This is a genomic window from Bradyrhizobium sp., from assembly GCF_049798375.1.
Taxonomy (GTDB): Bacteria; Pseudomonadota; Alphaproteobacteria; order Rhizobiales; family Xanthobacteraceae; genus Bradyrhizobium.
The window spans coordinates 1-46,066 of record NZ_JBARGP010000012.1 but is presented as its reverse complement, the minus strand read 5'-3'; the positions used below and the strand labels follow the sequence as shown (position 1 = coordinate 46,066).

Genomic DNA, 46,066 nt, shown 5'->3' with positions numbered 1-46,066 from the left:
TTCGGTGGCGCGACGGAGGCCATCGCGGCGGATTGCACCAGCCTGGTCGGATGCGGGCACGATCCAGGAATTCGGATCGCCTGCAGTCCGTATTGTTCATAAAGCGCATCGGTCAGTCTGGCGCCATCCGGCGGCGACCATTCGACCGTCTCGTAGATCAGCTCGCTACCCTCTGGCGCCGTGCCTCCCAAAGTCGGCGATGGGCGCGGTGCAGAGGCTCGGATCGATGGCGAAATCGCACGGCGCTTGACGACGTCCGTTACGACCGGCGTGGCGGCTGCCAGCCTTGGAGGCACCTGCCGGGTCACCCACTCGAGCAAGGTGGCGACATCGTGCGCCATGCCCTGCGAATTCGGAAGAACCCTCGGATCCTCGGCGGGCAGCTTATCGATCACAAGTAGCCTGGTGTCCGTGTTAGTTCCATGCCTGGCGTAAACGGCGCCGTCGATAGCGGCGGAAAACACCACCTGTCCCCGCTCCTGGAGGCGAACGAAGGCATCTCGCCATGTCGCGCTATCCGGCCTGCAGCCCGCGCCAATTATGGCGACCAGACGCCCACCATCACAAAGGCGCACCAGGGCCGAGGCGATGTGTCGGAGGGCAGCGTCGGCCATCGGTCGATCGACATTGGCGATCGCCGAGAATGGCGGGTTCACCAGGACGACGCTTGGTACGACGCGCGCGTCGAGGTGATCGTCGATCTGGGCTGCGTCAAACCGGGTGACCTCAACGCCGGTGAACAGATGGTCGAGTAGCGCCGCGCGCCCCTGGGCGAACTCGTTCAGAACGAGAGCGCCGCCGGCGAGCTCGGCAAAAACGGCGAGCAGGCCGGTCCCCGCCGAGGGCTCGAGAACCCGATCGGCCGGCGTAATACCGGCTGCGGTGCAGGCGACCAGCGCAAGCGGGATCGGCGTCGAGAATTGCTGCAGCGCCTGGCTATCCTCGGAACGCCGCGTATGGGTCGGCAGACAGCTCGCGATCCTCACAAGCATCGGCAGCATGGCCGTCGTCGAGCCGGCCCTGGCCCGGATAGCCGGGCCGAACTTGCGTAGAAACAGAACGGTTGCCGCCTCGCAGACGTCGTAGGCGGTTTTCCAGGTCCAGGCACCGGTTGCGTCCGATGCGCCGAACGCAGCCTCCATGACGCTGCGCAGGACAGCCGCATCGATACGCTGCCCCCGCTCCAGGTCGATCGAGAGTTGTCGGGCGGCTTTGACCGCAGCGGAGGTGAGAGTCGCGGCGGCATGCATCGAGAGCGGCGCGGCGGCAGCGCCGCCGGCGAGAGATTCAGTCATGACAAGGATCTTTCAGAGAGCAGGAACAGGCCGAACCGCGCGGCGCTCTCCTCAAGACCACTGCGATTCAAACCCTCCCGGCCCGCCTCTTCCTCTCAGTCGCTCTCAGTAAAACGGGGATCGGTGCCGTCGACCGATCCCACACAATCGCGGGGCGGCCGCAGCCGCCCCGATCACAATGCTACTCAGCCGCATCGCGCTGTTGCGGATCGTCGTCGTTGCTGCTCTCTGCATCATCCTCCTCGGCAGTGAGGAATTCTGGCAGCGTGCTCGCCTCCTCCGCTTGGAGCGATGACGCCACGGCGAGGTCGACGAGACGCAACGGCTCCGGCAGCCACCCGGAACCATCGAGGAGACGCTCGGCTTCTCTGGCCATATCGCCCTTCTTCAGGTGGTCGATCAGTTGCGCGCAGGATTCACCTTTGGCGTCCCGCACCGCCTCCAGAATGCGAGGCTTGGTGACCCGGCCGAGATAATTGTCGACCGTCGGTTTCCACCCAACCTTGGCCATGTCGAGACCGACAGCGCGCGCCACCACATCGGCTTGATCGAGCCGTGTGCGGACGGCGTGAGCTGAAACACGGCCCTGATTGAAACGGCTCGTGGGCTCATAGACCGCGTTGACCGCAAATGACGCACAATGCGCGAACAGTGACGTCTGCGATTCCCCGTCAAGTCTCGTGAGTGCATCCCACAGATCGTTCTCGCTGTTCGGCAACCTTGCCTTCCAGGATTCATGCCGGGCCTCGACGACCTTCGCAGATACGCTCTCCCTCAGGCCTGCAGCTTGAACGGGAAAGGTCGGCGTCCGAAGGCCGATCTCGAGGCAGCTCCCAGACGACGCGAAGCGGTAAAAGGCCGTCAGCGCGAAGTTGTGCAGCACCGCCAGGAAAGCAACCGAGGGATTTTCCGCCAGCGCATCCCGCAGCGCCAGCGTGCGGTGCGCTGTTAGCTCAATGAGAAGCCGATCGGGCAACGGCCTGGCCGGGTCGTCCTCCTCCTCCGGCTCGTTCAAAGCGCCGACAACCGAGATTGCCGTGCGCCGGACGGACGCGCCAGCCTCCTGCCCTTCCGTCGACGGCGCATCGGTGCGCTGGTCGGCAGCGAGATCGCTAGCTGCCGCTTCATCCTCCGGCCGGACATAGCCACGATCGACCGAAAGCCGTCCTTCGCAATCGATGCTGACGAAGACGCCGGCTCGGGCAATCGCGGTCGGATCATAGATCAAAGACCGGTCTTCGAACGCCGCGAGCGCCGCCTCGATCTCGCCAAGACGCTGGTCGACTGCTTCGGGCATCTCATCCGCATCCCGATATTTGGCTTCGAGCTTGGCTTGCTCGCTGGTCAGCGCCACGATCGTGGCCTGCTCGTCGGCCGTGAGGTGAGCCGGCCTGCCGTCGAGCTCGCGCAAGCCGTCGGTGTGGCCATAAGGAAACTCAACCGCCACTGAGATCCACCTCCATCCTTCGGTGGCGATCGTCTCGGCATCGGCCTTGAGCTTCTCGGTGACAAGACGATCGAGCAAGGCGACATCCTGGAGCCAGCCGCCATCATCAGGTTCGAACAGGTCGCGCGATATATGGCCACCAGCCTGCTCATAGGCGTCGAGCCCAATGAACTGAGCCCTGCGATCGGATGCACGGACGGTGTTTTCAGTCAGCATGCGCCGAATCTGATAGGGCTGATCGTGGCCCGAGCGGCTGATCGTCTCCCACACCTGCTCCTGCCGCGTATGATCCGCCATCACCGAGAAGGCCATGAGCTGCTCGAGCGTCATGCCGTCTTCGCCAAAGACGTCGTGCAGCCTGGGCGACACGGACGCCAGGCGTAGTCGCTGCTTCACGACGGCCGGGGTCACGAAGTGCCGGGCCGCGATGTCTTCCTCGGACAAGCCGGCTCCGCTCAAGACCTGGAACGCTCTGAACTGATCGAGCGGATGAAGTCCGATCCGCTCGTCGTTCTCTGCAAGCGAGTCGTCTTCAGCGATGCCGCCCTCGCGCACGACACAAGGAACGGCTTGGGTCTTCGACATGCGCTTCTGCTTCACCAGAAGTTCAAGCGCGCGATAACGCCGGCCGCCGGCCGGCACCTCGAACATGCCGGTCTCGTTGCCTTCTGCATCCACAATCGCCCGCACATTGAGACTTTGCAGAAGCGTACGCTGCGAAATGCTCTCTGCGAGTTGCTCGATCGAGAGCCCGGCCTTGATGCTCCGGACGTTCGACTGGCTCAGCACCAGCTTGTTGAACGGAATATCACGCGAGCGCGACAGAATGATCTTTTGGACAGCCTTCGTCATATCGATTCTCCGCGACGGGCGGCCGGGAGCCCTCTCTCGGCCTTCAACCCGTCGCGAGAGCCACGCCTTTCTCTCACTCTCCTGCTCGAGCCCCGGCAAGTCATGCAGCGTCCTGCTCCGCTCCCTCCATGATCGTCTCGGCAGCACGGTCCGGCACGAAGCCGAGGAGATAATCGGCGACCTTGCTGGCCTGCGACGCAGCGCGAACGATCGCGCGATTGTCCTCTCGCAGCACATCAAGCCAGGAGCCGATATAGTCGGCGTGCCGCACGGTCGGGACGATCCCGAGCGAAGCGCAACTGAACGCGGACGCAATCTCGGCGATGAGTTCTTCGAAGGCGTACTTCCTGGTGCCGAAGCCGCCCGACAAGTCACGATTGAGACGTGAGGGATGGCCGCTCGCATGTGCCAGCTCATGGAGCACCGTGCGATGCCAGTTGATCGGCTCGAAATAGGCTTGTGGCGGGGGCACCTGCACATAGTCCGCCGCCGGTGCGTAGAATGCGCGGTCGCCTCCAATGCGGAAATCGATCCCGCTCGCCCTGATCAGGGTTTCGACCTGCGGCGCGATCAGGCCTGGCGCAGGCGGCGCGGCCGCTTCGATTGCCGAAGGCAGATCGTCGCACTGATCCATATTGAACAGCGTGAAGCGCTTGAGGAAGGGAATCGCCTGCGCCTCGTCGCCCGTCTCGCTCGCACGCCGCTTTTCGTCGGCCGGTACGAAGCGGTCAGCATAGACGACAGTGGCGCCACGCTCGCCCTTGCGGACATGACCGCCGAGCGATAAGGCCTGGCGGAAAGTCAGCCAACTCTGACTTCGAAAACCGTGCTCGACCGCGGCGCCCCAGAGGATCAAAATGTTGATGCCGCGATATGGGCGGCCGGTCGCGACGCTTTTCGGCATGGCCAAAGATGCCTTCGCCGCTGCGGCGCCCCAAGGCTCTATCCAAGGCTCTATCCAAGGCTCTATCCAAGGCTGTACCCAAGGTACTCGGCCGGCCTCGAGCTCACTGATGATCTTGACGGTAATCTCGTCATAAAGGCTCCCCCGGTCCTGACCGGTAGCCGTCCGAGGATGATGTCTGGACATCGCGGGTCTCCGCGACGGGCGGAGCGAGCCTCTCTCGCAACCTGTGACCCGTCACGGCAAATCCGGCCGATGCTCTGACTCTCAGCCTGCTTCGCGAGGCACCGAGGCCGCCGACCGAATGCCCGCCTGCTGCGGCGGGGGAGCAATCGCGTTCGGCCTTGCCGGACACGACACCCGAGACAATGCGAATTCTGCGACGTCACCGCCGCGTTCATGATCCCGCTCGAAGTACCCAGGGCCGCGGCTCTGACCCGGCGTGCGCCAACGGCGCATCGCCCGCAACAAAAATGGCACCCGCAGGAGCGTGAGCATAGCGACGCCGTAAGGCGGCACGCGGGACCGAGTGCTGCGACGAGACCGGTTAACAGGGCACCCGGGAACGGGGCAGCGATGGCGACGCCGGAATGGCCCAACGGCGCGCCCCTTTCCCGAGTGCCCCGGCGAGACGCTCCGCAGTCCTTGCGCAAGCGATCGAAGCCGGATGGCCGAGACGCAACGCGGCTCGGTTCACGAGAGCCCGGGGGCGGTGCAAGGCCGCACGAGCCAGCGCAGAAAATTGTCAGCCGGAGATTTGGATGTCCTCGCGCGCATTGGTCTGCGCGTCATAGATCCTGATCTGAAGCATTGGAAAACGTCTCTTCAGCTCCACACCACCTGCCCTGGCGCCGTCGCGCGTTGCGAATTCGGCTTTCAGTCGCCCGTCAACTTCGAGCGCGTAGCCGGAGATCGGCGATTCACGGGTCGCTGCAGCCATTTCATCCCCATCCGTCAGCGAGGTGCTGAAGGCTCATGGGTAGCGTGAGTCGCTCGAACCACGCCAGATCCTCGGCGAACGCGGTGTTCGGACCCAGGGCGTAGATCCGGCAGGACCTCAAGCCCGCACGCGGGATGGCAGCGCGGCCGGCCTTAAAGGACGATCAGAGGCATGCCGCTTCCATCCGGCTAGAAAAAGACGCGGTAAGCCGGTGAAACAGACCGCCGCTCGAAGGACGGTGAGTCGATCGAACCGGCAGTCCGCCATCAGGTCCAGAGGTACCGGCCCCTGCAGCACAGCGGCCTGGTCGAACACATGCGTCAAATTTGAGAGCGCCTGCGCCCGGAGGATATATCGCCAGATAATGTGCTGCCCAGCAGGTAGCCGAGCGCGACGATCAGCATGCCACCGCAGCCATAGAACAAATAGGCTGGATGCTGACAGAAGGCCTTTGACTTCGAACAGGTCAAGACAGCCCAGTTGACACCCTTCGATGCGGCGTCGTGCGCGTCGTAGAAGACCGCCCCTGCGCAGCCCAGGATAATTGCGAGCAGAACGATGAGCTTTCCCATGGTTCCCTCAGCCGCAAACGGGGCGAGCTGGGGATGAAAAGATTCGGCGGCGGGAGAGATCATCAAGATAGTGGACATGCGGTCGGCTCAAGGCGGTTCTCCGAGCGGCCAATCTGGTGCATGACCGTTGCATCTTGTTCTCGGGCATCGTGTCGCGAACGCCGCTGAGCATCATATCATATGAGACGATTATCGCCATTTTATCCGACACGTTGCCCGCCAGCCTGCTTGGCATTTCCTGAACAAACCCGGAGCTGAGTTCGAGAAGCGCCGGCCGCCGACGCGAGCGATCTCAGCCAATAGGACCGAAGACATGAAGCACCTCATCCTTGCGCTGTTGGCGGCCTCGGTACTTTGGCCTGCCCGGGCGGCCGACATCAGCGGCCGCGCAAGCGTGATTGACGGCGACACCATCGAAATCCATGGCCAGCGTATCCGCCTTTGGGGTATCGACGCGCCAGAAAGCGCACAGCTTTGCCGCGGCGCCGACAGCGATCTCTACCGATGCGGAGCGCAATCGGCGAACGACGTTGCTGCATTTCTTGAGGGACGTGCGGTGAGCTGCGAGCCGCTCGATGCCGATCGGTACGGCCGGACTGTTGCCAGATGCTTCGCAGGCGGCATCGATCTCGCCGGCTGGCTGGTCGGTCGAGGGCTCGCGCTCGACTGGCCGAGATATTCGCACCGCCAGTATGCCACCCAGCAGGACGAAGCCCACCGCGCGGAGCGCGGCGTCTGGTCCGGCAGCTTCGTCGAGCCCTGGCGCTACCGCGCCTGTGTGCGTGCCGGCGGCCGACCGGCTAAGTGTTCCGATGAACCCTAATGGCAGTTCGTGAAACGTCTGTTTGGCATCGTCACACACTGCGCCGGGGCGGTATCTGCGCCGTCCGGAAGCAACGAGAGCTCGAGCGAGGCGGTGCCGCAGCAGCACGGCCGTGGCGCCTGCAACCTCGTGCGCAGCAGCGCGCGTGGCCCTACGGTGAACGTAAAGCTGGTGATCCAGGCAGTGCGCCTCACTCTGGCAGTCTGTGTCACCTCGACAGCTATCGGAGCATGCCGCTCGGCCGCGGACATGCAACAACCAGCAAATGGCAATGTAAGCGGTGAATTCAAAATGCATCATCAACTTTAGCGGCCCCAGCTTTCCGGCTAACAACCGCGGAGCGAGCTTTGATGGGAAGCTTGTAGGTTCTGTTGGTTCCGGTCGCTAGTTGTAGCGGCTTCCCTTCCCGTCCGGCTTCAGGAATCAATGGAGCATGGGCACGAAATCGCGCGAACGCATCTATGGAGCGTCAATCCGCCACGCCGCGGAGCGGGCGGCGCACGCGCGCAAGGAAGCTGACGCGCTCGCCTGCGATGCCTGGAACAAGCGTATGCTCGGTTACAAGGGACCGGCGCAGCCATCACCAACCTTGGGCGACGCGCTCAACGCTGGCTACGTGTATCTCGAGGTCCATTGCCACGGCTGCGACACCAACCAGACCGTGGCGCTCGCCGTTATCCGCCGCCCCAAGACGACACCGATCCACGAGCTTGAGCGCCGCATGTGCTGCAAGCAGTGCTCAAAATTGCGCGGCTATCGTTACAAGCGCTCGGCCCTGGTGGCGTTGCGGCAGACGAAGATATCGATGAGCACTCCAGCCTCTGTCTGGTGGCCGGGCGAGCGCTGATCGATGTGTAATTTGTATTCGATGACCAAGAATGTGGACGCGATTCGGCGCCTGTTCGGCGTCGAAGCTGGACGCGACCACACCGGCAACTTGCCGTCCATGCCAGGCATCTTCCCGGATTACCCGGCACCAATCGTGCGCAATGGCAGCGGCGGCCGCGAGCTGGTGCTGGCTCGCTGGGGCATGCCGTCATCGCAAAAGGCACTGATGGATGCGACGAAGCGGCGTGCCGAGAAGCTCCAGGCCAAGGGCAAGACGGTCGACTTCAAAGAGCTGATGCGGCTCGAGCCCGACAGCGGCACCACCAACATTCGCAACGTCAGCAGCGGACACTGGAAGCGCTGGCTCGGCCCTGCCAATCGCTGCCTGGTGCCGCTCACCTCGTTCAGCGAATACGACACCATCGAGGGCAAGAAAGTGCCGGTGTGGTTCGCGGCCGGCGACGATCGGCCCCTGCTGGCGTTCGCAGGCCTGTGGACCAACTGGACGTCGGTGCGGAAGGTCAAGGAAGGCGAGACGACCAATGACCTCTACGGCTTCCTGACTACCGATGCCAACGCGATCGTCAAGCCGATCCACCTCAAGGCCATGCCGGTGATCCTGACCAAGCCGGAGGAGTTCGATGTGTGGATGAATGCGCCCTGGGACGAAGCGAAAGCGCTGCAGCGTCCGTTGCCCGATGACGTGCTGAAGATCGTGGCGCGCGGTACCAAGGAAGATCCTGCCTCATAAATAAGTTCGTTGCGGCCAGGCGGTACGCCGATCCAGAGATCGCCGCCCGAAAGCCCATGGAAATCGCCAACGGCCTCGGTGAGGTCTGGGACGGCAGGCTGTTCATCGAATGGTCCCTGGTTCGAATCCAGGCCGGGGAGCCAACAAAATCAATAAGTTGGCCCCTTCCCTCCTCAAACCTAGACACCTATTTTTTGTTGGGGCCACACGCATTCTGGCGTGCGTTGTCCACTGCAATGTCGCAATGAACCGGCCGCGCATCTCGTCCCCTCGACAATTGCGATAGATTTGCTGGTTTGGACCCGACGACAAAAAACCCGCCGGGGGATCGCCGGCGGGCTTCTGACAGTTTCGCGGAACGCAGTACAAAGCCGGCGACAAGTTCTTGGTTACAGCGAAATGATTGCTGCCGTGTTACCGCGCCGTCTCGCGCCAGCGCATCAAACTGCGCGCAAGTTCTGAGCGTTCATCTTGCCGCTCCGGCGATCAGCCACGGCTTCAAAAGACACTTTCTGACCTTCGCGGAGACCATCAAGCCCGGACCGCTCGACCTCGCTGACGTGTACAAAGAGGTCGTTGCCGCCGTCATCCGGGGCGATGAAGCCGTAACCCTTGGTCGCGTTGAACCACTTCACAGTACCTATAGCCAATTCCCTTTTCCTTCTTCTGAAAGCTGATGATTTAAGCCACCAGATTTCGATTTCTTTCAAGTACCCGGCGGCGCGACCGTGCGCCGCCGTTGCGGCAACGAAGACACAGGCGGCCGTGAAGATAGCCACCGGGTGAACCAAATCACATGCAAACGCGACATCAGTCGTATGCATTGCTCGGAGGGGATTTGCCATGAACGCCGCAATTGCTCGAGTTTTTGCCAGCGTATCGTCTTCAGACGATTCCGAGACCTTGAAGCTTCTAGCGATATTCAGCCTATCGGGCCTACTTCTGAGCGTGATCTCAGCCTATTTCGGTCTAGCTACGAGCTGGGCTTTGTTCTGACGGATAGTACCGGCGGCGCGCACCTGTGCCGCCGGCAGGCCCGAAGTTACAGAGCTTCCGTCCCTCCCAGCTCGAAGAGCCGATCACTGACCCGGCCATAGAATCTAAGGGCTCGTTTCCCCGACCACTCGGCGCAGCCTCCGCAACCGAACGGCGAGCCGCTTGTTTTCGGAGCGTGAAAACAGTCATACTTCAGAATGAAAAGCGCAATACGTTCGCGCCGCGGCCCTCGACCTGGATCCGGCAGAAAACCAACGGGCAACGATCCCGCGCGAACAATCGGGCTTTCGAATGAATTCGTCGACAAGGTCGATCACTGGGCAAGCCAGCAGGAGGACCAGCCAAGCCGCTCCGAAGCTATCCGCCGGCTGGTCGAGATCGGGCTGAAGGCGAAGAAATGACGGGCAAGATCCGGATTAACAAAGCCTGGACCCCGGAAGAAGAAGAGCGCCTTGCGACGATGGTCAAGAACGGTCGCTCAAAATTCGGCATCGCAGCTAACTTGGGCCGAAGCATGCAAGCCGTGGCAGCCCGAGCTACGCGCCTGGGCCTCTCGCTGGCGCGTCGGAGACCGGGCGAAGCGACGACGCGACCGACTGCGGCAACTTCGGACTAATAAGCAGCGCCGCTCGGGTCGGGTTCGATTTAGCGATTTGTTAACGATCAAAGATCAACTTGTAGCTTCCGGACGATCGACATTCCGTATGGGAGTCGCCGTGGGCAGCCAACTTCAGAACGGGCCCTTTTTGCGCATCGAGCCCGCCTTGGTCCGGGCGTGCAGCCATTGCGGCCAGCAGCCTGCCCTTATCCGATCCATGCTGGATCCCAGACAGGGTCGCACTGTTCGCATGTTCAAGTGCCAGTGCGGCGAGCAGACTTGGCGGGAAGACAAGGCGTAGTCCGGCGGGTGCAGGGGGCTGTTGCCGGAAGATCAACACCCGACTGCCGCACTGGCATCTGGTCAGCCAACCCACTTGCCAGTAGTCGGGTCGAGACTGTGACCCAGTTTGCGGTGCTCGATGATTTTGCCGAGGTCACGCTTACGATGTCGCCTGACGATCCATTCCCCGACGTCTTCCACGATTAGAAAGGCCAAGGCGAGACCTATGAGAAATAACCACATAACCTCGATCTCCGGCTTCGATTAGCGAGGCTCGGTACGCCCGGTCTATTTCAACCGTGTTTCGTCGGACTTGAACTTGGTTTCGCCGAGCTAAATTATGCGAAGCTCACGGTGTACTGTGGCGACCCAGTCGAGAAGTCCTCCCGATCAGCGGTGAAGGCCTCGGCAACCTCATCGATTGCAAGCTGCAGGTGGTAGAGCGCCACCGCGCGCGGCGTGTTTCCCAAGTAAGCACTATGGGTGTACGGCCGGATTTTACCGAGCAGCTCGAGCAAGGGCGCGTCTTTGCTCTCACGAATGGCTGCGTGCAGCTCCTCCATTTTTTGCCGGCGATACTCTCGTGCGTCGTTCGTGCTCATAAGAGCACCAGAACAAAACAAGAACAAAAAGTCGAGTCCGAAGATTGCGGTTCGGCTTAGGAACTATCCCCTTCGGAGAGAGTCGCCCGTGCGTCCCGGCCGTCCGGGGCATCGTACGTGGCCTCGCGCATGTCCCCCCGCTGCGCGGGGTCACTTCGTTTCGGAACGAATCCGCTACGACGGATTCAAATCAGAATGAGCGCGTGTCGGCGTTGTGATGATGCCAGATGGATTTGCGAGGCCCACCCGATGCGGCCTTGGGGTGATGGTCCGCGAGCATGCCCTTGCGGCGCGGCCGCCGATCCCTGCCCCATCTGCAACAAGGTGCAAGAGGACGATATCCCGGAGCTACCGGCGGGATTTGTGTCTGACGTGAAACGATCCTGGCCTTGGTGGTGGGGGTGACAGGCGCCGCGTCCCGTCAGACCTTAGTGAGCCATCCAGAAGAGGACGTGCACGCCTGCAGCCACGATGCCCATCACGCCAAATACCGCGAGCGATAAAAACGCGATCTCCGGCAACGTGAGATATTGACGTCTAACCATTGCGCAGCCCCCCGACCCCGCGAATCAACTAGAGTGAGTGTCTGCCAGCTCGCGCGCGGCGCAATTGCAAAATTGCTGGATTCGCGATTCAAAAAACCTGCACATAGATCGCGTGCATGCCCGCACCTTACCTGCCATGCCTGCCCAGTCCCTCCAAAACCGTGCCTGATCGAGACCTTTGGTTGCATGAGATCAAATATGATGGCTACAGATTGATAGTACTGCGTGACGGCAAGCGCGTTCGGCTGCTCACGCGTAACGGCAATGATTGGACGCATCGCTTTCCATGGATCGTCGAGGACGCGCTAAAGAACCGCCGCACTCAGTTCGTGATCGATGGGGAGGCTGTGATCCTCGGAGTCAATGGCACGTCAGATTTCAACGCCCTGCATTCCCGCCGGCACGACGCGGAAGTGCAGCTTTATGCATTCGACTGCTTGGCACTCGACGGAGAGGATTTGCGCGAGCTACCACTATCAGTCCGCAAGACCAACCTCGCACGACTATTGGCGCGCCGACCCGACGGAATTTTTGTCGCGGATTATGAGCACGGCGAAATTGGCCCGGACCTGTTCCGAAAGGCATGCGAATTCAGGCTCGAAGGAATCGTCTCCAAACGCTCTGATCGGCCGTACCGCGCCGGTCGATCGAAGGACTGGATCAAAGTGAAGAACAGAACGCATCCCGCTATGGAACGCGAGTTATTTTAGCTGTTGTCTTTCATGTGAAAGACCTCTTGCCCTGCTATCTCGCGTGTCTGCCAACTTCGCCCAATCCGCGGCAAGTTCTAGCCATGCCGTCTTGTCAGAAAGGCTCCTTGCCTTCTCAGCGTTGCGAGCGCACTCCTCCGCTTTGAGCCGGAATGTACCGGCATGAGGTTCCATAATGACCTCCATAAAGGAGGTGCAACGGCAGGCCGGAGCATACGTGCCTGCGCAAAGATATAGGCTCGGCGCGCCTTATCGCATGGAACAATCCAGCAGGAAGCGGCGCGCTTCCCCTGGAATTAAGTATCGCTCAGCATCAAGTCCGATTCCGCGTCGAGCGTGGCCCGCGCTTCACCGGCTTCGGCGGGTCCGTTGGTCCCAGCAGCTTCTCCAACTCGAAGCACAATAGGGCAGCGACGGCCTGCCTCGCGGTCGCGACCTTTGCGCTCTTCGCAATCGATGAGCCGAGATCGAAATCCTGCTCCAACAACCAGGGCGGCGCGACTCCACCGGCAGACAACAAAGGCGAATTCAAACCCCAATCACGAGACGGACTGGATGAACCGACTCGCCGATGCCAAACGTGAGATCGCGATCGACCTTCTCTGGGTCAAAGTAGGTGCCAAAGAAGTGGTCCCAAATTGGAAAAAGCACCGCAAATTACGGTTGTAGTGTGCGGGATTCTCACTGTGGTGAATGTGATGAAAGCGAGGGGTAACGATTATCCACTCCAGCCATCGATTTCCCCACCAGACATTCAGATGCATGAAATCATTTGGGATGGTATTCTTTAGAACAACTGCCCAGAAAACCCACCGCGGAGAAAATGCGAGAAGTCCTCCCACCAGAATATATGGCAAGTTTTGCAGGATGGCTTGGACAAGAGACAGCTGAATGCCACTCATCCAGTATAGGTAGATCGGACCGCACACCGCGCCATGTAAGAACGAAACACTCGGCGGCTTGGGGGCGCTGCAGGACTGAAGACCCTCGAGATAGACCTTCTGACGGCAGAACCAGGTGCATGGTCCAGCCAGCTTCATTGGCATACCGAGGCGGAGGAGCTCGTTTTGTGGTCGAAGGTGAAGTTGTGCTTGCCGGAACGGCTGGAGAAGAGATGTTGCAAACCGGTGATAGCGCCGGGTTTCCGCCTGGTAAGGAGTTCAGTCATCACCTTCAGAACAGATCATCGAAACGCGCCGTCATCTTGAAGGTCGGACCGTGCAACTTGCGCGATGATGTGAGCTACTATCCGGCCTTGGGCCTAAGGGCGATGGCCGCGGATCACTTTCGCTTTGATGATATGCCATACCAGCTATTCGCTTGGACTGCCTTGAGGCGAATGTCTAAATTGAGCGTTGTTTGATCCCGCACGCGGTCCGACATCTTTGATGTCCGACCCTTCCGGCACGCGTGACCGAACGTCGTGCGCGAGAAAACTCAAAGCCTCTTATTTCACCTTGACCTTCGCGCCCCGCCTCGAGGAGATTGGTGCGACGGGGCGAGAAGCGTGCAGCGCGACAATGGCGTCGATTCTCTGTACAGCGCAGAAGTCGACGGGGCTACCGCTGCTTTACGCCGGAGCGCCAGATTCCGAAGGTGAAATCCCGTCGCGCGGATGTCAGCAAGTATGTGGTCGCTGACACAACGGACCGAGCGCTTCTTGCGCCAAGAACCAGATACCTTCTCGGGAACTGGGCTGCCCTTCACGACAATCAACAGTCCATTTCTGTCATTCACGTAGACGTCGAACATGCTTTCCCCCGCAACAACATTAGCGGCGTTCAATGGGCGTGGTCACGCAAGCGCAACAGGTACTGAAATCCCACGGATTAGGCGGACTGATTGTACTCACGCATGGCCTGTCGCGCGACGGTCTGCAGCGCGCTGAGGGTGGTCTCGCCGCGCTGCGCGGCCCACAGAAGGCGTGCGGCGACGAATTTGCGGGTGGCGTGATCGCCGCCATTATTGGGAAGCTTGCGGCAGGCCTCTTCCAGGACAACGTCGAGGTTCGCTGCGGTCCGCTGGTCGAAATTTGTCATGGGCTTGGCCATTGCAGAGGAAAGGAGTTAAAAATGCTCGGGCACAAATATTTGCCCCGCCGAGGCGAATTTTGGCGCAATCGCAGCCGGAGGCCGCAACACGTGCTAGGCTAGATCGCTCGAAAGCGCGGCTTATCCCCGAATTCCCCATAATCCCACGCGACGAACGCTTGAACGATTTTCCGAACGGACTCCGGCGCGGATGTTTCCGGCATGACGGCGGAGACTGCAGCACAATGGAGGACCGGCAAGGGACAGCCATCGGCAAGAGGCAGCCATCGCGCTGCAATTGCGAAGTGTTGGTGCAGCGCTGATCCGATCGCCGACACCCAGGAGGAGCCCGGTCGCGCGTGCGGGAGCCCGTCCTTCGTGTAACCTTTCGTCCCCTGAACCGTTTTGTTAAGAAAGCCGAACGGTCGCGGCGAGCCGCCTGTCGCGACGGTTTGACCGAGGTACATTAGAATGTCTTCGAAACACTCGATGGACTGGATGCTTTCGGAAGCCATCGGCCAACTCGCGCGGGCCGAGCGGATCCATCGACAATTTTTCAGATTGAACACGACAGCGGAGCTGCCCGCGCCCAGCTGGGAACCTCCAGTGGACGTGCTTGAGACAAACGAGGCGATCCTGATCTTTGTGGCGCTGCCGGGAGTGGATCCTCAGACTGTGGACACCGTCATCGAGGGAGACGCCATCGTGATCTCTGGACGGCGTGAGTTGCCGAGAGAATTGAGAGACGCGCACATCCATCGTCTCGAACTGCCCCAAGGGCGCTTCGAACGGAGGATTCCTCTTCCGGTCGGACGCTACGCGGTGAGCCGGACGTCCACCAACGGTCACCTCCTCCTCCGCCTCGCCAAATCCATCTGAGACGCGCAATGAGCCCTGAAGACACGTCCGGCGGCGCCGGCCCTGGAGCTGTCCAAACCCCTTTGGACGCGTTGATTATTGTTCCCGTTCGCGACGCCGTGGTGTTTCCTGGCGTGATCGCTCCGATCACAATCATGAGGCAGAAGTCGATCGCTGCCGCCCAGCAGGCGGTGCGCGAGCAACGGCCGATCGGAATCCTGCTTCAGCGCAATCCTGATGTGGACGATCCGCTTCCGGTCGACCTTCACCGCATCTGCACCATCGCAAATATCGTGCGGTACATGACGGCGCCCGACGACACCCATCACATCATCTGTCAGGGTGTACGGCGCGCACGCATTCTCGACTTCATTTCCGCCGTGCCGTTCCTGGCAGCGCGCGTTCAAGAGATCGAGGAGCCTCAAACGAAGTCGCCCGACATCGAGGCGCGATTTCTGAACCTGCAGCGGCTCGCGGTTGAAGCCATCCAGCTACTGCCTCAGGCACCGCCGGAATTGCTGGCAGCGTTCCAGTCGATGACGTCGCCGCCGGCTCTCGCAGACCTCGCGGCGTCCTACTTGGATATCAAGCCCGAGGAGAAGCAGGAAATCCTGGAGACGGTGGATCTCACCGCCCGTATGGAGAAGGTGTCTCGCGTCCTCGCCCAACGTCTTGAGGTCCTGAGATTGTCGGCCGAGATCAGTCAGCAAACCAAGGCCGTGTTCGACGAGCGCCAGCGCGAGGCGGTGCTGCGTGAGCAGATGGCGACCATCCAGCGCCAGCTTGGCGAGGGCGACGGCAAGGCGCGGGAAGTCGCCGAACTGACAGAGGCGATTACCAGGGCGCAAATGCCTCCCGAAGCGGATGCTCAGGCGCGCAAGGAGCTGCGGCGCTACGAGCGTACTTCCGATGCATCCGGAGAGTCCGGCATGATCCGGTCCTATCTCGACTGGCTCACTGAACTTCCTTGGACGGCAGACGCCGAAAAGTCGATCGACATCGCCGACGCCAGAAAGATTCTGGATGAGGACCACTTCGGTCTCGAAAAGATCAAGCAGCGGATCGTCGAATATCTGGCGGTCCGCAAACTTGCTCCGCGGGGCAAGGCGCCGATCCTGTGCTTCGCTGGCCCTCCGGGCGTCGGCAAGACGTCTCTCGGGCAATCGATCGCGCGAGCGCTGGGCCGCCCTTTCGTGCGCGTCAGTCTCGGCGGTGTGCATGACGAAGCCGAAATTCGCGGGCACCGTCGTACCTATATCGGCGCCCTGCCCGGCAACATCATTCAAGGCATCAAGAAGGCTGGCGCCCGCAATTGCGTCATGATGCTGGACGAGATCGACAAGATGGGCCGTGGCGTTCAGGGCGATCCATCCGCCGCGATGCTTGAGGTTCTGGATCCGGAGCAGAACGGAACATTCCGGGACAATTACCTCGCCGTCCCCTTCGACCTCTCTCGTGTTGCCTTCATCGCGACCGCCAATAATCTCGAAACCATCCCAGGACCATTGCTGGACCGCATGGAGGTCATCAGCCTTCCCGGCTACACCGAGGACGAGAAGCTCGAGATCGCACGCCGTTATCTGGTTCGGCGCCAGATGGAGGCGAACGGCCTCGTAACGCAACAGGTCGGCTTTGAGGCCGACGCGCTGCGCCTGATCATCAAAGGATATACCAGGGAAGCCGGGGTCCGTTCGCTGGAACGGGAGATCGGACGCGCGCTGCGGTACGCGGCGGTCCGGATCGCTGAAGGCTCGTCCGACAAGATCGTGATCTCGGCCGGAGAGCTCTCCACGATACTCGGCCAGCCGCGCTTCGAGGGTGAGATTGCCTTGCGGACCAGTGTGCCCGGCGTGGCGACCGGTCTGGCCTGGACGCCGGTCGGCGGCGACATTCTCTTCATCGAGGCTACTCGCGTGCCCGGCAGAGGCGGCCTGATCCTCACCGGCCAGCTCGGCGACGTCATGCGCGAGAGCGCTCAGGCAGCCATGACCCTCGTCAAGAGCAAGGCCTCAGAACTCGGTATCGAGCAAACCGTGTTCGAGAAAAGCGACATCCACGTCCATGTCCCGGCCGGCGCGACACCCAAGGATGGACCAAGCGCGGGAGTGGCGATGTTCACCGCGCTCACCTCGCTGCTGACCAACAGGACCGTCAGGAAGGACACAGCCATGACCGGCGAGATATCGTTGCGAGGTTTGGTGCTGCCCGTCGGCGGCATCAAGGAAAAGGTCGTCGCGGCCGCGGCGGCCGGATTGACGCGCGTCATGCTCCCGGCCCGCAACCGCCGGGACTTCGACGACATTCCCAAGGGGGCCCGCGACTCGCTGGAGTTCATCTGGCTCGAGCGCGTCGACCAAGCCGTCGAGGCTGCCTTGGATCCACTGCCGGAATGACGCGCGCGTCGACCGTGCCGAAACGCCTGCAGCCGATGTTGGCGACGCTGACGGATGCACCGTTCGACGATCCTGGCTGGGTTTTCGAGGACAAGTTCGACGGCTTCCGGATGGTCTGCGAAGTCCGCAAGGGCAAGGTCGCGCTCTACAGCCGCAATGGCCAGATCATCAGCGAGTCGTATGTCGAGGTCGCCAAAGCGCTTGAAGGCGTGAAGGGCGACGCCGTCATCGACGGCGAGCTCGTCGCCGTCGGCAAGGACGGCGTGTCTCACTTTCAGCTGCTGCAGAATGCGTTGCGCCACGAGGCCAGGCTGCTCTATTGCGCATTCGATCTCATGTTCGCCGGCGGCGAGGATCTGCGGAAGCTGCCGCTTCTGCAGCGCAAGAAGCGGCTCCGGGCCATTCTGCCGCGTCACAAGCTGATCGCCTTCAGCAAGCATCGCGAGGCACGCGGAAAAAAGTTCTTCGCCGAGGCCGAGCGCAAGCACCTCGAAGGCATCATGGCAAAGCGCGCCGACAGCGCTTACGCCTCGGGAAGCCGGACAGCCGACTGGCTCAAGGTCAAGACCGCGCAGCGGCAAGAAGTCGTGATCGCAGGCTTCACCGCGCCAAGGCGCACCAGACCGTTTCTTGGAGCCCTCGTCCTCGCAGTGCGCGAGGGCGGCGCATGGCGATACATCGGTCATGTGGGCACCGGCTTCAGCCACCGAACGCTCGAAGAGCTCCATGGAAAACTAACAGCGCTGAAGACCGACCAATCGCCCTTCCCGGCCAAGGTCAAGGACGAGCACGTCACGACCTGGGTCCGCCCGTCGCTGGTTGCCGAGGTGAAGTTCGCAGAGTGGACCAGCAAGGGTGAGTTGCGCCAGCCGGTCTATCTGGGCATACGGTCGGACAAGAAAGCGAGTGACGTGGTGCGGGAGCGCCCGCGAAAGCTGGCCCGGATATCGCGCAAGGAGCGGAACTGAGCGGTCGTCGTTCTGTCCAGAGTGAGCCACAGATGACCGGCACGAGAGCAATCGCGCACATCAGACCTAGCCTCAATGTTGCTTTCGACTTGGCGGGAGTCGCTCGGGAACGAGTTGATGCAAAAAAGGCGTAGCAGGCGCTTGCCAGCGAATTGCCAAGCCGAAATGAATTCAGTCGATCGGAGCCCGCCGGGTATGCCAGTCCGTCACCGATTGGAAGGCATGCCCGGCGCGGGCGAGCACATCTTCCGACAGATGCGGGCCGACCAGCTGCATGCTGAGCGGCAGACCATCCGAGGCCACACCGTTCGGCAGCGTGATGGTCGGGCTGCCCGAGAAATCAAACACCGCGGTGAAGCGCAGGATACTGAGCAGCACGTTCGGATCGGCGCCATATTCGCCCATTTTGGTCAGAGTCGGGATTGGCACGGGCATGGTCGGAATCAAGAGCAGGTCGACGTCGCTGAATAAAGCAGCAAGGCTCCCGCAGAACTTCAGCCTCTCGTGATGGATCTGCGCGATCTCGACGCCATTCACCGACCTGCCCTGCTCGATCAGCTGCGCCAGATCGGGACCGTATTCCGACCTCCGCGCCGGATAGGTCTCCGAATGGGCCTCTGCTGTCTCGACTGAGCACATCGGAATCCACATGCTCACGAGCTTCTCATAGGCCGGAAATCTGACCTCGCGCATATCGGCCCCGAGCGATGCAAGCGTGCGCTCAGCTTCCAGCAAAGCCGTGACCACCTGAGAATCGATCCCGTTCTGGGCGTAGCTGCGATCCACACCGATCCGCAAGCCGCGGATACCGTCTTCGAGACCGGCCAGATAGTTCGGTACCGGTGCCAGCAAAGCTGTCGGGTCATTGCCATCTGGCCCCGCGATGACGCCGAGCATGGCGGCCGCATCTGCCGCGCTTCGGCACATCGGCCCGACATGGTCGAGCGAGTCCGCCAAGGGAAAAACGCCATGACGGCTGACACGTCCCCACGTCGGCTTGATTCCGGTCAGCCCGCAGGTCGCCGACGGAAATCGGATCGAGCCTCCAGTGTCACTGCCGATCGAACCGAAGCAGAGCCCGGCCGAGGTCGCCACGCCCGATCCGCTCGAAGACGAGCCAACCCAATAATCGACACCCCAAGGATTGAGCGGCGCCTGATCGTTCGGATGGTGGCTGGTATAGGCGCCCTCGGTCATCTTCAGCTTGCCGAGGGTTATGGCGCCGGCGTGCTCAAGCCGATCCACGACGGTGGCATTGAAGGACGGAACGAACTTGGCGTGAATCGTAGTGCCGCCCGCCGTGGGGGCAAAAGTTGTGTAGCAGAGATCCTTCAGCGCGATCGGCACGCCATGCAGCGGCCCGCGCCACACGCCTTTCGCAAGCTCAGCGTCGCAGCGCTTGGCTTGGGCCATGGCTCGCTCCGCGAGAACGAATGCATAACTGTTGAATCTGTCGTCGAGCCTGGCAATCCGGCTCAGCATGGCCTCGGTCACCTTCGAGGGGAGAAGCTCCCCGCGGCGGAACAGCTGAGAGAGTTCTGTGATCGACTTGTAGTGGATTGGATCTGCTGACATCTGACAGCCCTGTTGTGGTCGGAAGCGGCTTCCCGAACCGGCGAGGCAGCCGGCCGGGCATCGTGGCTAACTGGGCCTCGGTGCGTCTAGAATTGCACTCCGCGCGTGAGCGCACCGTCAACCACGAGATTGGTCCCCGTGATGAAGCTCGCAGCCTTGCTGGCAAGGAACACCGCGGCGTTTGCCATTTCCTGCGGCGTGCCCATGCGGCCGGTCGGATTCAGCGCGAGCGCGGTCTTGTATAGCTCGGGATTGCCCTCCTTGATCTGATTCCAGACACCGCCCTCGAAATAGGTGTTGCCCGGCGAGACGGAGTTGGCGCGGATGCCTTTTCCGGCAAGCTGGAAGGCGAGCCCTTGTGTGTAGTGGATGATAGCGGCCTTGAACGTGCCGTAGGGACCGCTGGCGAAATCGACCTCCCGGCCTGACACGCTGGAGATCGTGATGATGGCGGCGGCCTTGCTCTGCTCCAGATATGGCAACGCCGCATTGACCAGGCGCACTGTGCCCATCATGTCGGTGGCGAATTCCTTCTCCCAGCTCTGCTCGTCCTGTCCGATCGAAAGCGCGCTGACATTGGCGACAACAACGTCGATGCCGCCGAGCTTGGCGGCCATATCCTCGACCCAGGCTTTGAGAGCCGGACCATCTGAGACATCGACCGGGCTACCGAACGCGGCGACGCCCTTTGCCTTGATCGCGGTGACCGCATTGTCGACATCGGCCGGATTGCGCGAGCAGATGCCGACATTGGCTCCTTCGGCTGCGAAGGTGTCGGCGATGGCCCTGCCAATCCCCCTCGTACTGCCGGTGACGAGAACCTTCGCTCCCTCGAGTCCGAGATTCATGTCCATTCCCTCCCTATCCACGACTTCGAACACGCATGCGGCCGTTCAGAGCAGCAGTTGCTCGCGGACATTAGGCTCATTGATCTCACCGCCAGCCAGCGACTGCGTAATCCTGCCCTTCTCCATGATGTAGCAACGCTCGGCGATCGCCAGGATCGTGTCGAGGTTCTGCTCGACGAAGATGATTGTGGTCCCGAGCTCGTCCCGGAACGACCTCAGCGCTTCGCAAATGTGCTGGACGATCGAAGGCTGGATGCCCTCGGAAGGCTCGTCCAGGATCATCAGGATCGGGTTGCCGATCAGCGCGCGGCCTATGGCGAGCTGCTGCTGCTCACCGCCGGACATGGTACCCGCGGCTTGCCGGCGGCGCTCTTTCAACCGCGGGAAATAGTCGTAAACAAGCTCGGGCAGCTTCTTGCCGCCGGGACCACCGATTAACTTCCCGACCTGCAGGTTTTCGTGGACAGTCATTTGCGGAAACACATCGCGCCCCTGCGGGATGTAGCCGAATCCCGCCCTCGCCCGCGCGTCGGCTTCAAGCTTTGTGACGTCATGCTCCATGAAGCTGATCGTGCCGCGCCATGTCTGCAGCAAGCCGATCAGGCATCGCATCAGCGTCGACTTGCCGACGCCATTGCGACCGATCACCCCGACGATCTCACCGCGCGAGACCGACATCGTCACGCCTTGCAGGATCGGTGTCGCCCCGTATCCCGCCCATAACTCCGATACGTCCAGAATTCGATCAGTGGGCATGGCTTTTACCCAGGTAGATTTCCGCGACTTTCTCGTCGTGCAAAATGCTTTCGAGATTGCCGCGCGCAAACACCTTGCCAAGATGCAGCACCGTGACGCGCTGGGCGACCTGGCGGACGAAAGCCATGTCATGCTCGACGACAAGAACCGTCATGCCTTCGGCATTGAGCGACTTGATCAGTTCGCCTGTCTTGAAGGTTTCGTCCGACGACATGCCGGCCGTCGGTTCGTCCAGCAGCAGGAGCTGCGGCTTCAACGCCAGCGCCATTCCAATCTCGAGCCATTGTTGCTGACCGTGCGACAGCGCGCCCGCGCGCTTTTCGCCATCCGCGGCGAGATTGAGCAGCGTCAACAGACGTTCCTCCTCGGCGATGCGTTCCGGCCCGGTCAGTCGGCCCTGGAGCGCGATCCGGACGTTCTGCCGGACCGGCAGCTCCTTGAACACGCTCGGAGCCTGCATCTTGATGCTCATGCCCCGCTGCACGCGTGCGTAGGGGCGCTTATTGGTGATGTCGACGGCATCGAACAGAATGCTGCCATGGGTTGGCGGATAAAGACCGACAATCAGTTTGAACAACGTGCTCTTGCCGGCGCCATTGGGGCCGATCAGGCAGTGGACCTCGCCTGCGTGGACCGCGAGATCGACGCCGGAGACGGCAGTCAGCCCGCCGAAGCGCTTGGACACGTCTTTGACTTCGACCAACGCCATGATCAGGTCTCTTCCGACTGCAACCGACCAGCCTCCGCGATGACGGCGCTGTCATCGCGCCGCCGACGCCCGCTCCACCAGTCGGCGACGAGTTTGCCGATGCCGAGCACAAAACCCTGCGGTGCCAGCATTACCGTGGCGAGGAGCAGCGCCCCCATCAGCACCAGCGCGGCCTGCTGGCTGTACACGGTGATGGTCTGAAAGCCGAACAGCAGCAGGAACGACCCGACCAAGGTCGCTGTCAGGTCGCTGCGTCCGGAGAAGGCGACCCACACGATGGGCATCGCCGCCGCCGGCAAGCCGATGCTGGATGGCGTGATGAACTGCCCCCAGGACGTGTACAGCGCGCCACTGAGGCCCGCCAGACCGCTGCCGATCACGAAGGTCAGCAACTGATATTTCCGGACGTCATAGCCGAGCATCTCCGCGCGCTGGGGATTCTCGCGCGTCGCCACGATAACGTTGCCGATTCCTGAGTTCACCAGCATGCGCAGCGCCATATAGACGATCACGATCAGCGCGATCATGACGTAATAGAGCGCCGATCCCTCGATATAGAAGTCACCCACCGTCAGCGGGTCCATGCCTTTCATGCCGTTGAAGCCGTTCAGCCGTGCCGGACCGATATGCCATTCCGGCCCCGCCGTTTGGCCGAGGAAGAAGGCCAGCACCAGCGTTGCCGATAACGTGACGATACCGAAGAAGATGCCGTTGATGCCGCCCCAGATCATGAAGTAGCCGAGGATTCCCGCCGCGATCATGGCGATGATCACGGAGAGTACCAGCGCGGCGATCGTCGCGGTGCCGCCGCCCATGTCGATCGCGAGCACGCCATATCCGTAACCGGCAATGCCGAAGAACAAGGTCTGGCCAAACGAGAGCATGCCGCCATAGCCCCACATCAGGCAGAGGCCGAGCGCCATGAAGATCCAGATTAGAAAATAGGCGAAATTGCCGACATCGTAGGAGTCAGCGAACAACGGGTAGGCCAGCGCTCCCGCCAACACAATCAAGAAGCAGGTCCAGAACCTCCAGCCACGTCCGAGCGTCTGTGGCCCTTCGAGCAGCTTAAACATCAAACGTCTTTCCCTAGCGCCCACGACGAACCAGCACGCTGGAGAGCCCTTCAGGCAACACACGGATGATCAGGATGACGGCCACCAGCATGCCGATCTGACCGATGATCTGACCATAGCTCGCGTTCAGCGCCATCCGGATCATCGCCAGGAACACCGCAGCCGGCGCCGTTCCGAGCAGCACGTTCGCTCCCCCGATCACGACGGTCACGAAGCTCTCGACCACGAAGGTCGCGCCCATCGTCGGGATCAGTGTCATCGTTGGCGCGTAGAGCGCCCCGCAAAGGCCGGCAAGGCCGGTGCCGATCCCGAAGCTGATCGCATAGATGCGGCCGGTGCGCGCGCCGAGCGCCTTTGCCATCGCGGCGTTCTGCATGGTCGCGCGGGCGATCACACCGAATCGCGTTTTCATGAAGATGATGTAGAGACCGGCCAATACGGCCACAGCGCAACCGAACAGCACCAGGCGATAGGTCGAAAATGTATAGCCGCCGATCGCGAAGCTTCCCTCGGGCGTTCCGATGCCGCGTACGGCAGATCCGACAATCAAGAGCATCGACTGCGTCACGATCAGGCTGAGACCCCAGGTCGCGAGCAGAGAATCCAGTGGCCGCTTGTAGAAGCGCCGCACAATCAGCAACTCGACAAGGACACCGATGAGACCCGCGGTCAGCGCGGCCGAGATCTGGGCGATTGCGAGCGGCACGCCCAGATTCACCAGGCCAACGGTGACGTAGGCGCCGCACATGATGAACTCGCCATGCGCCATATTGATGACGCCCATCATGCCGAACACGATGGCGAGACCTGCGGCCGAGAGAATGAGAAACGCAAACACGTCGGCGAACTGATAGAATACCGAAAACACATCAGCCGGCATATTGATCCCTCGCCGCTCCGGGCACCGCATCGTTGCGGCGCCGACCGTGTTCAAGATCCAGGCTCTCAACATGAGCAAGATCCGTGCCGCCAGGCATCACGATTTATTGGGAAGATGGCTAGGCGTGTACTGATCCTTGTCGTTCTTCTTGGTAAGATCGCAGCCGATCTCACCAAGCCAGTAAGGCTGGATCGTGCCGTAGTCCTTCTCCACCGTTACCTCATGCTTCGGCCCGACTGAGATCAGGCGCATGCGGTGCGAGGTGTGCTGGCTCTTAGGATCGATGCAGACCTTGCCTTCGGGAGCGTCGATGCAGGCATCGCCGGTCGCGATCACCTTACGCATGTCGTCGAGCTTGGTCGACTTCGCTTTCTCGACCAGCGCCTTGTACATGTAAAGTGCATTGTAGGCGTTATAGCCCATGTCGTTGATGTAGAGCTCGTCCGGGAATTTGGCGTGCCAGCGCTTCTTGAATTCGGTGGCCTCGGGGGTGTCGATCTCCTCGAACCAGTTCGCGGTCGCGTGCATGTTGTTGAGCGCCGGCGGCTTGAACCGCTTGTGCTCGAACCCCAGCATGATCTTGATCGACGAGCCCATCGGCAGGTTGAGATTTGCCGCGGCTGCCTGCTCGAAGAATGAATCCTGGGCAGCACCGACATTGATCGTCAGCAACCAGTCCGGCTTCGCCTTCTGGATATTCTGGATCGTCTGCGCGAACTGCGACACGCCAAGTGGGATGAACTCCTCGCCCACGACCTCGCCGCCGAGATCCTTCATGATCTTGCGGTTCCACTCGGCCGAGATCTGACCGAAATTGTAGTCGGCCGCAATAACATAGACCTTCTTGCCGAACTTCTCGACCATCCACGGAATCAGCGTTGAGAATTGCTGCTCGGGCACCGCGCCCATGCTGATCATGTTGGCGTCGCAGACGCCACCCTCGTATTGATTGGTGTAGAAATACGGCGTCGCGGTACGATCGACGATCGGACGCAGCGCCTCGCGCGAGGCCGAGGTGATGCCGCCGATCAGCACATCGACCTTATCGCGATTGAGCAAACGTCGGCCGAATTCCTGATACCGGGCGTTATCGCCCTGCGGATCGAGGTGGATAAGTTCGATCTGCCGCCCCAGAATGCCGCCGCTCTTGTTGATCTCCTCTACGGCCAGCTGCGAGCCGTGCAGCTTCGGCATGCCCATGAAGGCGAGGTCGCCGGACACGTCCTCGAGCAGACCGACCTTCAGTGGCGGCTCCGCGGCCGGAGCAGCGCTCATTGCCGCAACAGTACCGAGCATGGCGCCGAGCAGAACGATTCCTAACTTATGTCCCGAATTCATCGTTTATATCCCCTGTGCAAGCGGCTTGATGTCATGGCTTGAGGTAATTCTTCAGGATCGATGCCCCCATCGTGTATTTGGGGTCGACCATGTTTCCGAGGCGCATGCGACCGGCCTGACTGAGCAGCATGTAGGCGTCGATCTCATCGAACCCGTAATCGGCTGCCATCCACCGCACGAGTTCGCGATAGGCGATACGGGCCGCATCCTCGAGCGGGCGGGCACTGCCGATGGTCATGATGAAGTCCTTGGTCTCGAGCCGGGGCCAGGCGAAGCTCCAGTTCTTGATCAGATCCACCTGCAGCGTGACCGTCGCGCGCTGCTCCAGCGCCACGCCGGAAAGCTCGCCGTCGCCTTGTGTCGCGTGGCAATCGCCGACATAGAGCATTCCGCCGTCGGTATGCACCGGGAAATAGATGATCGCGCCAGGCGCCACGTCAGGCAGATCCATGTTGCCGCCGTGATAGTCCGGCTGCAGCGAAGATATTGCTTCGATCTCCGGCGAGACCCCGATGGTGCCGATGAACGGCTCGTAGGGCAGCGTGATCCTGTCATTCCAGCGCACGCCGTTTCTGTCGACATGCAGTTTCTTCACGCGTTCGGGCAGCGGCGGATTGAGCAGCGCTGTCGAAGCTGTACCGACCAGTCCGCCGAACTCCGGAATGATGCAGGTCGTCCCGGCCGGCTGCTCGCCCCTGGTCTCGACGTCGCGGATGTAGATCGCAAGGCAATCGCCCTTCTGTGCGCCCTTTACTGCGATCGGCCCGCATTGCGGGTTGAGATAAGGGAAATTGAGTTTGGCGGTGGGGCTGTCGGTGTCTTTGGTGAGCACGCCGCCGAAGGCATCTTCGGTCTCGACGACGACCACCCCCCCGGGGTCGATCGACAGGGTCGGCTCGGCATAGGGTCCGTAGACGTAGTGGAAGACGCCCTGCTGCTCGATTGTCAAACCATGGGTGGCGCCGGTCGCGCCCTTGGCCAGGCCGCGCTTGGCCATGATGGATGTCTTCAACCAGTCTTCGGACATGTGATCGGCTCCTCAGCTCAGATCGCGGGATGACGTTTGTGCCAGTTGGTGACGCGCTGGAACGCGTCGCCTGCGCGAACCAGGCCGGCCTCGTCGAAATGGCGCCCGACGAACTGGAGGCCCACCGGCCCGCCATTTGCCGCGAAGCCGCCCGGCAGTGTCACGGTCGGGCTTCCCGTCATGTCGAACGGGCATGTGAAGCGGAGCAGGTCACCGATCAGGGAGGCGTCCTCGCCGAGTGTCGCCATCTTCGCGAGCGTCGGCGCAGCAAAGGCCTGTGCCGGAACCGCGATCAGATCGATGCTCTCGAACAGCACACGCACCGCGCCGCGGAACGCTTCGCGCCTGAGCACGATCTTCTGATAGTCCATGCCGGACAGCTGCCGGCCGAGATCAAGCAGGCCCGCAAGCGCCGGGCCGTACTCGTCCTTGCGCGCTGGATAGGTCTCTTCGTGCGCGACCGCGACTTCGACGCCGCAGAGCGGGAACCAGTCGTCGATAACTGCCTTGGGATCGGGGAAGTTGATCTCCTTGATCCTCGCGCCGAGATCGGCGGCAACGCGCAGCCCCTCAGCCAGCACCTTGGCCGCATCGCCATCGATGCCATCGCTGGTCCAGCGCCGGTCGACGCCGATCGTCACGCCGCGCAAGTCGCCGGATAGACCCGCAAGATAGTCGGGTACGGTCACCGGAACCGACGTCGTGTCCTTGGGATCCTGGCCCGCGATCACGCCCAGGATGGCGCCGCAATCGACCGCGCTTCGCGCCATGGGACCGATGTGATCCAGCGTCGCCGCGAGCTCAAATGCGCCGAAGCGGCTGACACGTCCCCAAGTCGGCTTGAGCCCGGTGACGCCGTTGGCCGCCGAAGGAAAGCGGATCGATCCGCCTGTGTCAGTGCCGAGCGAACCGAAGCAGAGGCCCGCCGCGGTGGCGACGCCGGAGCCACTCGAAGATACGCCAGGCCACAGATCTGCGTTCCAGGGATTTTTCGGCGGATCGATCTTTGGATGATGATCGGCGTAAGCGCCTTCGGTCTGCTGCAGCTTGCCGAGGATGATTGCGCCGGCATCCTTCAGTCGCGCGACCACCGTTGCGTCCTCGGTCGGACGGAAATCGCGATGGATCGTCATGCCATGCGCCGCAGGCGCGCCCTTGACCCAGCAGAGATCCTTGACCGCCACCGGCACGCCGTGAAGCGGTCCCTTGATCTTGCCGGACGTGATCTCCTGTTCGGCCGCAGCGGCAGCGGCGAGCGCCGAGTCAGCCATCACATAAGCAAAGCTCTTCAGCTTGCCATCGAGCTTCTCGATCCGCTCGAGCATCGCCTTGGTCGCTTCGAGCGGTGACAGCTCCCTGGCCTGGATCTTACGGCCGACATCGACGAGCCCGCTATAGTGGAGATCTGCCGTCATCGCTCTTTATCCCCTCGATCGACGTGACGCATGGCCGGTCTGCGCATGCGTCACCGTTCTGGCGACGCGGACGCATCGCCAGCTTCCCTGGCAGCAAACGAAAAAAGCCACCCGTCCCTCCCGAATGAGGTGACGAATGGCTCAAATGCCGCGGCTATGACCTGTCGCTTCAGGGTCCGTGATCGAACGAAGCACTCAGTGCAAGGAGCTGGACGTCATCGGCCAGATCAGCGCACGCGAGGTTCGACAAGTCCCTGTAGGAGAAAAGTCTAAGTAACCGCCTATCGCATTGTCAACGATGCTGTCTGCCTAAATTTCGAGAGTGCTGCGCAGCAAAACGGCAAACCACTTGCGCCGCCGTCGGCGATAATGGTTTCATCTTCGCGTTGCGCGATCGAAAGTCGTCAATGACCAAGCCGTCTATTCCCATTGGCATCATTTGCTCGCAGTCCGGGCCCTACCAGGCGATGGGCCGCGAGATCCTCAAGAGCGCGATGATGGCGGTCGACGAGATCAGCAGCCAGACGGAGTTCGACTTCGCGATCGCACCCCATATTCGCGATCCTCGCGGCATCGTCTCCGAATACCACACAGTTTGTGACGACCTCATCCGCAACGTCGGGGTTGAGCACATCATCGGCTGTTACACCTCAGCCTCGCGCAAACAGGTGCTTCCGATCGTGGAGCGAACCGACCGCCTGCTCTGGTATCCCGCCCGTTACGAAGGCTTCGAGTGCTCGGACAACGTGATCTATGTCGGCGCCTCACCCAATCACAACGTGCTGCCCCTGGTGCGCTACGTCCTTGGCAATATGTCGCGGGAAATCTTCTGCGTCGGCTCCAACTACGTATGGACGTGGGAGACCAATCGCGTCACCCGTGAACTGGTCAGCGCGGCAGATGGCCACATCCTCGCCGAGCGGCTGCTCGAGCTCGGCGAAAGCGCAGTCGGCCATATCGTCGCCGAGATCGTTCGCCGCAAACCACCGATTGTATTCAATACGTTGGTCGGAAGCTCGAGCTACGACTTTATCCGGGCGTTTCACGCCGGGACGAAGGCTGCGGGGCTGGCGATTCCCATGCTGAGCTGTAGCCTGTGCGAGCCGGAACTGGCCATCGTCGGGCCTGCATCGGCCGGCTGCATCACGTCGTCTGCCTATTTCGAGAGCCTCAGCCTGCCAGAGAATCGCGCCTTCGTTGCGCGCTGGAAGGCGCGCTATGGCGAGACCAGCAGCCCCTCGGTGGACGGGCAATCCGCCTACGTCGCAGTCTATCTGCTGGCGCGCGCTTTGCAGCGCGCGGGCACATCCGACGTTGCGGAGGTGCGGCGCGCCGCGGCGGGATATCGCTACAATTCGCCGCAAGGTCCGGTGTGGATCGACGGCGGCAACAATCATTGTGTCCTTACACCGCGGCTTGCCATATCCAATCCGCGAGGACAGTTTGATATCTTCTGGGAAGCGGACGCGCCTGTTAAGCCTGACCCTTACCTGACGCAGCTCGACGTTGCTGCGAGTCCATCAAGGGAAACCTCGGCGGGTGGCGCATTGCCGAATGCGCCGCATTTGCGGGTTGTGAAATGAGCAGACCGTCTTCATTTTCGCTGCGCGGACGCAAGGCGCTCGTCGCCGTCAAAGACGAGCGCGACGCCACCGTTGTGCGACGCCAATTCGAGCGTCTCGGGATCGAGGGCGTTGCATGGACGCCAGGTGCGTCCGTCGACTTCGCACCTGATCTGTCGCTGATCGACGACGAGTTCTTGCCCCTGCTCCAACCTGCGCAACGCGCGTTCCTGGCGCGATCACCTGTCATCGCGCTGCTCGGCACCGAGACGCCAAGCCGCCTGAAGCTGGTGCTTGAGCTCGACCCGGCATCGTTCCTGATCAAGCCGTTACGATCTGCCGGTATCTATGCAGCACTTGTCATGGCAATCGAGCGAAACGAACGCACAAGCGAACTGAAGCAGCAGATCTCCAAGCTCGAGCAGCGCCTGCGGTCACGTCGTGTCGTGCTTGCCGCCGTTCTCCAGGTGATGCATTCACACGCGCTTGCCGAACCTGCCGCCTTTGCGCTGATACGCAGGGCTGCAATGGAGCAACGCAGGACGATCGAGGACCTTTCGGCGGAGATTACGGTAAGGGGCATGCTCCCGCGCGCGACTGGTTAGGCCGCCTCCGGTCGCGAGCGGCGCTTAGTTGAATTGCGCGACACTGTTTATTTGTTGTCCGCCATCAGATCGCCAGCACGCCATTGCACGATCGTCGAGCCTCGCCAACAATTGGCAGTCCTCGTGACAAGCCTCCGGGTGTCTTGCGCCGCGGGCCCTCCGGTCCCGTGTTCGCCGCAGCGGTAACAAGCATTGGTACCACCGTCAATCACCGCCGCCCCGTCTTGCGGCCGACGGTTCGGTTCGGCGCGAGATGCTAAAATTGGACCCCGGCCTCCACTGAGGCGCTCGGACATATCGACCACAAGCGTGGGCCCAGGCTGCTCAACTTCGAGGTGATCTCTCCGTCGCGATCAAAGCCAAGCGTTTGCCGCCGCCGTCGCTGGGCCAGGTGGCTGTTGTCCGTCACCACCGTGCACGCTACGTGCTCCTGCAGCCGTCCCGAGCCTAGCTAACGGTTGACCGATGGTAAGTTGCCGCCGTGACGAGAACCAGGAATAGCCCAAGGATCCAATGGTTGCGTTCCTCTCAACGCGAGTAACGTTGGCAGACCTTGTTCGTCCCGGCATGCTCAGGGGCGGGTTGTCACGGGCACCTTTGGGTCTGCACTGCCGCAGCATCGTGGGGAAGGCGCCTTTGCGCGATATGTCGTACTGCTCCTCCCAGCCGTTCGGAAAGAAAGCAAAGTCCGGCGAGATGTCATGCACGAATGCGATGTCCAGACTATCAACCCCAAGCCGCTGCAGGCTGTCCTCGATCGATCGCCGCACACCGTCCATCGGATCTTCCCTCAACGCCGGCTTCATCTCGGGCAGTCCGCGTTTCAATTATGGCAAGGGAAACTTCAAGATTCCCGTCGAGGTGATCGAGAAGCGCGCAAAGCTAAGGCCGCGGCAGATCGCCACGGCTCGATTTGCGAACAGCCGCCCTGCAGTTCTCCGCCGCGGCGGACGTGGCGGTCGCGCTCCTTGTCGGAGCCCGCAGCGATCGGCAGATCCTGGAGGACTGGAACTCGCTGCAGGCCAGGATTCCCGCGGACTTGTGGAGCGAGCTTAGGGAGCAGCGCCTGATCGAACCCGGCGCGGCAGTGCCGGCCTCTGCTGGCGGATAGATCATCGCAAAGCCAAAGGCCGACGCCTAGACGGTCGCGCGTCTTCTGAAGGAATATGCGCAATGTACGGCTCTGCGCGCGGTAATCCCTATCGCGCGAGAGCCTATCCTCGCGCTGCGGATGGTTTGGCCACGCTCGCGGAAACCCTGGACAGGCTTGTCGCCGAAAAGCGGCTGACCGACATTCCGCGCGCCGGAGAGGTCATCGCGGACATCGTCACCAAGCTGCATCAGACCGGGACGCATCTCGAGCCTGGAGACGCTGCGCAAAGAGGTGGTCCAGGACGGCGTGCTCGAACTGCTTTCCGCCTGGGGACTCAGGCCCGAGAAAGCGATGCAGCTCTACAAGAACCTTGGCATCTCCTCGCTTGCCGAACTCGAGGCCGCTGCCAAGGCCGACCATATCAAGAAGACCAGGGGACTGGGCGCTGCGCTGCAGACGAAGATCCTGCAGAACCTGGTGATCGCGAGGAGCGGCGCCGGAAGGCTGCACGTGCATCGGGCAGCGCTGCTGGAGCATGCGGTGGCGTCCCTGCATGCGACGCAGCCGGAGCTCAGGCGGATCACTGTCGCGGGCAACCTCCGGCGCGGCTGCGAGCTGGTTGCCGACATGTCGATCGTGGCGGAGGGGCCGAGCTCCGGAGACCCACGGAATGAGCGGCCCGGGCAGGCCTGCGGGTCCGCGTGCCGACCGCAAGCACTTCGGCGCTGCCCTGCTGTTTGCCACCGGATCCGCCGCGCATCTTGAGCGTCTGCAAGCCCTGGCATCCTCCACTGGTATTCGGCTCGATCCGGATGGCCTGTACAAGGGCCGCAGCGTGAGCGCCGCCGAGGAAAGGAACATCTATCCGGCAATGGAGCAGCCCTTCATCGAGCCTGAGCTCCGCGAGGGACAAGGCGAGATCGAGCGAGCATTGAAAGGCGAGCTACCAAATCTCGCCACCGATTGCGACCTGAAAGGCATACTCCACTGCCACAACCGATGCCTCAGATGGCACCGAGACCCTGGAGACGATGGCCAAGGCAACGCGAAGCCGCGGCTACGCGTATTTTGGTGTCGCGGATCATTCCAGATCTGCCCACTATGACAGAGGCTGTCCGAGGAACAGATCAACGCGCAGCAGAAGGAGGCGGACCGCATCAACAAGCGCTTTGGAAAGGACTTCCGGACCCTGAAGGGTATCGAATCGGATATTCTGGCCGACGGCTCGCTCGACCATCCGGCCGATGTGCTGGAGCGTTTTGACTTTGTCGTCGCCAGCATCCATGGCCGCTTCAAGCTCGAGCCAAAAGCGCAGACCGAGCGCCTTCTCCGCGCCCACCAGAGTACGCTCGCTCCGCCTCATGCAATGCAAGATCACGGTTGATCGCGCGAAGTGCGAGCGCATTATCCAACAGCGCACAACGGATGAGATCATAAGGCGGTGACACAGACCGCATCATGATCTGATCTCTTTGTTAGAGCATGATCTTTTCAGAGAACCGTTTCCTCTCTTCCGGATCGATCATGCTCCAGCCCACAACAGAGCGCTTACTTGGGGCGAATTGAAAGCTGCGCTTCCGTCAGCATTTCTGTTCCAACGATTCCGTCGGCCACCAGTCCCTTCAGTTCCGCTTCGGACAATCCAAGCAGGCCACACAGGATGTCTTCGTTGTGCTCGCCCAATGTCGGAGCACCGTGCCGAATTGGATAAGGCGCTGCAGCCTCCCGGAACGGCACCGATGGCTGCGGATGCTTGCCCATGAAAGGACGATCGGCCTGCTGAATGAAGCCGGTACCGTGCAGTTGCTGATCTGCGAGCAGGTCATACGGGAGCCGGACGACGCCGGCTGCTACGCGCGCGCGTTGCAGCTTCGTCATCGCCTCATCTGCCGAGCGCAGCGACACCCACTCGCTGATCGCAGCTTCGATCTCAGCCTCTCGCGACCTGCGCTCGTCCGCAAGCCGCAATTTGGGGTCGGCGGACCAGTCGTCACGCCCAATGACGCCGCAAAGCCTCCGCCACATTCCGTCATCAGAAACCGCGATCGCGAGCCAATTGTCATCGCCCGCGCATCGGAAGACCCCGTGGGGAACGTGGTCCGGATGACGATTGCCATTGCGCCGGGGTGGCCGACCGTCGATCGAATGGACAATCATCCAGGGAGCCGTGAACGGCATCATGCATTCGATCTGGGCAAGATCGATCGGCTGGCCCTGGCCCGTGCGGCGCGCATTGATCAGCGCAATCAAAACCGCCGCGCATCCATTGAGCCCACCGACGGCGTCACCGAACGCCACGTGGCTCATGATCGGGGGATCCTGCTCATGACCAACGACCTGCGGAAGGCCAGCCCCTTGCTCGAGCGTCGAGCCGTAAGCACGGCAGTCACGATGCACACTACGCGATCCGAAAGCGGACATCGACATCATGACCAGTCTCGGATTGAGCTTGCCGAGCACCTCATAGCCGAGGCCCAGCTTTGGCAGCACGTCGACCGAGTAATTGTCGACCACGATGTCCGCACCGGTCACAAGCCGCTTTGCCAGCGCGACCCCAGCCGGCCGCGTCAGATCGAGCGTGATGCCGCGCTTGTTGCGATTCATGATGCAGAACCGCGCCATCTTCTCGTACTGCTTCTCCTGCACATAGGCGGGCCGCCGATCGACGCCCCGCCACCAATCGGGATATTGAATGGCCTCGATCTTGATGACGTCAGCACCGAGATCGGCCAGGGTCCGGGTGCAGAGCGGCCCGGCCCATCCCATTGAGAAATCGACGACGCGAACGCCGTCGAGCGGAAGGCTGCCCTTTTCGCGCGGCGGCCTGCGCCGCGGTTCGCCAAGCGGCATGGAAGGTGCATGCGTGACCGGGTCCGCTTTCGCGGCCAGTGACGGCACCGCGCCACCAGCTCTCGGCGGCGTGCCAAGCAATCGCTGCATCGAGCCGGGCGATACAGCCCGTTCCGAGCCGATCTGCAGCGGGACGACTGCGCCTCGCTCAATTTTTTCCCGGTCGTTGATCAGATCGGCCATGCTCGGCACCGGCACGACAGGGATCCTGCGCACGAGGCCTTGCGCGAACCAATGCTGCGTCGTCTGCTCCCGCAGCTTCGGGATGAACGCGGCCTCGATCTCCTCGACGCGCTTGAGGCGATCCGTGCCAAGCGTTAGCGAAGTATCATCGCGCAGACTTTCCAGTCCAAGCATCTCGCAAAACGAGCGCCACTGCGCAGGCGTGACCGTCGTCACGCCCAGCCAGCCATCGCGTGTCGGATAGACGCCGACCGGGAACGTCGGCCAAAAGCGGTTGACACCAATGCGCCGCATCACATCGCCATGCGCGATGCCCTCGAACATGATATATTCGGTCACGGCGATGCTCGCCTCGAACACGCTCAATACTTGTGTGCGGCCGCATCCGTCACTGGCCAGCCCGACGAGCGAAGAGGCTGCGGCGATGAAGCCCCAAAGTCCGGCGAGAATGCCGGTCTGAAAGTCGGGAGCGGACACCGGCGGTCCCTCGGTAGGTCCGACAAGCTTGGTCAGGCCGACCAGCGCGCGAATGACCGAGTCCGTTGCCGCGAAATTTTCATACGGCCCGCCGTCGCGAAACCAGTGCGTGTCAATATGGATGAGAGTCGGATTGTCCCGCTTCAGCCGCTCAAGGTCGATGTCCGGCGCACCTGCCGGGTCGATAGCGCGGCCGTCGATCAGGACATCGCAGCCGCGAATGAGGTTCTCGATCGCGGCCGAGGCATTTTCATCGTCACCATCGACGACGACACTCGCCTTGTTGAAATTGAGGAACGCGAACCAGGCGCTGCTGCCTGCAGGCGTCATCGGAGCGGCACGACGTATCGGATCACCCGCAGGCGGTTCGATCTTCCGGACAGCGGCACCGAAATCGGCGAACAGCCGGGCGCAATAGGCGCTGGCCGCGCTGCTGCCGATCTCGACCACGCGCAAATGCTCCAAAGCCATTGGCCTCTCTCCCATCCGGACGCTTGACTGCCTATCAGGTCCGGACCAGGTCCGCATATTCCCGTTCGTAGGCTGCGTAGGATTCCTTCAATGTCGCGAGATTGAGCAGCATGGTGGCGACAACATCATCGTCGCGATCCCGAACGTCGGTACGCACCCACAGGCTTTCGGTCCGCTTGCTGCCGGACATCGCGACGACGTTGCGCTGGATGCGGTAATCCTCCCCCACGAATAGCGGCCCGTTGAGGAGGCGGATCTCCTGATCGGCGAACAGGCCAACAGCTGGCCCCTTGACGGGCAGACCGTCCTTCCTGCTGGTGTGCTGGAACAGCACGCTCAACATTTCCATCGGGATGATCGGCCGTCCCCAGGGCGAGGCGTCAGCTTCGTCCGGGGAATAAAACGGCGATGGCTCCGTGATGACCTTCAGCTTCTGCGCGAGCGAGAAGGGATAGAGATCGCCCATATGCTGGTCGAATTCCATGCGCACCGTCTGCGGCGCCGTTGTCATGCCGATCCTGACGTCGCGCAGAATGACCGCGTCGGTGAGCGGCTTTAATTCCATAAGGCGCTTATCGAGAGCTGATGGTGAGGCATCCGTGCCAACCGACGCACTGCCGCGCAGCACTTCCGTGCCGTCCCGCTTGACCATGCGGATGGTGGCGCTAGGCAAATTCTCCGACGGCTTCTCCACGATCGCTTGCACGTCCTCGCCCTCGAAGGCGGCGTTGCGGTAATGCGCGGAGATGCAGCCCTGCTCGAACCAGGCCTGTCCCCAGAGCTTGACGCAAATCGGCGCGAACTGGCTAAAATGCGTCGGCCCCTCGATGGTGCCGCCCCTGAAGCCCAGCTTCTGCGCCGTGGCATCATCGTGGATCGAGGCGTGGGAATCGTAGGTCTGCGCGTGCAGCATCTGACGCGGCTTCCGCCATGGGCCGATCAGCGCGTCACCTGTGTCTTCGATCACGGTATCGAAAGCCGCCTTTGTCATCGTATCGCTCCGGACAAATCTCGCACTACCAGGTATCAACGCACGGCCGCTTGCGGCCCTCGCGCGGCGGCCTGGGCGGCACCGACCGCAGGCCTGCCATGATCCAGCGGCGCGTCTCGGCCGGATCGATCACATTGTCGATCTCGAACACGGAGGCAATCGAGGTCGCCTTGCCGTTGGCATAGAGCTCAGCGACCTTGTTCTTGTAATAGGTCTCGCGCTCCACCGGATCGGCAATCGCCTCCATCTCCTTGCGGAAGCCGAGCCGGACATAGCCTTCCAGCCCCATGCCGCCGAACTCACCGGTGGGCCAGGCCACTGTGAAGAACGAGGCATGGAAGCCGCCGCCGATCATCGCCTGGGCGCCGAGCCCGTAGCCCTTGCGCAACACCACACCGAACAACGGGACCGTGATGCTGGCACCGGTGACGAACATGCGTGCGACATGACGCACGATCGCGGTCTTTTCCGCTTCCGGCCCCACCATGAATCCCGGCGTATCGCAGAGCGAGACGATCGGGATATCGAAGGCGTCGCAAAGCTGCATGAACCGTGACGCCTTGTCGCCGGCCGCAGCGTCGATGGCGCCACCCAGGTGCTTCGGGTTGTTGGCGATCAGGCCGAATGGTTTTCCCTCGATGCGGACGAAGGCCGTGATCATGCCGACGCCGAAGTCACGGCGGAGCTCGAGCACGGAATCCTCATCCGCGACAAGATCGATTACGGCGCGAATGTCATAGACACGCAGGCGGTTTTCCGGAATGGCCCGCCGCAGCCGCCGCTGATCCGGCGCATGCCATTCATCAATCGGCCCTTGGAAATAGGACAGATATTTCTGCGCGACCCGCGTCGCCTCCTCCTCGTCCTCGACAAGAATGTCGACGACCCCGTTCGGCGACTGAAACGAAACCGGACCGACCTTGGCAGGATGGTAGACGCCAAGGCCGCCGCCCTCGATCATCGCCGGTCCGCCCATGCCGATCGAGGCGTTCCGGGTTGCGATGATGACGTCGCAGCAACCGAGCATGGCGGCGTTGCCCGCGAAACAATAACCCGACACCACCCCGATGACCGGAACCAGTCCGGAGAGCCTGGCAAACTGAACGAAAGAAGGGCCATCGAGGCCGGTTAAGCCAAGCCGGTCGGTGTCGCCCGGGCGGCCGCCACCACCTTCAGCATAGAACACGAGGGGCAGCTTCCACTGTTCGACCAGCGTCAGCATCCGGTCGATCTTCTTGTGGTTCATGTGGCCCTGGGTGCCGGCCAACACGGTGTAGTCATAGGAAATGACCATGCAACGCGCGGCCTGTTCGCCGAACGCCCTGGCATTGACGGTGGCAACGCCGGCGATCAGGCCGTCGGCCGGCGTGTTCTTGATCAGATCCTCAAGGGCGCGGCGGCGGCGCTGGCCCGCGATGGCGAGGCTGCCATATTCCACAAAGGAGCCCTCATCGACGAGATGGGCGATGTTTTCGCGCGCGGTGCGTTGATTAGTCTTGCGCCGCCGTTCGACCGATGCGGGACGATTCTCATCCAGCGTGTTGCCCTGCCGCGCCAGCATCTCCGCGAGGTCAGGTCGGATATGATCGAGGTCGATCTCGGCCTCCTCCGAGGCAAATTCGCCGGCGACATCCTGTGGCTCGAGATACAGGATCGCCTCGTTCTGCATCAACGTGGCCCCATCGGCCGCGACGATGCGTCTGATGCGACCACCCTGCTCCGCCGTCACCAGGTGCTCCATCTTCATTGACTCGATGACAGCAAGCTGCTGGCCCGGACGGACCACATCATCTTCCTTCACAGGGATCGAGACGATCGTGCCCTGCAGCGGCGCAACGATCGCGACCACACCTTCGGGGAGCGGGTCGATCGTACCAGCTGATGTAGCCTCGTTCGGCGCCGCGCTGCCGGCCGCAAACAGCGACGGACCCATGGAGTTCGCCGCATGCACGAGCTCTGCGACGTTGCGATCGATAAAGCTGGTGGTGACGCGATTGGATTGAAAGTCATGGTGCGCCAGAATGGCCTGGATGAGCGGGATATTGGTCGCCACACCCTCGATGCGGAACTCACGCAGCGTTCGCGCTGCTTTGGCGACGATATCGGTCCATTGAAGCGGGGTGTGAACGATCACCTTGGCGAGCAACGAGTCGAAGGCCGCACTGGTCCGATAGCCAGCATAGCCGAACGTATCTACCCGCACGCCTGGTCCGGACGGCGGTTCGAAGATCGCAAGCGTGCCGCCGCTCGGCCTGGTGCTGCCGCTCGCATCCATCGTCTCCATATTGACCCGCAATTGCATCGCAAAGCCCCGCGGCTTCGGTACCGCGCCCTGGTCCAGCTGGAGCGATGCGAGCGTGGCGCCATCCGCGACCGCGAGTTGCGCGCGGACCAGATCGACCGCGAGCACCTCCTCTGTCACGGTATGCTCGACCTGCAGTCTCGGATTGGCTTCGATGAAGGCGAAGGCGCCAGCGGCACCGCCGGCATCGCCGTCGACCAGGAATTCGAACGTGCCCAGGCTGTCATATTTGGCCTCGGCTGCGATCTGTCTGGCCGCCTCGACGATACGAGCGCGCAATCCATCGCCAAGCGACGGGCTCGGTGCGATCTCGATCAGCTTTTGGTTGCGACGCTGAACCGTACATTCGCGCTCCCACAGATGGCTGACGTCGCCATAGCGGTCGGCGATGATCTGCACCTCGATATGGCGCGCGTTGCGGATCAGCCGCTCGGCATAAACGCCGTCATAGCCGAATGCGGCCCTGGCCTCCGACTGGCAGCGCGCATAGGCTTCGTCGATGTCCGCCCCGCGTTCGACGACGCGCATGCCGCGACCGCCGCCTCCGGCCATCGCCTTGATCATGATCGCAGGACTGGTGCCGAGCGAGTTGAAGAACGCCTTGATATCGTCGACCGCCGATGGTCCGCTCGTTCCTGCGATGACCGGTACGCCGCACCGCTTCGCCAGCTGCTTGGCGGCGACCTTGTCGCCGAACAGCTTCAATGCGGCTGGCCGGGGGCCGACGAAGGTAATGCCCTCGTCTGCGCAGCGTTGCGCCAGGTCGGCGTTCTCGCCGAGAAATCCGTAACCCGGATGCAGCGCATCGCAGCCGGACGCCTTTGCCGCGCCGATCACCCCCTCGATGTCGAGATAGGCCCGGGCTCCCCGGCCAGGGACCTCCCTCGCCTCGTCAGCGATCCGAACGTGGAGCGAATTGGCGTCATCGGCAGGATAGATCGCGACCGTGGCAAGACCGGCGTCGGCGGCAGCACGCGCGATACGGATCGCGATCTCGCCGCGGTTGGCGATCAGCAATTTTCGAAAGGGCATCAAATTCTCCGTCAGCAACAATCGTCACGGCAGGCGGCAACCACCGCCTGCAGCGACTGGCAGGATTTCCATTCACAGCGGTGGATTGGCATCCAGTTCCTGCTTCTTCACCTTGCCGGTCGCCGTCATCGGCAGCGACTCGATAATGCGCACCTCCGGGACCTTGTAGACGGCCATCCGTTCGGCGCACCACGCCTGCAATTCCTTCGCAGTGATCGCGCCTGCGGACTCCGGCTTCAGCTGGATGAACGCGACAGGCACCTGCCCCTTGTCGGCGTCGTCACGGCCGACGACGCCGGATCCAAGCACATGGGGATGCTGACCCAGCAGCGCCTCGATCTCCGGCGGAAACACGCTCATGCCTTTGACCTTCAGCATCTCCTTGCGGCGGCCGAGAAAATGCAGGAAGCCTTGCGGGTCGATGGTGCCGATATCGCCAGTGCGCAGCCAGCCACCTACCAGCGACTGCGCGGTCGCCTCCGGCTTATTCCAATAGCCTTTGAGCAATGATGGCGTGCGTACCCGGATCTCGCCTTCGCCCCCCAACGGTACCAGCTCGCCGGTCTCGAAATCGGTGATCTTGAATTCGGCGCCGGGCACCGGAAGTCCGACGAAGATCGGCTGCGACGTCAGGTCGAAATCGCCGTCCTGGAAGCCCGCCGTGAAGGTGTTGGACGTATGGGTCTCGGTCATTCCCCAGGCGGCTTCGGTCAGGATGGTGCCGGTCAGATCCTTCCAGCGCTTGCGATACTCCGGGTTGAGCTTCTTGACAAAGGAGACGACGCGGACCTGGTCAAGCGAGGACAGGTCGAAATCCCCGAACCGCGGATGATCCATCAGCTCGACCGCGCCATCGACCGGCATGGCTGTCACGTTGACCTTGTAGCGCTCGATCGCGGACAGCACGCCAAGCGCATCCCAGCGCGCCAGCAGCACCAATGTCGAGCCCGAGAACAGCGGGAAGATCAGGCCGAAATTCTCGCCCGCGATCCAGAACTCCGGGAAGAAGGACAGGAAGACGCTGTCCTTCGTCGCGACCACGGAGATCCCGTGATTGGCGGCAGCCGTATAGACCATGTCGCGCTGGGTATGAACACAACCCTTGGGCATGCCGGTCGTACCACCGGTGTAGTTCAGTGCGGCGACATCATCGAGCCCGGCCGGCGGAAGCGGCGTGGGCTCGGCCAAGGCCGCGAGCGCGGGCAGCAAATCGATCGCGCCGGGAACATCTAGCCGCGCGCCGCGAATGGAGTCGGGAACGGGAATGGACGGCTGCGAGGGGATGACATCGGCAAGCGAGGTCACGATGATCTGGCGCAGCCTGGTCTCGCCGCGGACCTGATCGACCACGGGAGCCAACTGATCGAGCGCGACAATGACCTCAGCCCCGGTATCATTCAGCTCATAGGCGAGCTCGAAGGCGCGCGACAGCGGGCTGACCGGGACGTGGATCGCGCCGAGCTTGAGGATGCCGAAGAAAACGATGTGAAACTGCGGGCAATTAGGCATGAAGACGGCGACGCGGTCGCCCTTGCGCACGCCCTTCTCGATCAACAGCGCCGCAAAGCGGTCGCTCTGACTGTCGAGATCGGCGTAGGTCGTGACGTGGCCGTAGAATATCACCGCGGGCTTTTCCGGCTGGCGCCCGGCCCAGGCCCGCAGATACTCGGTCAAGGCAACCTCGCCATGAGGGTATTGCGGCGTGCTCGGCGTTCCCTTCGGCCACGCTTTGGCATGGAGGCCGCGCAGCCGCGCCAGATAGGCGGCTTCGTTTGCGGCGTCCTTCGCTGCTTCCTTTGCGGTTTCCTTTGCGGTTTCCTTGGCGTCTGCGGTCATGACCGTCTTCCTCTATCCTCAAGTCAATTACGTTTCATGGTGGGATCGAGGGCTGTGCGCAGCGACTCGCCCAAGGTGTTAAAGGCGAGAGCGGTGAACAGGATCGCAAATCCCGGCGGATACATCTGCTCCGGCGCGATCTCCATGTTCTGGTATGCACGCGCCAGCATGGAGCCCCAGCTCGGTTCGGGCGGCTGGATGCCAAGGCCAAGGAAGCTGAGGCTGGCCTCCGCCAGCAGCGCGCCTGCCAAAAGCAGCGTGACCTGAATGATAACGGGCTGGATCGCGTTCGGCAGAACGTGCCGCCAGAGAATGCGCGACGTCGAGCCGCCGAAGCAGCGCGCGGCATCGACATAGAGCTCATTGCGCACCACCAGCGTGCGCGCACGGACGAGACGCGCGAGCTGCGGTGAGAACACGATGCCGACCGAGATCATGCCATTTGTCAGGCCGACGCCGAGCGCGCCGGTGACCGCGATTGCAAGCACGATCGCCGGAAACGACAGGAAACTGTCGATGATGCGGCTGATCACTGCATCAACCCAACCGCCAATATAGCCTGCGACGATGCCGACCGGCACGCCGATTGCGACCGCGATGCCGACCGCAAGGAAGCTCGCGTAGAGCGAGGCCATGCCGCCATAGATCAGGCGGCTCAGCGTATCGCGCCCGAGATCGTCGGTGCCGAGCCAGTGCTGCGAGGACATTGTCGCCAGCGCGGTATCGATGTCCTGGGCGGCCGGATCATATGGCGATATCCAGGGTCCGAGCGCAGACATCAGCAATAGCAGCAGCAGGACCGACAGGCTGACCGCCCCACGAATATCGGTTCTGAACCATCTTGCTAATCCAGCCAAGCGGCCGGGGCGGCGCTCCCGAGGCGGCGCCATCACCGCATCTGTCATGACGAAATCCTCGGATCGAGGACGCTGTAGAGAATGTCGGTCAGGAGATTAAGGCAGACCACAATCAGCACCATCGTGAAGACGACCCCCTGCACCACCGGAAAATCGCGGTGCATCGCGGCGTTCACGATCAGGCCGCCCATGCCGGGAATTGCGAAGACGGCCTCGACCACCACGGTTGCAGCAAGCATGCGATTGGCGAGCAGGCTGATCACCGTCAGCAGGTTGACGCTGACGTTCTTGAGGCCGTGGCGCCACAGGATCGATGACGGGGACAATCCCTTGGCATGCAAGGTCCGAACCTGCTGCGAGGACAGAATTTCGACCAGCGAGGACCGCAGCTGCCGGGCTACCTCTGCGATACCCCCGGCTGCCAACGCCAGTGCCGGCAAAATCGCGTGAGTGAGCGCAGCCCATGGATCCTGAACGAGGGAAACCGCGCCTGTTGCCGGAAGCCAATTGAGTTGCAGTGAGAAGAACGCGACCAGGAGCATGCCCAGCCAGAAGTTCGGCACGGCGACACCAAGTGATGCGATCGCCATGACGAGCCCGTCAATCCATCCGCCAGGTTTCAAAGCCGCAGCGATTCCGAGCGGAATGCCCATGATCAGCGCCGTCAACAGCGCCATCGCCACGATCAGCAGTGTGTGTGGCAGGCAACGTTCGATCGAGCTCAACACCGCTTCGTTGGAGACCAGCGAATTCGAAAGGTCGCCGTGCGCGGCCTTGAGCAGCCACGAGCCGTATTGCACCAGGAAAGGCTGATTGAGGCCATAGATCTCGCGGATCTCCGCGATCCGCTGATCCGAGGCATTGTCACCCGCGAGCGTCACCGCGACGTCGCCCGGCACCAGCTTGAGCAGGCCGAAAACGACGAAGGTCGAGAGCACGATCACCGGGATCGCCTGCAGCAGGCGACGCCCGATGATACGAAGACGGCCGGGTTTTCTCATGTGCGCCATCACTTTCGGTGCGCGGCGCCGTGACATGCACGGCGTGCGTGATCAGCCGAGCGAAATGTTCTCGAATTTCGGCTTGCCGAGAAGGTCGGGCTTGTATCCCTTCACCTTGCTGGACAGCGCATCCATTTCGAACTGGAACGCTAGCGGCGCCGACAGCGCATTTTCGACAGTGAAGCGCTGGATCCTGGCGAACACTTCAGCGCGCTTGGAAAGATCCTCGCTGACCCGGCTTTCCTGGATCAGCTTCGAGAGCTCGGGATCGGCGGTGCGTCCGGCGTTGTAATAAGCGCCTTTGTCGAATCCGAGTGCATAGGTCATGCTCGGGTCCGGACGTCCGGTCCAGGCTGACACCAGCAAGTCGAACTTCTTTTCGGCACCGAAGAACTGCGCGCTGATTTCCGGGATCGTTCCGCGGCTGAATTTCAGGCGGATGCCGGCCTTGCCGAGCTGGTCCTGGATGACCTCGCCGTTGCGGACCGAGTCCTGGTCGGTATAGCCGCCGATGGTGAGCTCCAGACCATCCTTGTAGCCCGCATCAGCCAGCAGTTTGCGTGCCTTGTCGGGGTCATGCGGATAGGTGCCGGCGACATCCTTGTCGAAGGCCCAGTGCGAGCTCGGCAGCGTCATCCGCGCCGGCTCGCCGAGGCCGCTGAGCGCCGCCTTGACGAAGGCATCCCGATCGAGCGCGAAATTGATCGCCTGCCGGACCTTGACGTTATCAAGCGGCGCGCGGCCGTAATTGATGTAGAGCTGGATGCAATAGAGGGTCGGTGCGCTGATGAGGGTCAGGCTCTTGGCACGTTCGATCACGGGCTTCAGACGGGCCGGTAACTGAAACGCCATGTCGTTCTGGCCGGCGATCACCGAGCGCAAAGCTGTGGCATTCTCGGTGATGATATTGAACTCGATGCCGTCGAGATAAGGCCGGCCCTTGCGCCAATAATCCTCGTGGCGGGTGACGACGACGATCTCATTGTCGTTCCAGCGCACGAATTTCCATGGTCCGGCACCGACCGGCTTGCGGTCGGTATCGTTGCCCAGCGCCTTGATATTGGTCGGCGACACCATCATGCCAGCACGATCCGACAGAATCGCAGGCAGCGCCGTATCGGGATTCTTAAGCTTCAGCGTGACCTGCAACGGCCCGGTCACCTCGACGCTGTCGACACTCGAAAGGTCGGGCTTGACGTTGGAGCGCTGATCCGACCGGTTGCGCTCCAGATTGAACTTGACGGCCTCCGCATCGAGCGGCGTTCCATCGTGGAATTTGATGCCATCATTGATATCGAGCACCATCGTCCTGGGATCTGGAAACGACCATTTCGCCATGCCGGGCTTCGGCTTCAGCGTCTCATAATCCCATTCGACGAGCGTGTCGTACATGGTCCAGAGGATGCTGTGATCCGCGCCGGACCCGCCGGTCGCAGGATCGAGTGAGGACGGATTGGCAGGCGCAGCAACCTTCAGCACACCGCCCTTTTTCGGCTCGTCAGCGAATGCAGGAAGCCCGAGCGCGCTGCTGGCCGCAGCACCGCCCATCAGCGCCAGAATGTCGCGCCGGCGCAACTGTCGTCCCCCAAGATCGATCACCCGCATGCTCTTTCTCCCAATGTTCACGACGCGCGCCGCGTCTTGTGATTGTCCGCTGGCGGTCCGTCGGCGGTCGCGAAATGGCAGGCGACGCGGTGCCCCGGCTTGATCTCGCGCCAGGCCGGCACCTGTTCGGTGCAACGCGGCTGCGCGGAAGGACAGCGGGTGCGAAAGCGACAGCCTGAAGGGGGCGCAACGGGGCTCGGGATCTCGCCTTCGAGGATGATGCGGCGATCGAGCCGCAAATGCGACGGCAACGGAATTGGCTCGGCCGACAACAGCGCACGCGTATAGGGATGCAGTGGATGCTCGATGACATCCTCGGTGCGGCCAAGCTCCATCAGCCTGCCGAGGTAGGTGACCGCGATACGGTCGGAGATGTGCGAGACCACGGAAATATCGTGGGTGATGAACACATAGGTCAAACCGAACTCGCGCTGCAGATCCGCGAACAGGTTGAGCACATCGCCGCGGATCGAGACGTCCAGTGCCGCGACCACCTCATCGCAAACGATGACCTTGGGCCGCAATGTCAGCACGCGCGCGATATTGACCCGCTGCTTCTGGCCGCCGGACAGCTGATGGGGATAGCGGTCCGCGGCATCCGCCGAAAGCCCGACGCGCTCCAGCAGCTCGATGCCGCGGCGCCGGCGCGAGGCGGCATTCCCCTCCCCCATGATTTCCATCGGCTCGACCACGCTGTCGATGATCGTCATGCGCGGATTGAGTGCGGCGTTGGGATCCTGGAAGATGATCTGGTAGTCGCGGCGATGGCTGCGGAACGCGCGGGTCGAGAGTGTTGCCGGATCGATGCCGTCGTGCAGGACCTGCCCTTCGGAAGGAGCCAATAGCGACACCAGCGCGCGGCCGAGCGTCGTCTTGCCCGATCCGGACTCCCCGATGACGCCGAAAGTTTCGCCGGAACGGACCTCGAAGTCCATGCCGTCGATTGCCTTGACCGTTTCGCCTCCGTCGCGGGTCGGAAACAGGATGCGCAAACCGCGAACCGTGAGCACGGCATTGTCGATCTTTTCAGCCGCCGGCATCAGCTGACGGCTCCCGGGAGTTCCAGATCAACCGAGCGCCAGCAACGCGCAATGCGATGATCAGCGACAGCTGCCATCTTTTGTTCGCGCTCGCAGCCCGCAACCGCGTATTTGCAGCGCGGGCGGAAGCGGCAGCCGGCGGG

At 62.0% G+C, this 46,066-nt stretch carries 37 protein-coding genes and 2 pseudogenes; 12 read left to right on the top strand and 27 right to left on the bottom strand.

The features are described 5' to 3' along the window. The 5 genes and pseudogenes from WA702_RS00560 to WA702_RS00540 all read right to left on the bottom strand — a co-directional run. Positions 1–1,295: pseudogene (locus tag WA702_RS00560) on the bottom strand (methylase); the annotation flags it as partial. A gap of 181 nt (positions 1,296–1,476) precedes the next feature. Beyond that, positions 1,477–3,594: a ParB/RepB/Spo0J family partition protein gene (locus tag WA702_RS00555; protein ID WP_425108574.1), complete on the bottom strand. Its 2,118-nt coding sequence runs from the start codon at positions 3,592–3,594 to the stop codon at positions 1,477–1,479. Between the two features lie 100 nt (positions 3,595–3,694). Beyond that, positions 3,695–4,684 (bottom strand): ArdC family protein, encoded by a 990-nt coding sequence (locus WA702_RS00550; protein ID WP_425108573.1) that lies wholly within the window; start codon positions 4,682–4,684, stop codon positions 3,695–3,697. Positions 4,685–5,243: 559 nt separating this feature from the next. Beyond that, a complete protein-coding gene (locus WA702_RS00545; RefSeq protein ID WP_425108572.1) occupies positions 5,244–5,438 on the bottom strand; it encodes a hypothetical protein in 195 nt (64 codons plus the stop codon). Between the two features lie 320 nt (positions 5,439–5,758). Further along, positions 5,759–6,088, bottom strand: coding sequence for a hypothetical protein (locus tag WA702_RS00540; RefSeq protein ID WP_425108571.1), 330 nt, complete (start codon positions 6,086–6,088; stop codon positions 5,759–5,761). 235 nt (positions 6,089–6,323) lie between these two features. Between WA702_RS00540 and WA702_RS00535 the strand changes: the two genes are divergently transcribed. The 3 genes from WA702_RS00535 to WA702_RS00525 all read left to right on the top strand — a co-directional run bounded on the left by WA702_RS00535 (position 6,324) and on the right by WA702_RS00525 (position 8,412). Then, positions 6,324–6,833 carry a thermonuclease family protein gene (locus WA702_RS00535; protein ID WP_425108570.1) on the top strand — a complete coding sequence of 170 codons (510 nt, stop codon included), beginning with the start codon at positions 6,324–6,326 and terminating at the stop codon, positions 6,831–6,833. A 433-nt stretch (positions 6,834–7,266) separates the two neighbouring features. After that, complete coding sequence (locus tag WA702_RS00530) at positions 7,267–7,680, top strand: hypothetical protein (RefSeq protein ID WP_425108569.1); 414 nt, start codon at positions 7,267–7,269, stop codon at positions 7,678–7,680. Positions 7,681–7,683: 3 nt separating this feature from the next. Further along, positions 7,684–8,412, top strand: coding sequence for an SOS response-associated peptidase (locus tag WA702_RS00525; protein WP_425108568.1), 729 nt, complete (start codon positions 7,684–7,686; stop codon positions 8,410–8,412). A gap of 440 nt (positions 8,413–8,852) precedes the next feature. On the opposite strand, the gene WA702_RS00520 is transcribed toward WA702_RS00525, so the two are convergent. Together WA702_RS00520 and WA702_RS00515 are read right to left on the bottom strand one after the other, a co-directional pair. Then, positions 8,853–9,062 (bottom strand): cold-shock protein, encoded by a 210-nt coding sequence (locus WA702_RS00520; RefSeq protein WP_425108578.1) that lies wholly within the window; start codon positions 9,060–9,062, stop codon positions 8,853–8,855. Positions 9,063–10,626: 1,564 nt separating this feature from the next. Continuing rightward, positions 10,627–10,890, bottom strand: a complete 264-nt coding sequence (locus WA702_RS00515; protein ID WP_425108567.1) for a hypothetical protein — start codon at positions 10,888–10,890, stop codon at positions 10,627–10,629. Between the two features lie 727 nt (positions 10,891–11,617). On the opposite strand from WA702_RS00515, the gene WA702_RS00510 reads away from it, so the two are divergent. Continuing rightward, positions 11,618–12,145 (top strand): DNA ligase, encoded by a 528-nt coding sequence (locus WA702_RS00510; protein ID WP_425108566.1) that lies wholly within the window; start codon positions 11,618–11,620, stop codon positions 12,143–12,145. Between the two features lie 539 nt (positions 12,146–12,684). Here the strand turns inward: WA702_RS00510 and WA702_RS00505 are convergent. Both WA702_RS00505 and WA702_RS00500 read right to left on the bottom strand, forming a co-directional pair. Continuing rightward, entirely contained in the window at positions 12,685–13,047 is a 363-nt protein-coding gene (locus tag WA702_RS00505; RefSeq protein WP_425108577.1) for a sterol desaturase family protein, read from the bottom strand. 927 nt (positions 13,048–13,974) lie between these two features. Further along, positions 13,975–14,184: a hypothetical protein gene (locus WA702_RS00500; protein ID WP_425108565.1), complete on the bottom strand. Its 210-nt coding sequence runs from the start codon at positions 14,182–14,184 to the stop codon at positions 13,975–13,977. A gap of 462 nt (positions 14,185–14,646) precedes the next feature. Between WA702_RS00500 and WA702_RS00495 the strand changes: the two genes are divergently transcribed. Genes WA702_RS00495 through ligD form a run of 3 tightly spaced genes read left to right on the top strand, consistent with a single transcriptional unit; the run spans position 14,647 to position 18,394 of the window. Further along, positions 14,647–15,054, top strand: coding sequence for an Hsp20/alpha crystallin family protein (locus tag WA702_RS00495; RefSeq protein WP_425108564.1), 408 nt, complete (start codon positions 14,647–14,649; stop codon positions 15,052–15,054). 8 nt (positions 15,055–15,062) lie between these two features. Next, entirely contained in the window at positions 15,063–17,426 is a 2,364-nt protein-coding gene (gene lon / locus WA702_RS00490; RefSeq protein ID WP_425108563.1) for an endopeptidase La, read from the top strand. After that, complete coding sequence (ligD, locus tag WA702_RS00485) at positions 17,423–18,394, top strand: non-homologous end-joining DNA ligase (protein ID WP_425108562.1); 972 nt, start codon at positions 17,423–17,425, stop codon at positions 18,392–18,394. Before lon ends, ligD begins: the two co-directional genes overlap by 4 nt. Before the next feature lie 171 nt (positions 18,395–18,565). Here ligD and WA702_RS00480 read toward each other — a convergent pair whose 3' ends face one another. From WA702_RS00480 to WA702_RS00440, 9 genes are all read right to left on the bottom strand, one after another. Further along, positions 18,566–19,969, bottom strand: coding sequence for an amidase (locus tag WA702_RS00480; RefSeq protein WP_425108561.1), 1,404 nt, complete (start codon positions 19,967–19,969; stop codon positions 18,566–18,568). An 86-nt stretch (positions 19,970–20,055) separates the two neighbouring features. Then, complete coding sequence (locus WA702_RS00475; RefSeq protein ID WP_425108560.1) at positions 20,056–20,817, bottom strand: SDR family NAD(P)-dependent oxidoreductase; 762 nt, start codon at positions 20,815–20,817, stop codon at positions 20,056–20,058. Between the two features lie 45 nt (positions 20,818–20,862). After that, positions 20,863–21,573, bottom strand: coding sequence for an ABC transporter ATP-binding protein (locus WA702_RS00470; RefSeq protein WP_425108576.1), 711 nt, complete (start codon positions 21,571–21,573; stop codon positions 20,863–20,865). Beyond that, positions 21,563–22,282 (bottom strand): ABC transporter ATP-binding protein, encoded by a 720-nt coding sequence (locus WA702_RS00465; RefSeq protein ID WP_425108559.1) that lies wholly within the window; start codon positions 22,280–22,282, stop codon positions 21,563–21,565. Before WA702_RS00465 ends, WA702_RS00470 begins: the two co-directional genes overlap by 11 nt. 2 nt (positions 22,283–22,284) lie before the next feature. After that, entirely contained in the window at positions 22,285–23,358 is a 1,074-nt protein-coding gene (locus tag WA702_RS00460) for a branched-chain amino acid ABC transporter permease (protein WP_425108558.1), read from the bottom strand. Between the two features lie 13 nt (positions 23,359–23,371). Next, positions 23,372–24,238 (bottom strand): ABC transporter permease subunit, encoded by an 867-nt coding sequence (locus WA702_RS00455; RefSeq protein WP_425108575.1) that lies wholly within the window; start codon positions 24,236–24,238, stop codon positions 23,372–23,374. A gap of 96 nt (positions 24,239–24,334) precedes the next feature. Next, positions 24,335–25,576 (bottom strand): urea ABC transporter substrate-binding protein, encoded by a 1,242-nt coding sequence (locus WA702_RS00450; RefSeq protein WP_425108557.1) that lies wholly within the window; start codon positions 25,574–25,576, stop codon positions 24,335–24,337. Positions 25,577–25,607: 31 nt separating this feature from the next. Then, on the bottom strand, positions 25,608–26,603 hold the full coding sequence (locus WA702_RS00445) for an acetamidase/formamidase family protein (protein ID WP_425108556.1): 996 nt from the start codon (positions 26,601–26,603) through the stop codon (positions 25,608–25,610). A 17-nt stretch (positions 26,604–26,620) separates the two neighbouring features. After that, positions 26,621–28,018 (bottom strand): amidase, encoded by a 1,398-nt coding sequence (locus tag WA702_RS00440; RefSeq protein WP_425108555.1) that lies wholly within the window; start codon positions 28,016–28,018, stop codon positions 26,621–26,623. Positions 28,019–28,425: 407 nt separating this feature from the next. Here WA702_RS00440 and WA702_RS00435 point away from each other — a divergent pair, with 407 nt between their 5' ends. From WA702_RS00435 to WA702_RS00415, 5 genes and pseudogenes are all read left to right on the top strand, one after another. Next, a complete protein-coding gene (locus WA702_RS00435; protein WP_425108554.1) occupies positions 28,426–29,601 on the top strand; it encodes a transporter substrate-binding domain-containing protein in 1,176 nt (391 codons plus the stop codon). Further along, complete coding sequence (locus tag WA702_RS00430) at positions 29,598–30,185, top strand: ANTAR domain-containing response regulator (protein WP_425108553.1); 588 nt, start codon at positions 29,598–29,600, stop codon at positions 30,183–30,185. The genes WA702_RS00435 and WA702_RS00430 overlap by 4 nt, the downstream gene beginning before the upstream one ends. A 1,173-nt stretch (positions 30,186–31,358) precedes the next feature. Next, positions 31,359–31,463: pseudogene (locus WA702_RS00425) on the top strand (hypothetical protein); the annotation flags it as partial. Between the two features lie 106 nt (positions 31,464–31,569). Further along, positions 31,570–32,043 carry a hypothetical protein gene (locus WA702_RS00420; protein ID WP_425108579.1) on the top strand — a complete coding sequence of 158 codons (474 nt, stop codon included), beginning with the start codon at positions 31,570–31,572 and terminating at the stop codon, positions 32,041–32,043. Then, positions 31,949–32,383, top strand: coding sequence for a hypothetical protein (locus WA702_RS00415; RefSeq protein ID WP_425108552.1), 435 nt, complete (start codon positions 31,949–31,951; stop codon positions 32,381–32,383). The genes WA702_RS00420 and WA702_RS00415 overlap by 95 nt, the downstream gene beginning before the upstream one ends. On the opposite strand, the gene WA702_RS00410 is transcribed toward WA702_RS00415, so the two are convergent. The 9 genes from WA702_RS00410 to WA702_RS00370 all read right to left on the bottom strand — a co-directional run bounded on the left by WA702_RS00410 (position 32,378) and on the right by WA702_RS00370 (position 45,923). Then, complete coding sequence (locus WA702_RS00410) at positions 32,378–32,617, bottom strand: hypothetical protein (RefSeq protein ID WP_425108551.1); 240 nt, start codon at positions 32,615–32,617, stop codon at positions 32,378–32,380. The genes WA702_RS00415 and WA702_RS00410 overlap by 6 nt on opposite strands. 209 nt (positions 32,618–32,826) lie before the next feature. Continuing rightward, positions 32,827–35,259 carry a CoA transferase gene (locus WA702_RS00405; RefSeq protein ID WP_425108550.1) on the bottom strand — a complete coding sequence of 811 codons (2,433 nt, stop codon included), beginning with the start codon at positions 35,257–35,259 and terminating at the stop codon, positions 32,827–32,829. A gap of 34 nt (positions 35,260–35,293) precedes the next feature. Further along, positions 35,294–36,250: a hypothetical protein gene (locus WA702_RS00400; RefSeq protein ID WP_425108549.1), complete on the bottom strand. Its 957-nt coding sequence runs from the start codon at positions 36,248–36,250 to the stop codon at positions 35,294–35,296. A gap of 25 nt (positions 36,251–36,275) precedes the next feature. Further along, positions 36,276–39,584 (bottom strand): carboxyl transferase domain-containing protein, encoded by a 3,309-nt coding sequence (locus tag WA702_RS00395; RefSeq protein ID WP_425108548.1) that lies wholly within the window; start codon positions 39,582–39,584, stop codon positions 36,276–36,278. Between the two features lie 72 nt (positions 39,585–39,656). After that, positions 39,657–41,420 carry an AMP-binding protein gene (locus WA702_RS00390; protein WP_425108547.1) on the bottom strand — a complete coding sequence of 588 codons (1,764 nt, stop codon included), beginning with the start codon at positions 41,418–41,420 and terminating at the stop codon, positions 39,657–39,659. A gap of 23 nt (positions 41,421–41,443) precedes the next feature. Then, a complete protein-coding gene (locus WA702_RS00385) occupies positions 41,444–42,325 on the bottom strand; it encodes an ABC transporter permease (RefSeq protein ID WP_425108546.1) in 882 nt (293 codons plus the stop codon). Beyond that, positions 42,322–43,278, bottom strand: coding sequence for an ABC transporter permease (locus WA702_RS00380; RefSeq protein WP_425108545.1), 957 nt, complete (start codon positions 43,276–43,278; stop codon positions 42,322–42,324). Before WA702_RS00380 ends, WA702_RS00385 begins: the two co-directional genes overlap by 4 nt. A 51-nt stretch (positions 43,279–43,329) precedes the next feature. After that, on the bottom strand, positions 43,330–44,883 hold the full coding sequence (locus WA702_RS00375; protein ID WP_425108544.1) for an ABC transporter substrate-binding protein: 1,554 nt from the start codon (positions 44,881–44,883) through the stop codon (positions 43,330–43,332). Between the two features lie 17 nt (positions 44,884–44,900). After that, positions 44,901–45,923 carry an ABC transporter ATP-binding protein gene (locus tag WA702_RS00370; RefSeq protein ID WP_425108543.1) on the bottom strand — a complete coding sequence of 341 codons (1,023 nt, stop codon included), beginning with the start codon at positions 45,921–45,923 and terminating at the stop codon, positions 44,901–44,903. Between the last annotated feature and the right edge of the window lie 143 nt (positions 45,924–46,066).

Excerpts from the sequence above, each read along its gene's own strand:
- WA702_RS00435 (WP_425108554.1), top strand. The coding sequence starts at position 28,426 with ATGACCAAGCCGTCTATTCCCATTGGCATCATTTGCTCGCAGTCCGGG.
- WA702_RS00385 (WP_425108546.1), bottom strand. The coding sequence starts at position 42,325 with ATGACAGATGCGGTGATGGCGCCGCCTCGGGAGCGCCGCCCCGGCCGC.
- WA702_RS00475 (WP_425108560.1), bottom strand. The coding sequence starts at position 20,817 with ATGAATCTCGGACTCGAGGGAGCGAAGGTTCTCGTCACCGGCAGTACG.
- WA702_RS00395 (WP_425108548.1), bottom strand. The coding sequence starts at position 39,584 with ATGCCCTTTCGAAAATTGCTGATCGCCAACCGCGGCGAGATCGCGATC.
- lon (WP_425108563.1), top strand. The coding sequence starts at position 15,063 with ATGAGCCCTGAAGACACGTCCGGCGGCGCCGGCCCTGGAGCTGTCCAA.
- WA702_RS00535 (WP_425108570.1), top strand. The coding sequence starts at position 6,324 with ATGAAGCACCTCATCCTTGCGCTGTTGGCGGCCTCGGTACTTTGGCCT.
- WA702_RS00440 (WP_425108555.1), bottom strand. The coding sequence starts at position 28,018 with ATGACGGCAGATCTCCACTATAGCGGGCTCGTCGATGTCGGCCGTAAG.
- WA702_RS00495 (WP_425108564.1), top strand. The coding sequence starts at position 14,647 with ATGTCTTCGAAACACTCGATGGACTGGATGCTTTCGGAAGCCATCGGC.
- WA702_RS00470 (WP_425108576.1), bottom strand. The coding sequence starts at position 21,573 with ATGCCCACTGATCGAATTCTGGACGTATCGGAGTTATGGGCGGGATAC.
- WA702_RS00540 (WP_425108571.1), bottom strand. The coding sequence starts at position 6,088 with ATGTCCACTATCTTGATGATCTCTCCCGCCGCCGAATCTTTTCATCCC.
- ligD (WP_425108562.1), top strand. The coding sequence starts at position 17,423 with ATGACGCGCGCGTCGACCGTGCCGAAACGCCTGCAGCCGATGTTGGCG.
- WA702_RS00430 (WP_425108553.1), top strand. The coding sequence starts at position 29,598 with ATGAGCAGACCGTCTTCATTTTCGCTGCGCGGACGCAAGGCGCTCGTC.
- WA702_RS00555 (WP_425108574.1), bottom strand. The coding sequence starts at position 3,594 with ATGACGAAGGCTGTCCAAAAGATCATTCTGTCGCGCTCGCGTGATATT.
- WA702_RS00455 (WP_425108575.1), bottom strand. The coding sequence starts at position 24,238 with ATGCCGGCTGATGTGTTTTCGGTATTCTATCAGTTCGCCGACGTGTTT.
- WA702_RS00505 (WP_425108577.1), bottom strand. The coding sequence starts at position 13,047 with ATGAGTGGCATTCAGCTGTCTCTTGTCCAAGCCATCCTGCAAAACTTG.
- WA702_RS00380 (WP_425108545.1), bottom strand. The coding sequence starts at position 43,278 with ATGAGAAAACCCGGCCGTCTTCGTATCATCGGGCGTCGCCTGCTGCAG.
- WA702_RS00525 (WP_425108568.1), top strand. The coding sequence starts at position 7,684 with ATGTGTAATTTGTATTCGATGACCAAGAATGTGGACGCGATTCGGCGC.
- WA702_RS00390 (WP_425108547.1), bottom strand. The coding sequence starts at position 41,420 with ATGACCGCAGACGCCAAGGAAACCGCAAAGGAAACCGCAAAGGAAGCA.
- WA702_RS00530 (WP_425108569.1), top strand. The coding sequence starts at position 7,267 with ATGGGCACGAAATCGCGCGAACGCATCTATGGAGCGTCAATCCGCCAC.
- WA702_RS00415 (WP_425108552.1), top strand. The coding sequence starts at position 31,949 with ATGAGCGGCCCGGGCAGGCCTGCGGGTCCGCGTGCCGACCGCAAGCAC.
- WA702_RS00450 (WP_425108557.1), bottom strand. The coding sequence starts at position 25,576 with ATGAATTCGGGACATAAGTTAGGAATCGTTCTGCTCGGCGCCATGCTC.
- WA702_RS00375 (WP_425108544.1), bottom strand. The coding sequence starts at position 44,883 with ATGCGGGTGATCGATCTTGGGGGACGACAGTTGCGCCGGCGCGACATT.
- WA702_RS00370 (WP_425108543.1), bottom strand. The coding sequence starts at position 45,923 with ATGCCGGCGGCTGAAAAGATCGACAATGCCGTGCTCACGGTTCGCGGT.
- WA702_RS00400 (WP_425108549.1), bottom strand. The coding sequence starts at position 36,250 with ATGACAAAGGCGGCTTTCGATACCGTGATCGAAGACACAGGTGACGCG.
- WA702_RS00550 (WP_425108573.1), bottom strand. The coding sequence starts at position 4,684 with ATGTCCAGACATCATCCTCGGACGGCTACCGGTCAGGACCGGGGGAGC.
- WA702_RS00515 (WP_425108567.1), bottom strand. The coding sequence starts at position 10,890 with ATGAGCACGAACGACGCACGAGAGTATCGCCGGCAAAAAATGGAGGAG.
- WA702_RS00545 (WP_425108572.1), bottom strand. The coding sequence starts at position 5,438 with ATGGCTGCAGCGACCCGTGAATCGCCGATCTCCGGCTACGCGCTCGAA.
- WA702_RS00405 (WP_425108550.1), bottom strand. The coding sequence starts at position 35,259 with ATGGCTTTGGAGCATTTGCGCGTGGTCGAGATCGGCAGCAGCGCGGCC.
- WA702_RS00460 (WP_425108558.1), bottom strand. The coding sequence starts at position 23,358 with ATGTTTAAGCTGCTCGAAGGGCCACAGACGCTCGGACGTGGCTGGAGG.
- WA702_RS00500 (WP_425108565.1), bottom strand. The coding sequence starts at position 14,184 with ATGACAAATTTCGACCAGCGGACCGCAGCGAACCTCGACGTTGTCCTG.
- WA702_RS00480 (WP_425108561.1), bottom strand. The coding sequence starts at position 19,969 with ATGTCAGCAGATCCAATCCACTACAAGTCGATCACAGAACTCTCTCAG.
- WA702_RS00445 (WP_425108556.1), bottom strand. The coding sequence starts at position 26,603 with ATGTCCGAAGACTGGTTGAAGACATCCATCATGGCCAAGCGCGGCCTG.
- WA702_RS00465 (WP_425108559.1), bottom strand. The coding sequence starts at position 22,282 with ATGGCGTTGGTCGAAGTCAAAGACGTGTCCAAGCGCTTCGGCGGGCTG.